This window comes from Bacillus sp. 11B20, from assembly GCF_056098985.1.
The window spans coordinates 230,686-283,711 of sequence record NZ_JBLZWZ010000006.1; the positions used below are offsets into that span (position 1 = coordinate 230,686).

Annotated in this window: 56 protein-coding genes, 1 rRNA gene, 1 pseudogene and 1 CRISPR repeat array (1 of these 59 cut by a window edge); of the genes and pseudogenes, 42 read left to right on the forward strand and 16 right to left on the reverse strand. The window is 41.5% G+C overall.

The annotated features are described in order from the left end of the window. The 3 genes from ACN6NB_RS03860 to ACN6NB_RS03870 all read left to right on the forward strand — a co-directional run. A protein-coding gene (locus tag ACN6NB_RS03860) for a helix-turn-helix domain-containing protein (protein ID WP_064497751.1) crosses the window boundary here: on the forward strand, positions 1–1,356 show its 3' portion. It extends 249 nt beyond the left edge of the window; only the last 1,356 of its 1,605 coding nucleotides appear in the window; its start codon lies off the left edge, out of view; the stop codon is at positions 1,354–1,356. Between the two features lie 110 nt (positions 1,357–1,466). Next, positions 1,467–2,393: an ABC transporter substrate-binding protein gene (locus ACN6NB_RS03865; protein ID WP_106025893.1), complete on the forward strand. Its 927-nt coding sequence runs from the start codon at positions 1,467–1,469 to the stop codon at positions 2,391–2,393. Between the two features lie 12 nt (positions 2,394–2,405). Continuing rightward, the gene (locus ACN6NB_RS03870) at positions 2,406–4,121 is read left to right on the forward strand and encodes an ABC transporter ATP-binding protein (RefSeq protein WP_144464352.1); all 1,716 of its coding nucleotides are present in this window, start codon (positions 2,406–2,408) and stop codon (positions 4,119–4,121) included. Between the two features lie 62 nt (positions 4,122–4,183). Here ACN6NB_RS03870 and ACN6NB_RS03875 read toward each other — a convergent pair whose 3' ends face one another. After that, positions 4,184–4,510, reverse strand: coding sequence for a YnfA family protein (locus ACN6NB_RS03875; RefSeq protein WP_024425817.1), 327 nt, complete (start codon positions 4,508–4,510; stop codon positions 4,184–4,186). A 345-nt stretch (positions 4,511–4,855) separates the two neighbouring features. Between ACN6NB_RS03875 and ACN6NB_RS03880 the strand changes: the two genes are divergently transcribed. The 6 genes from ACN6NB_RS03880 to ACN6NB_RS03905 all read left to right on the forward strand — a co-directional run bounded on the left by ACN6NB_RS03880 (position 4,856) and on the right by ACN6NB_RS03905 (position 8,702). Further along, the gene (locus tag ACN6NB_RS03880) at positions 4,856–5,422 is read left to right on the forward strand and encodes an RNA polymerase sigma factor (RefSeq protein ID WP_039177235.1); all 567 of its coding nucleotides are present in this window, start codon (positions 4,856–4,858) and stop codon (positions 5,420–5,422) included. Next, positions 5,419–6,165 carry an anti-sigma factor gene (locus ACN6NB_RS03885; protein ID WP_099663057.1) on the forward strand — a complete coding sequence of 249 codons (747 nt, stop codon included), beginning with the start codon at positions 5,419–5,421 and terminating at the stop codon, positions 6,163–6,165. Before ACN6NB_RS03880 ends, ACN6NB_RS03885 begins: the two co-directional genes overlap by 4 nt. 99 nt (positions 6,166–6,264) lie before the next feature. After that, complete coding sequence (locus tag ACN6NB_RS03890; RefSeq protein WP_099663058.1) at positions 6,265–6,768, forward strand: hypothetical protein; 504 nt, start codon at positions 6,265–6,267, stop codon at positions 6,766–6,768. A 90-nt stretch (positions 6,769–6,858) separates the two neighbouring features. After that, positions 6,859–7,884, forward strand: coding sequence for a zinc-binding alcohol dehydrogenase family protein (locus tag ACN6NB_RS03895; RefSeq protein WP_327842406.1), 1,026 nt, complete (start codon positions 6,859–6,861; stop codon positions 7,882–7,884). Beyond that, the gene (locus ACN6NB_RS03900; protein ID WP_058837449.1) at positions 7,881–8,408 is read left to right on the forward strand and encodes a YfiT family bacillithiol transferase; all 528 of its coding nucleotides are present in this window, start codon (positions 7,881–7,883) and stop codon (positions 8,406–8,408) included. Before ACN6NB_RS03895 ends, ACN6NB_RS03900 begins: the two co-directional genes overlap by 4 nt. Before the next feature lie 12 nt (positions 8,409–8,420). Then, entirely contained in the window at positions 8,421–8,702 is a 282-nt protein-coding gene (locus ACN6NB_RS03905) for a hypothetical protein (RefSeq protein WP_058837448.1), read from the forward strand. 24 nt (positions 8,703–8,726) lie between these two features. Here ACN6NB_RS03905 and ACN6NB_RS03910 read toward each other — a convergent pair whose 3' ends face one another. Beyond that, positions 8,727–9,206 (reverse strand): MarR family transcriptional regulator, encoded by a 480-nt coding sequence (locus ACN6NB_RS03910; RefSeq protein ID WP_024425228.1) that lies wholly within the window; start codon positions 9,204–9,206, stop codon positions 8,727–8,729. A gap of 169 nt (positions 9,207–9,375) precedes the next feature. On the opposite strand from ACN6NB_RS03910, the gene mprF reads away from it, so the two are divergent. The 3 genes from mprF to ACN6NB_RS03925 all read left to right on the forward strand — a co-directional run bounded on the left by mprF (position 9,376) and on the right by ACN6NB_RS03925 (position 13,388). Next, the gene (mprF, locus tag ACN6NB_RS03915; protein WP_144490827.1) at positions 9,376–11,946 is read left to right on the forward strand and encodes a bifunctional lysylphosphatidylglycerol flippase/synthetase MprF; all 2,571 of its coding nucleotides are present in this window, start codon (positions 9,376–9,378) and stop codon (positions 11,944–11,946) included. Between the two features lie 92 nt (positions 11,947–12,038). Continuing rightward, the gene (locus ACN6NB_RS03920) at positions 12,039–12,587 is read left to right on the forward strand and encodes a thioredoxin family protein (protein WP_144516531.1); all 549 of its coding nucleotides are present in this window, start codon (positions 12,039–12,041) and stop codon (positions 12,585–12,587) included. Positions 12,588–12,920: 333 nt separating this feature from the next. Further along, complete coding sequence (locus ACN6NB_RS03925) at positions 12,921–13,388, forward strand: thiol-disulfide oxidoreductase DCC family protein (RefSeq protein ID WP_039177256.1); 468 nt, start codon at positions 12,921–12,923, stop codon at positions 13,386–13,388. 36 nt (positions 13,389–13,424) lie between these two features. Here ACN6NB_RS03925 and ACN6NB_RS03930 read toward each other — a convergent pair whose 3' ends face one another. Next, complete coding sequence (locus ACN6NB_RS03930) at positions 13,425–14,681, reverse strand: transcriptional regulator (protein ID WP_039177258.1); 1,257 nt, start codon at positions 14,679–14,681, stop codon at positions 13,425–13,427. 275 nt (positions 14,682–14,956) lie between these two features. Between ACN6NB_RS03930 and ACN6NB_RS03935 the strand changes: the two genes are divergently transcribed. Next, positions 14,957–15,544 carry a nitroreductase family protein gene (locus ACN6NB_RS03935; RefSeq protein WP_058837447.1) on the forward strand — a complete coding sequence of 196 codons (588 nt, stop codon included), beginning with the start codon at positions 14,957–14,959 and terminating at the stop codon, positions 15,542–15,544. A gap of 38 nt (positions 15,545–15,582) precedes the next feature. Here ACN6NB_RS03935 and ACN6NB_RS03940 read toward each other — a convergent pair whose 3' ends face one another. The 3 genes from ACN6NB_RS03940 to ACN6NB_RS03950 form a co-directional block, all read right to left on the reverse strand. Then, the gene (locus ACN6NB_RS03940) at positions 15,583–15,738 is read right to left on the reverse strand and encodes a YfhD family protein (protein WP_041087330.1); all 156 of its coding nucleotides are present in this window, start codon (positions 15,736–15,738) and stop codon (positions 15,583–15,585) included. A 61-nt stretch (positions 15,739–15,799) separates the two neighbouring features. Further along, the gene (locus ACN6NB_RS03945) at positions 15,800–15,910 is read right to left on the reverse strand and encodes a YfhE family protein (protein WP_017358836.1); all 111 of its coding nucleotides are present in this window, start codon (positions 15,908–15,910) and stop codon (positions 15,800–15,802) included. Positions 15,911–15,962: 52 nt separating this feature from the next. Next, positions 15,963–16,859 (reverse strand): TIGR01777 family oxidoreductase, encoded by an 897-nt coding sequence (locus ACN6NB_RS03950; protein WP_058837446.1) that lies wholly within the window; start codon positions 16,857–16,859, stop codon positions 15,963–15,965. A 94-nt stretch (positions 16,860–16,953) separates the two neighbouring features. Between ACN6NB_RS03950 and recX the strand changes: the two genes are divergently transcribed. Beyond that, positions 16,954–17,745, forward strand: a complete 792-nt coding sequence (gene recX, locus ACN6NB_RS03955) for a recombination regulator RecX (protein WP_058837445.1) — start codon at positions 16,954–16,956, stop codon at positions 17,743–17,745. Positions 17,746–17,748: 3 nt separating this feature from the next. Further along, positions 17,749–18,063, forward strand: a complete 315-nt coding sequence (locus ACN6NB_RS03960) for a YfhH family protein (RefSeq protein WP_039177269.1) — start codon at positions 17,749–17,751, stop codon at positions 18,061–18,063. A 23-nt stretch (positions 18,064–18,086) separates the two neighbouring features. On the opposite strand, the gene ACN6NB_RS03965 is transcribed toward ACN6NB_RS03960, so the two are convergent. Beyond that, complete coding sequence (locus ACN6NB_RS03965; protein ID WP_008360604.1) at positions 18,087–18,260, reverse strand: YpzG family protein; 174 nt, start codon at positions 18,258–18,260, stop codon at positions 18,087–18,089. A 25-nt stretch (positions 18,261–18,285) separates the two neighbouring features. Beyond that, positions 18,286–18,435, reverse strand: a complete 150-nt coding sequence (locus ACN6NB_RS03970; RefSeq protein ID WP_003217849.1) for a small, acid-soluble spore protein K — start codon at positions 18,433–18,435, stop codon at positions 18,286–18,288. Positions 18,436–18,551: 116 nt separating this feature from the next. On the opposite strand from ACN6NB_RS03970, the gene ACN6NB_RS03975 reads away from it, so the two are divergent. The 3 genes from ACN6NB_RS03975 (at position 18,552) to ACN6NB_RS03985 (ending at position 22,791) form a co-directional block, all read left to right on the forward strand. Beyond that, complete coding sequence (locus tag ACN6NB_RS03975) at positions 18,552–18,824, forward strand: YfhJ family protein (protein WP_024425219.1); 273 nt, start codon at positions 18,552–18,554, stop codon at positions 18,822–18,824. Positions 18,825–19,122: 298 nt separating this feature from the next. Then, on the forward strand, positions 19,123–20,106 hold the full coding sequence (locus ACN6NB_RS03980; protein ID WP_024425218.1) for a glycosyltransferase family 2 protein: 984 nt from the start codon (positions 19,123–19,125) through the stop codon (positions 20,104–20,106). A gap of 87 nt (positions 20,107–20,193) precedes the next feature. Further along, positions 20,194–22,791 carry a YfhO family protein gene (locus ACN6NB_RS03985; protein ID WP_106025897.1) on the forward strand — a complete coding sequence of 866 codons (2,598 nt, stop codon included), beginning with the start codon at positions 20,194–20,196 and terminating at the stop codon, positions 22,789–22,791. A gap of 62 nt (positions 22,792–22,853) precedes the next feature. On the opposite strand, the gene ACN6NB_RS03990 is transcribed toward ACN6NB_RS03985, so the two are convergent. The 3 genes from ACN6NB_RS03990 to ACN6NB_RS04000 all read right to left on the reverse strand — a co-directional run bounded on the left by ACN6NB_RS03990 (position 22,854) and on the right by ACN6NB_RS04000 (position 24,766). Beyond that, the gene (locus ACN6NB_RS03990) at positions 22,854–23,273 is read right to left on the reverse strand and encodes a regulatory YrvL family protein (protein WP_106025898.1); all 420 of its coding nucleotides are present in this window, start codon (positions 23,271–23,273) and stop codon (positions 22,854–22,856) included. Between the two features lie 69 nt (positions 23,274–23,342). Next, positions 23,343–24,506: an oxalate decarboxylase family bicupin gene (locus tag ACN6NB_RS03995; RefSeq protein WP_061110592.1), complete on the reverse strand. Its 1,164-nt coding sequence runs from the start codon at positions 24,504–24,506 to the stop codon at positions 23,343–23,345. Between the two features lie 95 nt (positions 24,507–24,601). Beyond that, positions 24,602–24,766: a YvrJ family protein gene (locus ACN6NB_RS04000; RefSeq protein ID WP_073204399.1), complete on the reverse strand. Its 165-nt coding sequence runs from the start codon at positions 24,764–24,766 to the stop codon at positions 24,602–24,604. A 166-nt stretch (positions 24,767–24,932) separates the two neighbouring features. Between ACN6NB_RS04000 and ACN6NB_RS04005 the strand changes: the two genes are divergently transcribed. The 9 genes from ACN6NB_RS04005 to cmr6 all read left to right on the forward strand — a co-directional run bounded on the left by ACN6NB_RS04005 (position 24,933) and on the right by cmr6 (position 34,425). Then, positions 24,933–25,535 carry a sigma-70 family RNA polymerase sigma factor gene (locus ACN6NB_RS04005; RefSeq protein WP_024425214.1) on the forward strand — a complete coding sequence of 201 codons (603 nt, stop codon included), beginning with the start codon at positions 24,933–24,935 and terminating at the stop codon, positions 25,533–25,535. Next, complete coding sequence (rsoA, locus tag ACN6NB_RS04010) at positions 25,483–25,704, forward strand: sigma-O factor regulator RsoA (protein ID WP_039177285.1); 222 nt, start codon at positions 25,483–25,485, stop codon at positions 25,702–25,704. The genes ACN6NB_RS04005 and rsoA overlap by 53 nt, the downstream gene beginning before the upstream one ends. 866 nt (positions 25,705–26,570) lie before the next feature. Beyond that, a CRISPR array of direct repeats spans positions 26,571–26,935; the repeat unit is 34 nt; unit sequence GTCGCACTCTACATGAGTGCGTGGATTGAAATTT. A gap of 303 nt (positions 26,936–27,238) precedes the next feature. Then, a complete protein-coding gene (locus ACN6NB_RS04015) occupies positions 27,239–28,081 on the forward strand; it encodes a DUF6602 domain-containing protein (protein WP_106025899.1) in 843 nt (280 codons plus the stop codon). A 57-nt stretch (positions 28,082–28,138) separates the two neighbouring features. Then, positions 28,139–29,404 (forward strand): type III-B CRISPR module RAMP protein Cmr1, encoded by a 1,266-nt coding sequence (gene cmr1, locus ACN6NB_RS04020; protein WP_474253243.1) that lies wholly within the window; start codon positions 28,139–28,141, stop codon positions 29,402–29,404. Then, the gene (gene cas10 / locus ACN6NB_RS04025) at positions 29,374–31,179 is read left to right on the forward strand and encodes a type III-B CRISPR-associated protein Cas10/Cmr2 (RefSeq protein WP_106025901.1); all 1,806 of its coding nucleotides are present in this window, start codon (positions 29,374–29,376) and stop codon (positions 31,177–31,179) included. The genes cmr1 and cas10 overlap by 31 nt, the downstream gene beginning before the upstream one ends. Continuing rightward, entirely contained in the window at positions 31,172–32,404 is a 1,233-nt protein-coding gene (gene cmr3, locus ACN6NB_RS04030; RefSeq protein WP_106025902.1) for a type III-B CRISPR module-associated protein Cmr3, read from the forward strand. The genes cas10 and cmr3 overlap by 8 nt, the downstream gene beginning before the upstream one ends. Positions 32,405–32,417: 13 nt before the next feature. Continuing rightward, positions 32,418–33,287: a type III-B CRISPR module RAMP protein Cmr4 gene (gene cmr4 / locus ACN6NB_RS04035; RefSeq protein WP_106025903.1), complete on the forward strand. Its 870-nt coding sequence runs from the start codon at positions 32,418–32,420 to the stop codon at positions 33,285–33,287. Then, on the forward strand, positions 33,284–33,652 hold the full coding sequence (gene cmr5, locus ACN6NB_RS04040; RefSeq protein WP_106025904.1) for a type III-B CRISPR module-associated protein Cmr5: 369 nt from the start codon (positions 33,284–33,286) through the stop codon (positions 33,650–33,652). The genes cmr4 and cmr5 overlap by 4 nt, the downstream gene beginning before the upstream one ends. After that, positions 33,649–34,425, forward strand: coding sequence for a type III-B CRISPR module RAMP protein Cmr6 (gene cmr6 / locus ACN6NB_RS04045; RefSeq protein WP_254968750.1), 777 nt, complete (start codon positions 33,649–33,651; stop codon positions 34,423–34,425). Before cmr5 ends, cmr6 begins: the two co-directional genes overlap by 4 nt. Positions 34,426–35,003: 578 nt before the next feature. On the opposite strand, the gene ACN6NB_RS04050 is transcribed toward cmr6, so the two are convergent. Next, positions 35,004–35,984, reverse strand: a complete 981-nt coding sequence (locus ACN6NB_RS04050) for a metal-dependent hydrolase (RefSeq protein ID WP_034623275.1) — start codon at positions 35,982–35,984, stop codon at positions 35,004–35,006. Positions 35,985–36,175: 191 nt separating this feature from the next. Here ACN6NB_RS04050 and mutY point away from each other — a divergent pair, with 191 nt between their 5' ends. Continuing rightward, positions 36,176–37,276, forward strand: a complete 1,101-nt coding sequence (gene mutY, locus ACN6NB_RS04055) for an A/G-specific adenine glycosylase (protein ID WP_106025906.1) — start codon at positions 36,176–36,178, stop codon at positions 37,274–37,276. Here the strand turns inward: mutY and ACN6NB_RS04060 are convergent. After that, the gene (locus ACN6NB_RS04060) at positions 37,263–37,487 is read right to left on the reverse strand and encodes a hypothetical protein (RefSeq protein ID WP_003217808.1); all 225 of its coding nucleotides are present in this window, start codon (positions 37,485–37,487) and stop codon (positions 37,263–37,265) included. The genes mutY and ACN6NB_RS04060 overlap by 14 nt on opposite strands. Positions 37,488–37,568: 81 nt before the next feature. On the opposite strand from ACN6NB_RS04060, the gene fabL reads away from it, so the two are divergent. The 10 genes and pseudogenes from fabL to ACN6NB_RS04110 all read left to right on the forward strand — a co-directional run bounded on the left by fabL (position 37,569) and on the right by ACN6NB_RS04110 (position 47,116). Continuing rightward, positions 37,569–38,321, forward strand: a complete 753-nt coding sequence (fabL, locus tag ACN6NB_RS04065) for an enoyl-[acyl-carrier-protein] reductase FabL (RefSeq protein ID WP_024425211.1) — start codon at positions 37,569–37,571, stop codon at positions 38,319–38,321. Between the two features lie 75 nt (positions 38,322–38,396). Then, a pseudogene (locus ACN6NB_RS04070) lies at positions 38,397–38,546 on the forward strand (gamma-type small acid-soluble spore protein); the annotation flags it as partial. A 174-nt stretch (positions 38,547–38,720) separates the two neighbouring features. Next, on the forward strand, positions 38,721–38,981 hold the full coding sequence (locus ACN6NB_RS04075) for a YgaB family protein (protein ID WP_039177303.1): 261 nt from the start codon (positions 38,721–38,723) through the stop codon (positions 38,979–38,981). A gap of 147 nt (positions 38,982–39,128) precedes the next feature. Further along, the gene (ntdP, locus tag ACN6NB_RS04080; protein ID WP_024425209.1) at positions 39,129–39,659 is read left to right on the forward strand and encodes a nucleoside tri-diphosphate phosphatase; all 531 of its coding nucleotides are present in this window, start codon (positions 39,129–39,131) and stop codon (positions 39,657–39,659) included. 95 nt (positions 39,660–39,754) lie between these two features. Next, entirely contained in the window at positions 39,755–41,497 is a 1,743-nt protein-coding gene (locus tag ACN6NB_RS04085) for an ABC transporter ATP-binding protein (RefSeq protein ID WP_099663068.1), read from the forward strand. A 112-nt stretch (positions 41,498–41,609) separates the two neighbouring features. Then, positions 41,610–42,632, forward strand: coding sequence for an ABC transporter ATP-binding protein (locus ACN6NB_RS04090; RefSeq protein ID WP_327842400.1), 1,023 nt, complete (start codon positions 41,610–41,612; stop codon positions 42,630–42,632). Continuing rightward, a complete protein-coding gene (locus ACN6NB_RS04095) occupies positions 42,601–43,578 on the forward strand; it encodes an ABC transporter ATP-binding protein (protein WP_144464370.1) in 978 nt (325 codons plus the stop codon). Before ACN6NB_RS04090 ends, ACN6NB_RS04095 begins: the two co-directional genes overlap by 32 nt. Continuing rightward, complete coding sequence (locus ACN6NB_RS04100) at positions 43,553–45,139, forward strand: ABC transporter substrate-binding protein (protein ID WP_144464372.1); 1,587 nt, start codon at positions 43,553–43,555, stop codon at positions 45,137–45,139. Before ACN6NB_RS04095 ends, ACN6NB_RS04100 begins: the two co-directional genes overlap by 26 nt. 61 nt (positions 45,140–45,200) lie before the next feature. After that, positions 45,201–46,202, forward strand: coding sequence for an ABC transporter permease (locus ACN6NB_RS04105; protein ID WP_041087395.1), 1,002 nt, complete (start codon positions 45,201–45,203; stop codon positions 46,200–46,202). Positions 46,203–46,219: 17 nt separating this feature from the next. Beyond that, the gene (locus ACN6NB_RS04110; protein WP_048240058.1) at positions 46,220–47,116 is read left to right on the forward strand and encodes an ABC transporter permease; all 897 of its coding nucleotides are present in this window, start codon (positions 46,220–46,222) and stop codon (positions 47,114–47,116) included. Positions 47,117–47,344: 228 nt separating this feature from the next. Here the strand turns inward: ACN6NB_RS04110 and ACN6NB_RS04115 are convergent, their stop codons facing one another. Together ACN6NB_RS04115 and ACN6NB_RS04120 are read right to left on the reverse strand one after the other, a co-directional pair. Beyond that, positions 47,345–48,418, reverse strand: a complete 1,074-nt coding sequence (locus ACN6NB_RS04115) for an FUSC family protein (RefSeq protein WP_039177329.1) — start codon at positions 48,416–48,418, stop codon at positions 47,345–47,347. 247 nt (positions 48,419–48,665) lie between these two features. Then, the gene (locus tag ACN6NB_RS04120; protein WP_064497769.1) at positions 48,666–49,961 is read right to left on the reverse strand and encodes a glutamate-1-semialdehyde 2,1-aminomutase; all 1,296 of its coding nucleotides are present in this window, start codon (positions 49,959–49,961) and stop codon (positions 48,666–48,668) included. A 129-nt stretch (positions 49,962–50,090) separates the two neighbouring features. On the opposite strand from ACN6NB_RS04120, the gene bcp reads away from it, so the two are divergent. Both bcp and perR read left to right on the forward strand, forming a co-directional pair. Next, on the forward strand, positions 50,091–50,558 hold the full coding sequence (bcp, locus tag ACN6NB_RS04125) for a thioredoxin-dependent thiol peroxidase (protein ID WP_024425791.1): 468 nt from the start codon (positions 50,091–50,093) through the stop codon (positions 50,556–50,558). 157 nt (positions 50,559–50,715) lie between these two features. Further along, entirely contained in the window at positions 50,716–51,153 is a 438-nt protein-coding gene (perR, locus tag ACN6NB_RS04130) for a peroxide-responsive transcriptional repressor PerR (RefSeq protein WP_003217782.1), read from the forward strand. Between the two features lie 36 nt (positions 51,154–51,189). Here the strand turns inward: perR and ACN6NB_RS04135 are convergent, their stop codons facing one another. Next, entirely contained in the window at positions 51,190–51,537 is a 348-nt protein-coding gene (locus ACN6NB_RS04135) for a YgzB family protein (RefSeq protein ID WP_024425201.1), read from the reverse strand. 189 nt (positions 51,538–51,726) lie between these two features. Here ACN6NB_RS04135 and ACN6NB_RS04140 point away from each other — a divergent pair, with 189 nt between their 5' ends. After that, a complete protein-coding gene (locus tag ACN6NB_RS04140; protein ID WP_024425790.1) occupies positions 51,727–52,605 on the forward strand; it encodes a nucleotidyltransferase-like protein in 879 nt (292 codons plus the stop codon). A gap of 318 nt (positions 52,606–52,923) precedes the next feature. Further along, positions 52,924–53,026: ribosomal RNA gene (locus tag ACN6NB_RS04145) — 16S ribosomal RNA — on the forward strand; the annotation flags it as partial.

Here is a 53,026-nt window from a genome sequence, read left to right on the forward strand (position 1 = left end):
GATCAGTTTATCCTGACAAATGATGCGCAAAATGAATTGGTTTTTAAGATGAGTTATGATGATCTGCCGGATAATGGAGCAATGGTCAAAGGCTCTGCCGTGCTGTTTTCTTACATCAAACAAATGAAGGTGAGTCAGTGCATCCGAGAACAGGAGAAAAGGCTGGAGGACATCATGCACATTTTTCACCGTCAATCCAAGCCATACGCTGAGAAGGTGCATTATTCAATTGAAATGATTTTGCAGTATATGGCGCAGCATTATGAAAAAAAGCTTACGAGAAAAGACTTAGCCCATAAGATGGGTTTTCATGAGAGTTATTTTTCGACCTTTTTCAAACAAAGTATGGGACTGAGTGTGAGTGACTATATTGCACAAATTCGAATAGATGAAGCAAAAAAACGGCTTCTGCAAACAGATGATCAAATTCAAATGATTGCGCGGCAAGTGGGCTATACAGACAGTTTATATTTCAGCAGGAAATTCAGGCAGAAGACAGGAAGGTCCCCTAGTCAGTTCCGAAACAATCGAAGACCAGAGCGAATTGCTGCTTTTCAATTTGTCGGGTTATTGGGCGCGCTAGGCATTCGCCCTGTCTGCATTGACCAAGATACCTTTCACCATTCAGATATACTCAAAGATCAGCTGGCCGGTACGCTGGTCATAGATGAACACACGCCTGATGACGTATTCAAATCACTTCAACTAGATTTAATCATTATTCCTAACTATTTTTATTCGAAGCCTGCGTTGATCAAGCGGTTTGAGCGAATTGCCCCTGTCCTTGTTCTGCCATATGCCGGTGGTCATGTTGTACAAGAGGTCTTATCTACAGGGCGCCTGTTAGGAAGAGAGAAAGAGGCAGTTGATTGGGTGAAACGCTTTGAACATCTGAGTCAAAAGGCAAGAAATGATCTATCTTCCTTTAGGGAAAAAGGAGAGACAGTGGCGATTTATGAAATGAGAGGACATGACAAAGTGTACATGTGGTCCTATGATGCTAGAGGTGCCTTCTACCTTTACGAAACGCTTGACTTAAAGCCTCCGAAGACGATTCTAGAAGAAGTTCTTCTCCCCAATCAACATACAGTCATTCCTTTAGAAAGGTTAAGAGAATACGAGGCGGATCACATGTTTTTTATTGTAGGTGTTGAACATGGGTGGTATGAACAAATGGATCAGCGGATGGAGGAAAGCGATGTTCTTCGTCAATTGTCCGCTGTGAAAAATGGAACCTTCTACCCATTAAAGCTAGAGGATTTTCGATTTGATGAAGGGGAGCGGGCTCTTCATTTGATTGACCGTTTTGTCTCCCGATTGACTGCGGCAGCCAATCCAACAATTATCCATATGTAAGTTGCGAGAATCCTCCATAGACCACTTCGTATGAGGTTGGTAGAATACATGAGACTAGTAATTGATAACTATTCTCATTTGTATCTAGGAAATGAAGGAGGAATACTCATATGAAAAAGACATATTGGATATGTGCTGTCATCTTCATGCTGGTATTGTCAGCCTGTGGAAAAAAAGAAGAAGCCAAAACGGCAGAAACAGAGCAGCAAACGAAAACCATTGAGACTGTTAAAGGAAAAATCGACATTCCAGCAAACCCAAAACGCGTTCTCATAGATGGATATTTAGGCAGTGCAATTGCATTGGATGTTCACCCTGTAGGTGCAACGACTCAAGATTTAAAGAATGTACACTTGAAGGACAAGATCAAAGGTATAGAGGACATTAGTGACGAGCGTTCAGCTGAAAAAGCACTCAGCTTAAAGCCTGATCTAATTATCACCGCAGTACAGGATGAAAAAGTCTATGATGTGTATAAAAAAATAGCACCAACACTCGTATATCCTTACAATTCATTCAAAGACGCACATGAAGAAATCACAACCTTGGCCAAGGTGTTAAACAAAGAAGAGGAAGGAAAGGCGTTTCTCGCCTCCTTTGACCAACGAATCGAAGCAGCTCGAAAAAAAGTAAAATCTGTATTAAAAGAGAATGAAACAGTTTCCATCATGGGCGCATTTAAAAATGATGTGTTTGTGTATGGGAACGGAATTTACCGAGGTGGACAAGCACTATATCAACAATTGAAAGTGAATCCGCCAAAAGAGGTCAAAGATACAATTTTAAATAGTAAAACAGGCTATGAGGTACTCTCCTATGAAACCCTTCCGAAATATGCAGGGGATTATATATTCATTGATGAATCCAATGGCGGGACATTTGATAAAAATAATTCCATCTGGAAGAGTTTAAAAGCTGTCAAAAAGGAACAGACCTATCAACTGGATGCAGAATTCTTTTGGCCTTATGATCCCATTGCAGTCATGAATCAAGCTGAAAAGTTTGCTGATTTATTGACAGATTTATCTAATCATTAGGAGGTCTGTCAATTGTTCAAACGTTTTTTTTCATACTACAAACCCTATATGGGGCTGTTTATATTAGATTTTTCCTGTGCGGTACTGGCGGCCTTACTCGAACTATCCTTTCCGCTAGCCATCAGTAAAGTGATGGACGATTTACTGCCAAATGGTGATTGGGAAGCCATTTGGTTCTGGGGCAGTTTGCTGCTCATTTTATATGTCATCAGTTCCACCATGCATTACGTTGTGACTTATTTTGGCCATAAGCTGGGGATCAATATTGAGACCGATATGAGGAATCAACTATTCTCTCATGTACAGAGAATGTCCTTCCGTTTCTTTGACCAAAAGAAAACAGGAAAGCTCGTTTCCCGCATGACCAATGATTTAATGGATATTGGAGAGATGGCACATCACGGCCCAGAGGATTTATTTATCGCCATCATGACATTAACGGGTGCGTTTGGCCTCATGCTATCGATTAACTGGCAGCTTGCGGTTCTCACATTTATTGTCGTTCCATTCCTGATCGGATTATCTGTCTACTTTACGAAAAAAATGTCTGCTGCTTTTGATAAAATGTTTTCAAGCATTGGACAATTCCATTCACGTGTGGAAAACAATATTAGCGGCATTCGTGTGGTGAAAGCATTCGGGAATGAGTCACATGAAATGGATCGGTTTATCGAGCATAACGAGCAGTTTAGAAAAACAAAACTGACCACATATCAAATGATGGCACTGCATACAGCAGTGAGTCATTCACTCATTAAAAGTGTCACCGTATTTGGGCTCGTGTGCGGTGCATGGTTTGTGCTGCAAAAAAATATGACATATGGTGAATTTGTTTCATTCGTCCTATTAACAGGTATTTTCTTAGGACCCATTCAACAAATCAATGCAGTCATTGAAATGTATCCAAAAGGTGCAGCTGGCTTTAAACGATTCGCATCACTGATCGATCAAACACCAGATGAAAAGGATGATGAGGATGCAATCGAAGTCCATCAGTTAAAAGGGAATATCACTTTTGAGCATGTATCATTTCAATATGAACCAAACAAACCTGTGCTGCATGACATCAATCTTGAGGTCAAACAAGGAGAGAAAATTGCCATCGTCGGGCCATCTGGTGCCGGGAAATCGACCCTTTGCAATCTGCTTCCCCGTTTTTATGATTGGCAGGAGGGGAGCATTACAATTGATGGCATAGACACACGAAAAATGACACTTGCATCGCTGCGCGCACAAATTGGTGTCGTACAGCAGGACATTTATTTATTTCATGGGACGATACGCGAAAACATCCAATACGGAAAACTGAATGCATCTGAAGAAGAAATTTGGCAGGCAGTAGAGAAGGCTCAGCTGACGGACTTAGTCAATAGTTTGCCAAAAGGACTTGATACGATGATCGGTGAGCGTGGGATGATGTTATCTGGAGGACAAAAACAGCGTATCTCCATAGCACGTATTTTCTTGAAAAATCCGCCCATTTTCATTTTAGATGAGGCGACCTCTTCGCTTGATACTGAGACAGAGTCTTTTATCCAAGCATCATTAGAAGAGCTGGCTGAAGGACGAACGACCTTTATCATTGCCCATCGTTTAGCGACAATTCAGCATGCCGACCGCATTATTGTTCTCACAAAAGAAGGCGTAAAAGAGCAAGGAAAACATGAAGAGTTACTCAAAATAGATGGACTGTACCGTCGTTTATACGAAACACAATTTAGAATGTAAGATTCGAAAAGAAGACAAAGGGCTAAAATAAACATCATTTTAGCCCTTTTTGATGTTAGAAATTAACTGCGTGGCGCAAATAACATCACACTGACTCCAGCCAAACAGATCAAAGCACCCATCCAGTCATATAGATCAGGTGTTTTTCGATCGACCCACCAGCCCCAGAATACAGCAAGAATGACAAAAACACCGCCATAGGCAGCATAAACCCGTCCGAAAGTCGGGAACTGCTGAAAGGTCGGAATGACGCCATATGCGACTAGGATAAGGCTGCCGGCGATCCCGAAGCTGACAGGCTTTGCTTCACGGAGCCAAAGCCACACCAAATAGCCGCCACCAATTTCTGCTAAACCTGCTAATAAAAAAAGAACTATCGTCACCATCATATATGGACACTCCAATTTCTCCAATTTCTCCAATTTACACCCTATTATGACATGCGGAAAGAATGCGTTCTACCTCAATTGAATGGAGAGATCAACTGATTAGAGAGTGGTCACACATGGATTCTTGACTTTTGTATCATGAGTGATCCAAATGGTCTGTTATGTCGTAAAGTAAGTACATTCTCATGAGGAGCACACTTCCTTTTTCAGCGCTCTTTTTTTCTCCTTGAAAAAAGAGTAAAGTACAAGGTAGGCTTATTTCAGTAAATCGAGTGATAAGCAATACGTGAAGGATTTCATGATGGATGCGCATGCTCTTTCTCATGAAAAAGGAAGGAGATGACCATGGACACACTGAAAGATTTTGAGCTGTATCACAAGATCAAATATGATCGTCACAAGCCCTCGCTTGAAGTGCTGTACGATCGCTATGAACGTGTATTATATTCGTTTATTTATAAAATGACTGGAAACCGTGAGCTCGCGGAGGAAGTGCTTCAAGAGGTCTTTATCAAGCTCTGGCGCGGCATAGGAGAATATCATACGGATAAAGGGAAATTCTCTTCGTGGTTATTCATGATGTCACGCAACACGGCCATTGATCTTTTAAGAAAGCACCGGAATGAAACGGCTTTGGAAGATGAGCATATTGAATATTTAGCCGATCATCAAGAAGATGTATCAAAAGAAGTGGAATGGAAAGAGGAAAAACAGATCATACGTGAAGCAGTATCTACATTGTCAAAAGAACAGCAAACCATCATAGAAGATGTCTATTTTAAAGGGATGACACAAAAGAGCATCGCTGAAAAGCTGGGCATCCCTATTGGTACGGTAAAGGGAAGGGTTCGATTGTCTTTGAAGCATTTGCGATCGAAACTGTCTCGCGGAGGAAAGGAGGAAGAGGCATGACTCAGTGTAAACATCAAGTGATTGATTATTTCAACGGGCATTTACAAGGAGAAGAAAAAACGCAATTTGAAGAGCACATCAAGCACTGCCCAGCTTGCAAAGAAGAGCTTGAAGAATTGACAGCGCTCATGTCTGACATTCCACTTCTAGCCGAAGACCAAACACCTCCGGCAGGGATGAAAGACCGTATTTTATTCCAGGTGTTTGAAGAAGAGACAGTCGAAGAAAACAATAGCGATAGAAAAGAGCTCAAGGCTGCACCTGAGCCAAACGAAATTAAACCGCTGCAAAAGCAACGAAACCAGTGGCTCTTACCGCTCGTTGCCGCACTGCTTCTCATTTCAGCAGCTGGAAATGTGTATTTCTTATCGAATGGAAAACAGCAGGCGGAAGAGCCTGTCAGGGTTGTTGCCACAAAATCACTGGCTTCTGCCGCATCACCAAAAACGACAGGTGCTTTTTCAGTGATAGAGCATAACGGCAAAAAAGAACTTGTTGTGAGTGCAGACGGCTTAAAGGGTCAACTTGATTCATCTGCTGTTTATCAAGTGTGGCTCATTAAAGGAGATCAGCCGGTGCCAGCCGGTGCTTTTAAAACAGATAACAAAGGGGAAGGAACCGTCACCTATGCGTTATCTGAAAAAGAAGCAAACGAATCATGGGATACCGTGGCTGTGACCCTGGAACCAAAAAAGGATAACAAGCTTCCGCAAGGTCCAGTCGTACTAAGCGCTGCTTTTTAAGTTTGATTCATCAAGGATGCCTTTTTAGGGGTATCCTTTTTTTATAGGTTTGGGAAACTTTTCGGCAAATGAAACGTAGTACATATGGAGGTGAAACAGATGAAAACATCTATAGAAAAAGTCCTATTTCTTTTATCAGTCAGACACGCATTGATTGCCTGTTATTTTTTAGTCTTTCCGTTCGTTGCACAAGTCCTTTATACCCCATCACCTTTATTGCTCGCCCTCATCGCTCTTTTTATGATTCATAATCTAACAGAAAGTATTATTTGGTTCTACAAATCGAGAAGGATCAGAAAGCACAAGTCTGGTGATCTATCAAAACGCGGGCATGTCTTTAGCCAGCTCGTGCAAAGAGTTGAACAGCTCCTCATCGTCGGTTTTGTGATTCTTTTGATCAATGAATGGACACAGGGAAGAGTAGATCTAACTACTCTCTCATTCACTCTTTTTCTATTAATCATCGTTTTTCTTCAGCATATTCAGTTTTACTACGTTCAGCTATTTTTTAAATCCAACAGCTGGTTCACTTATGTTCCTTCTTTGCAAAAGGCACGTCCTTCATACATGGCGAGAGAGCGAAAGGCCCTGAAGAGGTCATAAATGTGCCATCACTCGTTTGACCCAGCCATAAACATCAGAAAATTATGATAAAATGTGGAAAGAAAGAATGGAGAAAGGGAGTGCGAGCGAGTGAAAGCAGTTGGACTATTGGAGTATTTACCGATTGAGCATGAGCAAAGCCTGATGGATCAAGAGGTTGAAAAGCCTAAAGCGTCTGGCAGGGATGTACTGGTGAAGATAGAGGCTGTGTCCGTGAATCCAGTTGATACAAAGGTGAGATCACCGAAGGATCAGAAGGAAGAAAAACTGAAAATTCTTGGCTATGATGCAAGCGGTACGGTTGTTGAAGTGGGCGAAGCGTGTACATTATTTCAGCCAGGCGATCACGTGTACTATGCGGGAGATATTACGCGTCAAGGCTCGAATAGTGAATACCAGCTTGTGGATGAGCGAATTGTGGCGAAAAAGCCAGCTAATCTATCCTTTGCAGAAGCAGCCGCGATGCCCCTTACAACAATTACGGGTTATGAGGCTTTATTTGACCGGATGCATATGAAGCGGAATGCAGAAGGCTCAACCCTGCTGATCATTGGTGGTGCAGGCGGGGTAGGTTCTATTGCCATTCAACTAGCCAAATTAGCGAAGGCAACTGTGATCGCAACCGCATCAAGACCAGAAACAAAAGAGTGGTGTCTGTCATTAGGTGCCGATCATATCATTGATCATCATCAGCCGCTTCTCGCGCAGCTCGAGGAAAAAGGAATCGGCGAAGTGGATTTTATTTTATGCTTAAATGATACAGATGGACATTTCAAAGGCATGGCTGAAGCTATCAAACCGCAAGGCACGATCTGTACCATTGTCGAGAACAAGCACAACCTAGACATTCAGTTACTCAAAAATAAAAGTGCGGCATTTGTATGGGAATTCATGTTCACACGTTCTATGTATGAAACAGCGGACATGATCAAACAGCATGAGCTTTTGACAGAGGCGAGTGAGTTATTTGAGCAAGGAAAAATAACGCATACCTTAACAAAGGTTCTCAGTCCGATCAATGCTGCTAACTTGAAGCAGGCACATCAAACACTTGAGCAAGGAAAGATGATTGGAAAATTTGTTCTTGAAGGATTTGAGAGAGGAGAGAACGTATGACGTCATTACAATATCCGATTGGCTTATATGAACCAGTAGAAACAAAAACGAAAGCACAGCTGGAAGCATGGATTAATGAGCTGGCTGCAATCCCCGAAGAGTATGAAGCAGTGACTGCACCGTTGACAGATGCTCAGCTTGATACACCTTATCGGCCGGGAGGATGGACTGTTCGTCAGCTCATTCACCACGTAGCAGACAGCCATCTGAATGCATACTTACGATTCAAACTTGCTCTCACAGAAGATACACCGGACATACGTCCATATGATCAGGAGGGATTTGCCTCACTTCCTGACAGCAAGGCGCCCATCAGTTTATCCCTGCCTTTGATCAGCAGTCTGCATCGCAGGTGGGTCACTTTACTGCGGGGAATGTCAGAGAAAGACTTCAACGCTTCTTATTATCACCCTGCCGATCAACAAACGGTGTCCTTATATGATGCAACGGGAATGTACGTCTGGCATTCAAAGCATCACCTTGCCCATATTACGGAATTAATCAAAAGAAATCAGTGGAAGTAAAGGAGTAAACGCATGTCTGGAAGGAGAATTGTCGGCGCCATGTTTATCTGTATGGCGGCATTGTTTTATATAGCGAAATATGTTCTTTTTGAGATACGCTATAGTAACAGCTTAGGCTCAGAAAGAACGATTGAGGAACTTGAACAGCTGATTCCTGGCGGTACGTGGATCAGTATCCTTTTTCTCATTTTCGGCTTAGCCTATCTTTTATGGGATGACAGGGAAGTCATTCGTAAAAATCTTTTCACCCCAGATCGACAAATAGAAGAAACAAAAAAGACGGACCTCAAGTGACCGTCTTTTTTCTTTTTTACTTTTTTAGCCGCGTTCAGGACGCAGTGCTTTTTCTAAGATAGCAAGGCCTTCATTGACTTTTTCTTTTTCCTCGTCATTGAGCCGCTGCAGGGAATTTTTGATTTTTTCGTGTCCTTTTTGATAAATACTTCTGAAAATATTTTTCGCTTCCTCTGTCAGCTCTACGACAATGATTCTCCGGTCACGCTCAGAGTGCTTTCGCACGACAAAGTTAGACTGTTCTAACCGGTCAAGCAGACCTGTCATATTGGACAAAGAAGCGCCCATTTTTTCAGCGATTTCGGATACTTTGAGAGAGCCATGGTTATTGAGCAGCATGAGCACCTTCATTTGAGGCATACTCATATCAAGCTTCATCCATTCAGAAACATCTCCAAGACCTGCAGCTGTGAGCACTTTCATATAAAGAACCCATGTCTTTTTTTCCTCTGGAGATAGAATCTCTTCTTTTAATACGGTGGTGTCATGAATATTATATTCCACGCTTGTTCACTTCCTTTAAGCGGCTCTTTTTCTTTATATTACTGATTTTTACTTCTAATTGAAAGGTTCGTCAAGCTTTTGAATGTTAAACTGCATGAATCAAGTGGTATTTGTTGTATAATAATGTTCAGTTGAAATAATTGAAGCAACCTAGAAAGTTGGGAAAAACATGTGGAACAAAAAAACGGGTATGACGATCTTAAAAATGCTTTTTCCGATCGTGATTATCCTTGTATTGATCTTTGTCGCGAAGCAGGAGCTAAGCGGACTTTCCATTAAAAAGACGTTTTATATTATTGACAGCTTGAACCGAATGGATTTGTTTATTCTTGTCTTTCTTGGACTTGTTGCGGTTTTATCGATGTCCTTATATGATTTTATTTTACGGAAAAGCCTAAATATGCCGATCAGCGGTTGGAAAACGATTCGCATTTCCTGGATTGCAAACTCCTTTAACAGTGTTCTTGGATTCGGCGGTCTATCAGGAGCAGGGCTTAGAACGCTTCTCTATAAGGAGTACATAACAGATACGAAAAAACTGCTGAAAGGCATTGCCCTTTTGACTTCCTCTGTCCTTTTGGGCTTATCTATTTTCAGTGATCTGATCTTGGTCAGGGTGCTTCCTGTTGAAAGTATTATCAGCCAGGAGCCGTGGCTATGGGCATTTGTCATTATCTTTGCCTGTATTGTACCAATATATATCGTCATGGCATCTATTCGAAAAAGCTCGATTGAGAGCGGTGAAAATGGACTAAAGCATCCAATTTACGCTTATATCGGTGCATCATTTTTAGAATGGCTTGCAGCTGGACTTGTTATGTACATGGCTGTCGTCTCTATGGGAATGAATGTCGATGTCCGAATTGTATTAGGTGTATTTGCGATTGCATCAATTGGCGGTTTAATCAGTATGGTTCCGGGCGGATTTGGTTCGTTTGACCTCATCTTTTTACTGAGCATGCAGTACATTGGTTTTGATAAAGAGATGGTGCTGACGGCGCTCGTCTTGTATCGCTTCGTGTACTCAATCTTCCCGTTTATCCTAGGGCTTTGTCTAGCTGCTTACGATTTAACGGGCACGACGCTTAGACGTCTTGAAGGCAATCCGAAAATGGCACCTGCCATTGAAACAACGAACGTCTTAATTGTTTTGCACCGTGCTTTATTAATCCGGTTATTGTACGGATCTTTATCGATTTTAACCTTTGGAAGCGGCTTGCTTATCATGGCATCTGTTGTGCTTCCAGTCGATCGATTAGGTGTGATTACCAGCATTCCGCGCTTTCTTTTATCAGGATTTAATGGTCTTTCTTTAATGTTCGGAATCATTCTCATGATTTTGTCCATTGAAGTGTATAAAAGAACGAAAAGATCGTACGTGCTGACAATGATCTCTTTAGCAGGCGGTTTTGTGTTTACTTTGTTAAAGGGGTTTAACCTCAGTCTGATCTTTATTTTGCCAGTCATCATGGCTGTGTTTTTCTCTCTTCGAAATCAATTTGTGAAGCAGCAGGCACCTTATTCTTTGAATCAGTTTGTGGCGGCTGCCGCTGGATATTTATTCGTGCTCTTTAACTATAATGTCATTGGCAACTATATTTGGACAAAAATAGGGCATTTCTTGAGTAAGGATTATCTCGTTCACAATGAACGGCATATCACGATGACAAGCATGATTGCTCTCATCGGTGTCCCGCTTTTCTTCTTCATTAGTAAATTGATTTTTAATAAGAAAGCATTTCCGATTGGAGAAAAAGCAGATGAGGAGAAATTAAAAACGTTTTTAGAAGAAAAAGGCGGAAATGCCCTCAGTCATCTTGGCTTTTTAGGCGACAAAAAACTATTTTTCTCAAGTGATGGAGAAGCGATGCTTCAGTTTGGACGAATTGGCCGCTGCGTCATTGTGCTCGGAGATCCATCTGGACGTGAGGCGTCTTATCCGCTTGTACTTGAAGAGTTTTTACAGGAGACAGAAAAAGCCGGCTACCGCGTCGCTTTTTATCAAGTAGAACGAGAAGGGATGGCTCTTTATCATGACTTAGGCTTTCACTTCTTTAAGCTTGGGGAAGAAGCCATGGTCGATTTAGAAACGTTTACTCTGTCAGGTAAGAAAAAATCAAATTTACGAGCTGTGGCGAATAAATTTGAACGAGAAGGCTACACCTTTGAAATGCTGGAACCTCCCTTTTCAAATGAGTTGATCTCAACTTTAAAACAAATCTCTGACAGCTGGCTCGGAAAGAAAAAAGAAAAAGGGTTTTCGCTCGGTTATTTTCAAGAAGACTATCTTCAAAAAGCACCGATTGCGATTTTAAAGGATGAACAAGGGCAAATCATTTCCTTTGTATCATTAATGCCGATGTATCAAGAAGGGGAGATTTCCATCGATTTAATGCGTCATATGCATGATGCACCGAACGGGATGATGGATGCGCTGTTTATCCACCTGTTTCAATGGGCGAAAGAAAAAGGCTATAAATCGTTTAACATGGGAATGGCACCTTTATCGAATGTGGGGACGTTCCATCAGTCCTTTCTTACGGAGCGTTTGGCGAGTGTTATTTTCAACAATGTCAGATATATGTACAGCTTCAGCGGTTTACGGTCGTTTAAACAGAAGTATAAGCCTGAATGGCGCGGGAAATATTTAGCGTATAAAAAAAATACGTCACTGCCTGTCACAATGGTGCTTGTCACCAAGCTGATTGGGACGGACCCAAATCGAAATCGGCGTCCATAAACCAAAAGACCTTTACCTTTCACTAGGTGAAGGTTTTTTTAGACAAAAGAATAGCAAAAGTGGTAAAGTTGAAGGGTAAGGGGGATGTTCATATGACATTAAATGAATGGTTTACAAAGGGATTAGCTGAACGTACATATGTACACAACATGGAGAAAAACCGGGGAAATCTACTCACGGTGTACAACCAGTACGCAATTCATCAAAAAGAAAAAGAGCTGCTTCAAAAGCTGCAAAAGAAAAAGCTCAGAGCACTTGTCATCACAGCGGATTGGTGCGGGGATGCAATGGTCAATGTCCCGATTTTCATGCGTATTGCAAATGAAGCACTCATTGATGCGCGCTATTTCATTCGGGATGAGAATCTAGACCTGATGGATCAGTATTTAACGAACGGGACCGCAAGATCGATTCCGATTATCGTCATCATTGATCAGGACGGAAATGAAGTGGGGAAATGGGGACCTCGCTCAGCAGAAGCACAGCGCTTTGTGGACGAGAAAAAACCGGACAAAGATGCACCTGATTATGAAGAAGCTTTTCAAGTATTTGCGAAAGAAGCCGCACATCACTATACGACAGACCGTTACTTATGGAAAGATATTGAGAAAGAAATAGTAGAAGTTTTGGCAAAAATATAAACCAAAAGACTACTTCGCCGCAATGGGAAGTAGTCTTTTTTTATCTTGTTTTTGCGTTTTACCTACAAAACCACCGCATAAAGGTGTAGAAAACCGCAGAATTCTATCAAAAACCGCAGAAAACCGCAAAGCACCACGATTTTCCCAACCACTTTTAGTTGAAAAACCTCATATATGCCATGAAATCAATGATTTTGCCCTTATCCAAAGGCTCATATAACGCACAATGGTTGGCTTTTTCCCAATACAAGAGGCCCAGCAACTATAGTAATCTAGTTGTAATCTCCTTTGAACGAACTAAAAAAATGACAGAAAAGGACAGGCGATCAATTTATGAAAAAAATCATTTATCTCGATCAAGAAAAAAAGAAGCTCGCTGAATCGAAAAAAAGAGAACAGCGTTCCATCAAATCACTGAGACTGCTTGTGTTTTATGATGGACAAAGTCCTTCATGTGCAAAAATGATTGATTTGTTAAAATCACTCGATTGGAAAAATCGGATTCACTTTGAATCCTTTAGACACTCGCAGCTGCTCAGGCTGAATAAAATCAGTGAAGAGAAGGCGGAAAAACGAATCGTGTCTATTTCCCTAGCCAAAAATCAAAAGAATTCAGGGATCTATACTTGGCTGCGTATGGCTTGCCATATCCCTGCATTATGGGGAACGGTCCCATTCATCATGCTCAGTATATGGCTTGGCTTTGGACAGCATGCGTACGATTTTTTTGCAAAAAGACGGTATATTCATTCTGTCAAACGGATGAACCATCATGACACAGATCAGCAAAAGACCATTTAATAAATAGAAAAAGCATGACCTTCGATCGGCAGAAGGTCATGCTTTTTTGTAATAGGGAAGATATACTGTTAAATGATCTAGCAGCTTCTTTGTGTAGAACTTATAGGCCTGATCATCAAGCTCAGCACCTGCATAGGTAAGCAAGGTTCTAAGCGCAAACAAATATTCACTGTGCAGCTCATTGTGTTCAAAGTAAGGAAGGGCTGCTTCGATCAAATAGGTTTTCAAATCAAGAGGATTTTCCTCAATCATCAATTTATAGATTTTGATCATATATAAACAGTTTGGCTGAATACGAGGCTGTTTTAACAGCTCATGTATGTAGGGAAGTGCCTTTTTGCGGTCATATTCAGCATATAGTGTCGCAATTTCATATAGCGTTTCACAGTAACGGTCTTCTATCTGTTCTTGATTAAAGTAATTGAGTGAATCTAGTAAATAAGGCACAGCTGAAGAGAAATCACCTTCACGTTTTAAGAGCACCCCGTAATAAAAATATGCGGACATTTTAATATAGGCATCAGGGTAAAGGGAAGTGTGCAAAATCACTTCCTTTATATATTTCTTCGCAGTTTGATAGGCTTTTAGTTCAAGTGAGATCACGCCGTGAATAAGTGTACAGTGAATAATCCGCTTGAAATTGTTCTTTTGTCTATATAAATCCATCGCTTGATGTGTCGCTTCAAGCGCGTCACCGAGCTGTCCCATGTTTCCGAGTGCTTTTGCATAGTGATAATACAAATCACTTTGTTCAACTGAGGCGTAGGAAAAGCAGCTTTCAAGCTTTTTCAGCCCATCCTCAAGCTGACCAATTTTAATTTGATGAATACCGTCTAGATATTCAAAAATTTCTTTTTCCGTTTCAATAAACGTTTTTTCGAATTTTTTGAGCACGCGGTGTGTTTTTAAGGCAAGCGGCTGTTTTTCCGTTAATAAATAAAATTGAAATAAAGACAAATGATACTGTATGCCTAAATCCAGTGAAAAGAACTGCTCCTCGTGCTGAATGATCATTTCTGCATTTTGTTCAGCCTGATCGAGAGCATAGAAGTACATATTCATTTGAAACTCATCCAAAAGTGATAGCAGATGACGCGCCTTTTGTGACAGCTTTTCTTGGCTGATACCAAGCCGTTCAAGCAGCAGATTGATCGTATCTTGATTGGCCTCCTTTGAGCCATTTTCAATTTTACTTAAATGAGAGACAGAACAAATTCCTTCTGCCAATTCAGATTGGGTCATATTTTGTTTATAACGATAGAGTTTAATGATTTGTCCAATATTAATTTTCATTCCATCCAGAAGCCTCCCTTCCAATCATGGTTGAAAGCCTTTTGACAAAAAAACTGAATCAGACAAAATGGGAATACTTGAAAATCATTTCATCATCTTGGCTTTTTTCTCAAAATTTGTTTAAAACGTAATATGATTGTAACATTACTTGAAAAAGTCAAACAACTATTTAGCAGACGGGGAGGAGAGATACTTGATTTGCAACTGCACGCGATGATGTTTATAATGTGAATGAGAATCAATTTCAATTAAGGTTGATTGAGAGGATGACATATATGCCAGAAACGAAACAACAAACAGACGCGTTAACGGTTCGAGACGCTGTCAGATATAGACGATCGATTCGCAAATTCAAAGACACACCGGTGACGATTGAACAGCTTCAGCCGCTATTAGAGGATGCAGTCTATGCGCCGAACCATAAAATCACGGAGCCGTGGCGCTTTTTATATGCGGTGACGGATGAAGCCAAAGCCACATTTGTAGAGCGCTTCATTGCTTTCTTTCAGCGCAACAACCCAGATGCAAAAGAAGAAAAGATCAATCAATACAGAGATTACTTTTCTAAGGTCCCAGCGCTTTTACTTGTCGTACTAAAAGAAGACGAGAACCCTGTGGTGAGAAATGATGATTTTGCCGCCGTGAGCGCGCTTATTCAAAATCTCCAGCTGCTTGCATGGGATCAAGGAATCGGTATGGTATGGAAGAGCGGACGTATTTTATACGATAAAGGCTTTCAACAAGACATGGGATTAAAGGAAAACGAACGGTTTGCTGCGATCCTTCATATAGGTTATCCAGAAGAGGTGCCTGAGGAAAAATCACGCCAGAAAGCATCAAGTCTTCTTACTGAAATCAAATAAAAGAAAAGCAGACCGCTGAATAAGGTCTGCTTTTTTACTTATTGTTTTTTGGCGCGCTGATCGGCTGCTTTCATACGTGCCATTGCTTTTAAGTCATTCGGATCTGCAAGTTCTTTGGAAAATTCAACATATTCGCCATCCGTCTCTTGTGCTGCGAGCTCGTGGTTGGATTTTTTGTGTTGGTCTTTTTTCAAAGCCTTTCCCTCCTTTACAAGATCACTTTAGTTATGTGCTTGTTGGAGGGGAATATCCGTCTTATTTGTTTCTTTTTTCTGCTGCTCTTTCCGCTTTTTTGAATTCCTGCTGATACAGGACTTCCTGAGTTTTTTTCAGCTTTGAAGTTGGCTGGTGTTCTTTTTTCTTCATCAAAATCGCCCCCTCATATCATTTCTAATAGGATGGGTGTTTTTGACAACATTTATTCCTTAGAATGCAAAATCGCTTCTTTTAGTTCAGGGTGCAAAAAGTCATAAGAAGAGAGCAGTGCTTTTTTTGGCAGAGCACGCTGGCCTTCTAAAACAAGCAATGACATTTCACCGAGTGCCGTTTTGATCACAAACGATGGCACCTTCAGCCAATGGGGACGGTGAAGGGCAGAAGCAATGGTTTGTCCAAGCTGTTTCATTTGAACAGGATTCGGTGATGTCACATTGAGCGGGCCTGAGAGGTCGTCATTATGAATCGCATAGGCAATGAGATGTGCTACATCCTCAACATGCACCCATGAAACCCATTGCGAGCCAGCGCCAATTGTCCCGCCGGCAAACAGCTTGTAAGGAAGTGTCATCAGCGGCAGTGTGCCTTTTTCTCCTAACACGACGCCAAAGCGTGTGTAGACCGTACGAATGCCGAGGGCTTCAATCTTTTGCCCCTCAGCCTCCCAAAGTTTTGATGTATGACTTAAGAAATCAGTATCTGCAGGAGGTGACTCCTCCGTAAAATCTCCTGTTTGAGATGTGCCATAAATCCCGACAGCACTTGCTTGAATCAGCACAGATGGTTTTGATTCCTGCGCTTCTATAATGCGTCTTACCTCTTGTGTTGATTTGAGACGGCTGGAGAGGATGCCTTCTTTTGCCTTGTCTGTCCAGCGTGTGAAAATGGATTTTCCAGCAAGGTTAATCCATACATCGATGGCAGGCAATTCATGCTCAGGCGCAGCACCTTCGGTCAGCCACTGCACATAATGTAAATGATTTTGTTCGGATTCCTTTGGATTTCTTGTTAAAATATATAGATGATGTCCCTCAGCAGCGAGCACTTTTTTAACATGCTGGCCGATAAAACCGGTTCCTCCGGTAATGGCGATATTCAATTGACATCTCTCCTCTCATATACATACCTATATCTTTCACGATTTTGAATCAGAAGAAACATCCTGACTGTTTTGGAAAAGGAGTGATCACAGGATGCCCTATATTACAAAAATTTCTGCTCAGAAAAACAATACAGAGCGGGTCAACATCTTTCTTGATGAAAAGTACGCCTTTAGTGTTGATTTAGATGTGCTCGTCCAGCACGATTTGAAAAAAGGCAAAGAGCTGGACGAAGCAGATATCATTGAGATTCAATTCGGTGATTCGGTGAAAAAAGGATTTCAGCAGGCCGTTGATTATTTATCCTACCGTATGAGATCAGTGAAAGAAGTCACCGATTATTTAACGAAAAAAGAAATCCCGGCACCTGCTATTAGTGAAATTATACACAAATTAAAGCATTATAAGTATGTAAATGATCTTGAATTTGCAGAAGCCTATGTCAGCACCCATCGCAAAACGAACAGCAAAGGACCGTCCGTCCTAAAAAAAGAATTGAAGCTCAAAGGTATAGACGATGACACGATTGAACGGGCGCTATCGCAATACCCTGATGACTTACAGCTAGAGGAAGCTGTTAAGCAGGTTCTCAAGCTTGTTAAAAAAGAAAAAAATCGTTCTGCAAAAGAGATCGAGCAGCGCATTAAGCTGCAGCTGCAGCGAAAGGGTTTTTCGTTTGAGATCATTGATAAAGCCCTTCAAGAAGCCTATGATGGACAAGAAGAGGAAAAGGAAGAAGAGGCCCTCCTTTATATGCTGGAGAAGGCAAAACGCAAGGTAGGATATGACGGATCATTTGAAAAGAAGATGAAAGTGAAGCAATTTTTATTCAGAAAAGGCTTTGATCTCGATACAATTGATCACGTTTTAGACAAAGGGGAATGACAGATGGAAAAACGCTATAGTGAGATGACAGAATACGAATTGAAGCAGGAGATTGCCGCCCTTTCTGAAAAAGCACGAAAGGCTGAGCAGCTTGGCATTGTGAATGAATACGCAGTTTTAGAACGGAAAATCGATATGGCAAAAGCCTATTTATTAGATCCAGCCTCGTTTCAAACGAAAACGACTTATCAAATCAAAGACACAGAAGAAGAGTTTTATGTGGAATATTTAAATGGCGTGTTTGCGTGGGGATACAGAGTATCGGCTCCAAATAAGGAAGATGCCCTGCCGATTTCAATGCTGACGCAAAAGGACTGATCCAAAGAGATCAGTCCTTTTCTTTACTTCGAACGTTGTTTACGGACGTTGTTCTGAAGTACGATGTCGTGCTGCGTTTGCTGCGTTTCTCCGTTGACCTGAGAGGCAGAATGCTTTGCATTTGCCCATGGTTGAGGGTAAGCGGTTGTCCTTAATTGAACAAAGTCTGCCATATACGATTTCCCATTTGAACTCATATCTCAAGCACTCCCTTTGGAAAAATTAGCGTTTCCCTGATGCCCTCATACGTTCCTGTGGACGTGTATTCGTTTCACCATTCGGCCGTTTAGACGCATAAGCATCTGTAGCGCCTGGTTCGCCTTCAAACTTGTGATTTACCTGATTTGGAAAGCCTTTTGCTTTATTACGCATATCGATTCCCTCCAAACAATACAAATCATTTGCGTCTTTTGAAGACGTAAGGGTAGTATATGAAAAAAGAAGTTTTTTTAAAAAGGCACTTTCTGCTAGATGAAGGAGGAACAAGCATGGAACAATACTTTGAGCGATTAACAGAACAACTTATGGAAAAAAACAATATGCTGACATATGACGAAGCACGTACATGGGTAGAGCTGCTTTGGAGTGATTTTGAAACGACTTATGCAAAGGCTGGCCGCAAGTATAAAGGACAGGAAACAACAGAACGAATTGTCCAAGAGTGGATCGAGAGCTACGGCGCACAGCTGCATCTATTTCAAAATAAACAATCAAAGGCAAACGAGCATCTGCAACAAAACAATCGAGGGCTGCTTCATTAAAAGGTTGCCCTTTCACTTCATTCATCTTTTTCAATAAATAGGAAAATATACAAATGAACAAATAACTTTATGAAACAATACCCAGTCTGTGATCGAAATTACAGGCTTTTTACAATGATTAAACTTAAAATTACATTAAATTCATCCTGCTGAAAATCACTGGAAATAAAACTCTGATATAATGAAACGATTAAAGAGACATGTAATTTATGGATAATAAAAAAGGGTTTCGTTTTCTGACAAAAAAGGAATAATGAACATATCAGACTATGTGAAAAAAGTGAAGAGAAGGTGCGATATGGAACGGGAATTGCTCTCTGTGATAATTCCTTCTTACAATGAAGGTGAAAACATCAGACGAATCTTTGAGGCACTCGAGGAAGAGTTTCGCGATTTTCATTATGACTTTGAAATCATCTTTGTGAATGATGGAAGCAAAGACAATACGCTTCAATACATGAGAGAGCTCTCTCGCAAAAGTGCAAAGGTCAAATATATATCCTTTTCGCGTAACTTTGGAAAGGAAGCCGCTATTTTGGCAGGTCTTGAACATGCAAAAGGAGCAGCTGCGATTATTATGGACGCCGATCTGCAGCACCCGACGTATTTAATTCAGGACTTTGTCAGAGGGTATGAAGAAGGCTACCATCAAGTCATTGCCAAACGGAATCGTAAAGGTGACAGCAAGCTGCGCTCTTACCTGTCATCCATGTACTATAAGGTGATGAACAAGGTAGTAGAAGTGGACTTGCGTGATGGCGTTGGGGATTTCCGTTTAATTTCACGCCAAGCCATCGATGCACTGCTTCAGCTGAAAGAGGGAAATCGTTTTTCGAAAGGGCTTTTTTGCTGGATTGGGTTTGAAGAAAAGGTCATCTACTATGAAAATGTAGAAAGACAGCATGGTGATACAAAATGGTCACTGAAGAAATTATTTAACTATGGCATAGATGGCGTCATTTCTTTTAACAACCGCCCGCTGCGAATTTGTTTTTATACTGGCATACTGATCTTATTTCTCTCATTGATTTACATCGTGGCCACCTTTATTCAAATCGTCAGAACGGGCATTATGGTGCCGGGTTATTTTACTTTAATATCGGCTGTGCTGTTCCTCGGAGGTGTCCAGCTTTTGAGTCTAGGTGTGATTGGAGAATATATTGGTCGTATCTATTATGAAACGAAAAAGAGGCCGCATTATTTAATCCAGGAATCAAATGTGATGGAACAAGAGACAAGCTCAAAGGAACAAGACCGAGTGTTAACACAGTTATTTAAATAACGTGGAGTCAAATAACCGGCAAGCACGAATCGCTTGCTGGGTTGTTTTGTTTCAAAGAACAGTGGATCTTTTGTGGAAAGGATTTAGATGATGAAACGTAGATGGATAATCATAGGGACGTGCCTCATTCTCGCTTTATTAGGCCACTCTTTTTTCTTATATGAATATACGCAAGGGCGGTACATGACAGGAGATGGAGACGGGATCTCACAAATGCTCCCTTTTAAAAAGCTGCTTTACGATGAATACGTCAAAGGGAACTTCTTTTATTCCTATCAATTCGGTCTAGGCGGCGGTACATATACGCAATTAGGTTATTATTTCACAACGTCGACTGTCTTTATGGTCACAGTTGCTGTCGTCTGGCTGATGAATGCGCTTCATCTCATCCAGTCAACGGACATTCATTTCTGGGCAAATGCCGTCATTTGGCTGAGTGTGATGAAGCTGACGCTTATTCTGTTCATCGCTTACCGTGTGCTTCTTTCAATGGTTCAGCATAGGCTGAGCGCATTAACAGGAGCCGCAATTTACGGATTGTCTATTGTGTATTTTCGGCATCAAACATTTTGGGAGTTTTTCACTGACAGTATGATGTGGCTCCCGCTGCTTGTGCTTGGGGTTGAACGGATTTTCAAAACAGGTAAGCCCGCTTGGTTTATTGCGAGTTGCAGCCTGATGCTCATCAACAATTTTTACTTTGCTTATATTCATTTTATCTTTTTAGCGATCTATCTTGTCTTCAGGTATATCATCAAGCTACGAAGTGAGGAGCAGGGGTGGAAGGTGTTCTGGACGCTGGCGATTTCTACGCTGTTATCCTTTGGTATCAGTGCTGCCTTTTTTGTTCCGTCTGTCTATGGTTTTCTTAATAATATAAGACCACCGTATGAACAGGCCATTCCTTGGTTCGAGCTGCATGATCATCTGCTGTTTACAAGCAGGGTGTATTTATTACCTGTGATCTTTCTCATTTGTATGTTCCTCGTTCCGCTTTACCGGAACAGGTGGTTTTTCATGTTTACATCGATCAGCGTTCTGCTCATTGTTTTTCATTACAGTCCAAAGATGGCGAGCGTGTTTAATGGTTTTTCAGCACCGCAGTACAGGTTTGAATACATTCTTGCCTTTACAGTTGGAGCGGTCGTAGCCATTACCATCAAGCATTTCTCGCAAATCGAGTGGAAGTGGAAAAAGCGTGCGGTCTTAGGCGCTTGGATCGTGTTTCTTCTCGCAGTCGCCCTTTCAGAACGAGCAAAGGGAAATATGGATGTTGTTGTATTTACAGGCATAGGGCTGCTTGTGATCAGCTTGTTTTTCCTTGTGATTCATGCGGAAAAACGCCAGCACCTTCGTCTCTTTTCAGCTGTGCTCATCGTTGTCAGCTTACTGACAGCAGGCGTGTATCAGCAGGGCTACTTATCTGAAAGAAGCAATATTAAGAGCGTATCAGATACGTATCTGAATAGTGAGGCATATGCTGGACATGAGCAAATGAAGCTCATTCAGCAAATTCAAAGCCGCTCTTCAAAAGATTCGCTTGCCCGGATTGATTGGATGAATGGCGTGCGCAACAATACCCCGTTATTTGAAGGCTTTCAAGGCATGAGTGCGTATTCAAGTATATTGAATCAGCATTTGCTCAATTTCTACTGGAATGACCTGCAAATCGATATGGGACGTGAAAGTGTCAGCCGTTATGCAACAATGGGGGACAGGGTGAATTTATACAGCCTGACCTACGGAAAGTATTATATGAGAGACAATACGATGCCTTACTCACCGCCAGCTTATTTTAAGCCAATATCGGAAAGCGAGCATTATAAAGTGTATGAAAATACACGGCCGCTGCCATTTGCAAGAACAACAAGCACGATTTATTCAGAAGAATCCTTAAAGAATGCCTCAGCACTTGATAGGGAGCATGCAATGCTTCAAGGTGTGATTTTAGACAAAAAAGGAAACGCTGAAATTGAGCGCACGCCAAATCGAGTCAAGGATACAAACATTCATACCGAACAAGCTATATACGAACATGGTGTGCTTGATGTATACGGAGAAACAGGCGGCCTGAATATCACGCTGCCAGATGATATGGCTCGCGCTGGAGATGTGTATGTGAGCTTTTATGTGAAGCGGACAGACCGGAACGAAGGATTTCAGTTATCCGTTGACAACTACGTCACCTCACGAAAAAGCAATACATCCATCTACAAAACAGGCGTCAATGAAGTGACGATTCGAGTCCCTGCGGAAAAAATTCTTTCCATTCGAGTACCAAAAGGGACGTATGAACTCGATCAACTGAAGCTGTACCAAGAGCCTTACCGCATCCTAGAAAAAGCATATGAAAAAGAAAAACGGGATGATAATGGCAGCCAGCAAGTAAAGCTCGAAAACAACCGCTTTACGATTTCATATGATAACAAGCGCGGCGATGATTATATGATCTTGCCAGTACCGTATGAAAAAGGCTGGGAGCTCACGGTAAACGGAAAGCAGACCGATATTGAACAAGCCAATTACGCCTTTATCGGTTTTCCAATAGAAAAAGGCAAAAACGAGATTGTGCTAACCTACTATCCGCCATATATCAGAATTCTCGCGTTGATTTCACTCGTCAGTTTGATCGGTGCGATCCTATATGCACGGAGAAAACACAAGAAACACCACTTTTCATCATAAGTGGTGTTTTTTATCTTCCAAGGGCTGATCGAGCACGATATCCATCATATGAAGCAAAATCACTAAGCTTCTTTCTCAAAAGAAAACGTCGCATAATCAAACAAAAAATGAAACAGCCAAAGGCTTAGAGCAAAGAGGATTTCCTCAGAAGTAGACAGTAAAATGCCGCCTACCAATTCATCTGATAAATAGACAGCCCCCCAAATAAACAAGAGATGAATTGAAATGGCATAGAAAACGACGGAGCGTTTTTTGGAACGGCACTTTTTAACAACCCTCATGAGCACATGCTCCACATGTTCAAAGGATATCCCAAGTACCACATAGATGCCCATAAATAAAAGCATCGATAAAATTGATTGATAAAAAGCCCCCGTTAAATGAAAGAACAGCACACAAAACAACAAAAATATGTAACAGACAGCCGACGCCGCCATGAGCCATTTCAGCCCTTGCCATAAAGCGTGAACAGATTGCTGCATAGGTGAACAAACACTCCTTTACATGAAGATACCTGCAAAAAGGACAGCCTTTTTGCAGGAAGTTATATGTTAATCCTCTTTTTTAGGTGCAGCGATCACAGGATGTTTTTCAGTATCAAGCAGTTTTAAGAAATCTTCACCTTGATCTAAATGATCAAGAACAAGCTGTTTCGGTGTGACCGCAAGCCACTGATTAAGTGAGATATCTGCATAATGATCGCTCTTAAAGATTTCTAAGAAATAAAGCGGTTCGTCGCCTGTATTTTCTACATAATGCCCCATCGCAAATGGGACATATCCAACGTCTCCCGCCTGATAGTTGAAGGTTCTCGCATGTCCATCAGAAGCGAATACCGTCATTCGTGCTTTTCCAGAAATGAAATATTGCCATTCATCCGTATTTGGATGCCAATGCAGCTCGCGAATGGCACCTGGATCAACTTTCACAAGAGCGGATGCAATCGTTTTAGACGCTTTGAAATTGGTAGAGTCCGCAATCCACACTTGTCCGCCACTTGACGTAATCGGCTCCTGTTTTAACAGCTCATATTTAAAGGAATTCGGGACTTCTCCTTGCTCTGTTTTCACCTTGTCACATTCAAGGGAACCAGGAATTCCTTTTTGGAAAATATATTTTTCTTTCTCTGGCAGCTTGTCAAACTGCTCTTTTGTCATACCGAAGTTCTTAAGCACGACTTCCTCTGGCGTATGGGCAAGCCAATCGGTTACTTGGAACGTACTATTTTCTGAGAATGACCCATCATCAAACACAAGCAAGAATTCAGCTCCCGGTTCAAGTGCTTGGATAGAGTGCGGCAGGCCAGAAGGGAAGTACCACAAATCACCCTCAGTCACATCCTCTGTAAAATTGCGCCCCTCTGCATCAACCGATGTAATCCGGGCTTCCCCATAAATCATGTATGCCCATTCCGCTTCCTTATGCCAGTGCAGCTCACGAATCGCACCAGGCTTTAGCCGCATATTAACAGATGCAAGACTTTTAGAGATCGGCAGTTCGCGGACTGTTACCTCGCGAGCGTAGCCGCCTTTTTCTAAACGATTGTGTGTATCAGAGAAAGAATATTTCAGATTGGAGACCGTTCCATGATCGGTTTCTGGCGGCGTGAGCATATCTGGATTTTGTCTGTCCCGCTCGAGATTACGTGGAATTTTGACCGTTGCTCCTTTTTCTCCTCGAATCGGCTGTGGTATTCCATTTGGCTTTTCACTCATGATAAAATCCCCTTTCAACATCGTATTGTGTGAGGTGACTAAAAGGCCTTTCATTTCGCCCTCGTTTTCATAAGGTGAAACGAATCAAGCAGATGTCAATCTGATTCATCATTTTTTTGAGCAGCGACTAATCGTTGGATGAGCTTGCTTAATTCATCAAACTTTCGTTCAAAGCGTGTCAGCAAGTAAACCGTCAAAATGGCAGGGAAGCCAGCCTGACCGAGCTGCTTCAACCATTCCTCTGAAAAAAAGGTCTCCATTTGTCTCACCTCCCAGCGGATACTCGTCTTCTATATAAGTGGTATGAAAGAAGAAAAAGGAAAGCAGAGGGGGAGAAAATGAATCATTAGACCCGTTTCACGAAGTTTACTTTTTTTAACTTTTGTCCACTTAATGCTAGTAGAGGGAACAAAGGGGAGGATGCACATGGATTATCGGCTGTTATTGAAAGCAAAATGGAAGGAAATCATTGATCACCCGCTCATTCAGCAGTTTTTAAGCAACCCGAAAAACGAGCAGCTGCTCCGGCAAGTCATGGAAGAGCCAAACGAGGAAAATGCCAAAAAACTAGATTCCGAGTTCAAACAGTTCTATCAGAAAATCCGCATCATCAAGTATATCTCCACAATGATACGCATCTTTTCAGTCGACTTTGACAAACGAGTAAAAAAGAAGCAGCAGCGTTTTCCGCTCATACTCGATCATCCTGATACGCAAGAAGTGAAAGACCCTGTTCAAACAGATACGTATGAAGCCGTGCTCTTCAACCAGCAAGACTTAGGGGAGCACTTGCAAGATCAAACATTGTACAAGGCCTACCAGCAGCTCACAGACAAACAAAAAATGGTCTTAACCCAAATCTATGTCGAAGGCCAAACGATGAAAGAAATAGCCGATCAGTTAGGAGAAACAAGACAAAACATCTCAAACATTCACAAAAAAGCGCTCAACAAACTAAAAGAAGAAACAGGGGGAGATGTCCGTGCACGAAGACAAAATGACCAATGGAGAAATGGAAGAACTCATTGAAACCTTCACACCCATGATCAAAAAGAAACTACAAAACACGGCATATCAAGAAAGAGAAGACCTCGAACAAGAACTCTATATCAAACTCATCGAAAAAGTAGACCGGCTGATTTACCAAGAAGGACCTGGCTTTTGGGAGTTTATTGTGGAATATATGACGAAGTTGTAAGAGAGGCTCTTGGTGCGAATGTGAGGTGAACATAAAATCCCCGGGACATTCGCACCTTTTTATTCGACAAAAATGAGAAAAAATGTATATTTTATAAAGGTGAAAACAAAATTCTTTATTGAAAGTTGTGGATTTTGCCTATCATTTCCTAAAAAATGTTACAATTAGGGCAGAAATCGCAGTCGCACTCTATATGAGTGCGTGGATTGAAATGAGCTTACGTATCCGCCGATCGCCTTATTGAGCTGTCGCACTCTACATGAGTGCGTGGATTGAAATGACACCGAACAAGCATTCTGTTAAAATGTTTTTGGTCGCACTCTACATGAGTGTGTGGATTGAAATATGTATCCAGAAATCATCGACTTTCTAATTTGTGTCGCACTCTACATGAGTGCGTGGATTGAAATATCATGGCGCTTATCAGTCGCTCATAGCATAGCCAGTCGCACTCTGCATGAGTGCTTAGCTATTCTTGATTTTAATAAGAGAAAAAAAGCATTTATGTTTGATCGAAAATTATTAGTTGAGTAACTACACTGATTAAAGTTTACTTTTCTTCAAAGATTGGGAGAAGAGTAGTCATTTTAGTTAATAAAGAAAAATGAAGACAATAAAATTAATTAGAATAGCTCTCCTCGGATATGTTAGAAGAACATTAAATCAAGATTAATGAATTAAAAACTCGGTGCGAATGTGAGGTGAACATAAAATCCCTGGGGCACCTGGGGCATTCGCACCTTTTCATTCGATAAAAATGAGAAAAAATGTATATTTTTTAGAGGTGAAAACAAAATTCCATATAGAAAATTGAGGGTTTTGGCTATGATTCCCTAAAAACTGTTATAATTAGGGCGGAAATCGCAGTCGCACTCTATATGAGTGCGTGGATTGAAATAATTTCTAAGAATGTATCAGCGCTTATAACGAAGTCGCACTCTACATGAGTGCGTGGATTGAAATTTCTCTGGCACTGTAATCGGTGTGACCTTTTTTCGTGTCGCACTCTACATGAGTGCGTGGATTGAAATTTTTTCGGCAATATGCTCTTTAATTTGATCACTTGTCGCACTCTATATGAGTGCGTGGATTGAAATATGCGTGTCAAAATGTGGACTGTCCTTGGTTATGGTCGCACTCTATATGAGTGCGTGGATTGAAATATGCTGTTTCCAAAGTCAATATTCATACGAGAAAGTCGCACTCTACAAGAGTGCGTGGATTGAAATACCCATGCAAAGCTTTTAATCAATCCCAGGGAAGTCGCACTCTACAAGAGTGCGCGATTTTAAATGATTGTCTCTTAAACGGGTATGGCCACCTCAAATCCATCTTCTTACAATCTCCTCTTTCAAATAGCTATCAAATATACTGTTCATTTGTATAGTGAAAACATGACTCATTGCAGTCATGTTTTTTTCTTCTTCTTTTTCCTAAATAAACCTTAAAAAATCTCAAAATAAGTCGAAATGAAAAGTAGTCATTTAGATTCAAATTTTATCCATTCGTAATGAATGGTGAAGGAGGAATTGGTTTGGGTGAAACGGAGCGAACCGGTAAAGTTGAGCAGCTGATCTTAGAGAATTATCAAAGATTAAACAGCATGATATCAGAAGAAGTGGACTTTGCTTCTAACCATGGAGGGCTGACAGGAGATTCTAGAGAAGTGATGTGGATGGAGTTTTTTCGGAAAATCATTCCTAAAAAATATTCATTAGCACAAGGTGTCATCATTATCGACTCAGATGGAAATCATTCTAACGAAGTCGATATTGCCGTTTTTGATGAGCAGTATACGCCGTATGTGTTCCAACACAATTCGTTGAAGTTTATACCGATTGAGGCGGTTGCGGTTGCTATAGAATGTAAAAGTTCTAATTTGAAAGGAAAAGGTTTAGAAGAATGGTCTGAAAAAATAAAACGGCTAACACCAAAAACAACAGGAATTGCTAGAATGGCTACAGGTTACTTTACAAGTGAAAGTAACACACAAAAGAGGACGCGTCCTTTACTCATTTTAGCAAGTAACTTTAAAAGAGAAGAGGACCAAACAATTTCAAATAAAGCAGCTGAATTAGCGGCGTCTTTTGATTTTATGCTCATGAAAAAAAGCAATGAATTTCAATTAAAAGTACCTAATGAACATGAACATCTAAGATGGTGGTCAAACGAATTAAATTGTTTCAAACAAGAAAAACGATCTAAGGAAGAAGAAAAATTTCTAGATGAAAACAAACTCAGCGATTTACGTATTGATGGATACGATCTGTTGACACTAAATTTCCAATTAAATCAATTGCTGATGCTCATCAACAATCCCATGTTTTTCCCTCACTATGCATATGCCAAGCTGTTTCAGAAACAGATAACAAAGTGAAGAAAGGAGAGCGACATGACAAGGGAATCTAGTAAACCCAAAACCAATTGGCATGATGTGAAACATGCGATTGACACGAAAATCCATGAAGACCAAAGACTTTTTAAAGAGCCGCTTACTATTCATTTGGTTACGCCAATGTTTGGGGGAGGGCCCCAATCAAACTCAATTGATCAAGACAGACCGATTCGAGAAAGTGCGATTCGTGGACATCTTCGTTTCTGGTGGCGTGCAACTCGAGGAGCTGTTTGCAAGAATGCAAATGAATTATCTAAACGAGAAGCAGAGATATTTGGTCATACAGAACAAGCGAGCCAGATTCAAGTGGTAACCCATTATGAAAAAGACGAAGTGAAAAGAAATTCAAAAGTATTTTTTAAAAAGAAAAATCATCCTTTTCCACGGTATGTTCTTTCAAATATGAAAGATGAAACACCATACCTCATAAAGGCGCAATTTTCTTTAAATATCCGGTTATCTAAAAAAACAACCCAATATGAGTTAATCAAAAAAGAAGTTGAAGCTGCCTTGTGGGCTTGGATCAACTTCGGTGGACTTGGGTCAAGAACGAGACGTGGGTGTGGTAGTTTATATTGCAAGCAATTTTCACCTTACAACAAGAGGACAAAAAGCCAATTGGAAAAATGGTTTGAGCAAAAGCTTTTAGAATATGACATTCAATTGCCAGCATCAAAACGAGAATGGCCGACGCTTAGTCGAGAATTCAAAGTACAGGCATTTCCATCATCTATGATCTCAAGTTGGCAGTCTGTCATTCAGACATATGAAACATTTCGAAGAAGATCTAACCCGGACAAAAAAAGGGGAAGAAGTTGCTGGCCGGAAGCAGATACTATTCGTCTGTTAACAGGTAAGGCTAAATCAGGTCATCACATCCCTTATCCAAAAGAGAAACCATTTAAATATCAAGCATTTCCTAGAGCTCAATTTGGTTTGCCTATTCAGTTCCGATTTGCTCCTAAAGATAGTGGGAAAGATCCAGATCCTGTAACGCTCCTACCTAAAGGAAAGGATCGTTTGGCTTCACCACTGATCTTAAAACCGTTAGCAATTAATCAAAATGAATCAGTGGGCATGGTGATAGTGTTGCAGCAACCAAAGATCGAAGCTTTATCGCTTTTAGGGTACGGAAAGCCTTTGCCCAATGTGACAGATGAACAAAGTATCTACCCAACAGCCACCTACTCAAACAACCCATTACAAGACGAGAGTGGCCGGACGCACTCATCGGCGATTCAAGCCTTTTTACATAGCAAGGAGGTGCAAACATTTTGTCAGAAGAATCACAAAAACAAACATTAATGCTATTTTCTGTAGGGCCTGTTCAAGAATTCATTGCGCAAGCAAGGCGGACGCGTGATTTATGGTTTGGCTCTTTTCTTCTATCTGAATTAAGTAAAGCAGGTGCGAAGAAATTTCAGGAACTGGGTGGAACGCTTATTTTCCCTGTGTTCAACGAATCCTCTGCAGAATCAAACAACGCACCAAATAAAATACTGGGGGAAATCTCACACGAACAGCCTTCATCCGTTGCAAGACAAGTAAAAAAAGCAATATATAATAAATGGAAGGAATACGCAGACTTTGTAAGAGGGAAAGTTGATCCTTATATTCAAAAAGGCACATGGAATCGACAAGTGGATGATTTATTGGAATTTTATGCTGTGTGGACTGAGATGCAAACTCCAGAGGAAGCGGCAAATGCGTCCGCAAGTCCATATCATATGGCTCTTCAAGAAGTCGAAGGTTTAATGGCGGCACGGAAGACGTTAAGAGATTTTAAACAAAATGAACCAGGGGCGTTATTCGGTGAACCAAAATCATCACTTGACGGTGGACGAGAGTCTGTTTTCCAAAAAACACCACAGCAAGTGGCGCAACTAGCGAAATGGGGAATTGGTGAACATGAATCATTAGATGCGATTTCAGTGATCAAACGATTGTCCTTACATAAGCATCCGAGCAAGACATTTCCATCTGTCTGCGATAAAGCTTTTGCTCCCTATCAAAACATGTTGAAACAAAATGAACAGATGAAGCAAGCAGCCATACAATATGTGAAAGATGTAGAAACATATCTTGAGAATATGAATCTGACAGTAGCTCCTCTTGATTTGAGTGAGGCATCGCTTTTTTATGAAAGAAGAATAGAAGATTATCTTGAACAATGTGGACTTGTCGGAATAGCACGAACAGAAGCGAAAAATGACATCACACAGCTGCTCGAAAAATATTTCAAAGGTGAATACAGCAAGCATAACGGCCAGCCGATCAAACCACCAACACCTTCACCTTACTATGCCTTTCTCATGGCGGATGGAGATAAGATGGGCAGCCAACTGCGAAATATACAGCATGTAGAAAGCCATATTGCATTTTCTAAAACGCTCTCAACTTTTGCTTCAAAGGCTCGTGGGATTATTTCCAAATGTGAAGGTACATTGATCTATGGCGGTGGAGATGATGTCATGGCTTATGTACCGGTGCACCAATGCTTAGAAGCAGCTGGGAAATTGCAAAGAGAATTTGTTTCAACGATGAAGGCTCATCAACATAGTGAAATACCTCCTTCGATTTCAATTGGAATCGCCATCGTCCATATGCTTGAGCCTCTCGAAGAAGTAAGAAGCATGGCACGTCAGGCTGAACAATATGCGAAACAAGAGCGGAATTCATTAGCGATTCATTTCCAAAAGCGAGGCGGAGGAGACACAATGAATATCTCAGTCTCATTTCAAATAGATCCAGTGGCCTCTATCCAAGAGATGACGACGTGGTTAAAACAGTCTTATTTCACGAATGGCTTTGCATATGGCTTACGAGAGTTGTATCAAACATACGAACAGTCTTCTTTTAGAAAACAGCCGGAAATTTTAGATGAACTCATTCCACTAGAGATAAGACGTCTTGCATTCAAAAAGAAAACGGAAGCAAAAACAGAGCAAGAAACGAAAGAGTGGATCGATCAATTGATTGCGAAGTATATACCGAAGAAGAATACATTAGAAGAATTACATACAATCGCTGAATGTATGATCATTGCTCTTCAACTAGAGGAGGTAAGTGGACATGCCTGAAAGATGGTTTCACATTCAACCGCTTGATCCGCTGCTTATTCGTGATGCACGCCCATTTCAAAGTGTACCGGGTATACGGGCGCGTTCACTAAACGATGTTCCGCCAAGTGTGGTCGCAGGAACACTTCGTACAGCTTTAGCGAAGAAACGACAGTCAATCAAACACACGACGCCACTTTCTTATTATGCAAAATCTCTTGTGCGAGGTCCTTTATATCGTTGGCATGATCATTTATATGTGCCAATGCCTCATGACCTTGAGTTATTTGATGATGAGTATGGCATGTATCAAGTGAGACCAAAGCCAATGATGTCGGAAGGACAGGGCTTTTTTGGTACAGGAAAAACAGGCCGTTTTAGTGAGACATTATGGCCACCAATTGGAGCCGGTGCTCGTAAAAAATTGAAATCGCCGCCTGCTTTTGTATCACTAAAGTGGATGGTGAACTGGCTGACAGACGCAGTGGATGAGAGTCAGGTGAAGGAAGCCTTGACTGAATACCAACACATGCAGAAGGAAAATCATTCGTTCAAAAATGATGCACCACCTGCATTTATTCCAGCATTACAGCGTCAGGAACGGACACAAATTGAGGTGGAAACTGGCAGTAAAAAGGCAAAAGATCAGCATCTATTTTCAACAGAATCGCTCTTATTCCCAGATGACTTTAAACTGGAGGCAGGAATAGAGTTATCTACTGAAGAGTCAGAAGCATTAAAGCCTTTCTCAAGTCTTCACCCAATCGGTGGTGAAAGGCGGCTGGCTCATATAGAAGACCGGCCACATGTATACCAACAAGATTGGACATGCCCAGATATGATTAAAGAATCGCTTAAGAACAAGCCGTATGTTCGCATGATATTGGCGACACCTGCTTATTTCAGTAAAGGATGGCAGCCCGGATGGCTGGATGAACAGCTCATGTCAAAACCACTATTTGATACAAATGTACGACTGAAATTGGTTTGGGCATCTGTTCCACATTGGCAGCCTATCTCTGGATGGAGCTTAGCAAATAAAGACAAAGGGCGTGAAAAAGCAATACGCCGCTTAGTCCCCGCGGGTAGCGTTTACTTCTTTACAGTAGAAGAAGGAGATCCAGCAGAACTGGCCGAAAAAATGTGGCTTCAATCAGTGTCCGATCGTAACCGACGCAAAGAAGCGTTTGATCGTGAAGATGGCTGCGGGTTAGCACTTTGGGGAACATGGAAACCGAATAAATAAGAGGAGTGAGATGATGGAAGCAAGCCGTTGGTTTTGGATACATTGTTTATCCCCCCTTCATATTGGAGCGGGTGAAGGAGTTGGCGTGATTGATATGCCCATTCAACGAGAAAAAGTAACAGAATGGCCGATTATACCTGGAAGCAGTATCAAAGGCGTGCAGCGTGAACATTATCGCGCGAAAGGACAAGATACATTCGTACAAAAAGTATTTGGTACACAAGGAGATCAAGATGGAAGCGCAGGAGCAGTCGTCATGACAGATGGCCGGTTATTTTCATTCCCGGTGGCGAGTAGATACGGTACATTTGGATATGTGGCAAGTCCACTCATATTGAAAAGATTAGCCCGCGATGCAAAAGCATTAGGCGTATCGCTGGATATCCCTGATCTCATCGAAGAATCAAGCACGCTAGTCACCATGAATTCTAAATTAGTAGAGAATGACGAATTATATCTAGGTGAATTTCAAGGGGCTGCGAAAAAATCTCAACAACTAACCGATTTTGCTGAACAGATGGCCAAACTTTTATTCGAAGATAAACAATCACAAACTCTTTGGATAGAACGATTTGTGATTGTAAGTGATGACGTTTTTCAATACATTGTCACCATGAATTCTGAAGTGACACCTCGTATTAGAATTGATCATGAAACCCAAATAGTTAGTAAAGGAGCTCTCTGGTATGAAGAGTATGTACCAGCAGAAGCCATATTTTATGGGCTCATGTGGTGTGATCGTGTCGATGGAAGCAATGATTTATCTGTTAGACATCAACTTTTAAATCAACTAGAAAAGCAGATGTATCTTCAATTAGGTGGAAACACAAACGTAGGTAAAGGAAGAGTATCCTGGCGTATGACAGGAGGGGAGAGATCATGAAACTCATTCAACATCATTATGCTGAAAAAGCGTATCAACATGTGATGAATGCTAAAACGAATGAGGAGAATTTCTCAAATCAATATGGACAACTCTGTCACAGATTCGCCTCAATGATCTTAACAAATGGATTAAGGCTCACCATTACATTTTTTGAAGCAAAATCAAAAAAAGGAAATGCTTATCAACAATTCGTTCAGGATATAAAAGAAACACTAGATATACAAGGAGATTGGTCAGCTTCTAATCAAAATTACTTAATCAAATCAAGACAAGCTTTAAGTGCATCTGTTTGGTTCAAAAGATATGCGGAATCTATTTTAAAGGTGGAACAAGGGGCGGAAAATGTGGAGGACATCCAATGAATCTGTCATTAACCTTAAACAAAAGCAAATGGGAGATTGGTGGTTCTACATTGTCGGACATCATAAATGACAGTGCGGAGAAGCAGTCATTTTATGAAAATGTGATTCGTCTACATCGAAAACAGTGGGGGGAAAATCGCTTTTTGTATGAAAGATTTGTGGAGCAATATTATACCGATATGAACCCCACATGCCTAGTCAAGTCCATATCGCCGTTAGTCATTGGACATGGAGGAGAGGGTGTACTTGAAACGGGATTGTTATTACACCCGATATACGGCATTCCTTATTTACCAGGAACAGCTTTAAAAGGCGTAGCCTCTCATTATGCCCATTCTGTATTAGGTGAAAACTTTGAAGAACTAAAACAAGGTGGTAGTGATTACAACACATTGTTTGGAACAAACGAACGTGCCGGAATCATCGAATTTCATGATGCGCTCATGATGCCAGAGACGGTAGGAGAAGCATTCAAAGTGGATGTGATGACACCACATCATTCAGACTACAACAGTGTCAAGCTAGATAAGATGAACAAAGGGGGAAGTGTTCCAGCCCCTCGAGACGATGACTCACCAACACCGATTCATTTCTTAACGGTGGTCAACGGCCGCTTTCAACTTCTATTGAAAACAAAAAAGAATCGACCAGAAGAAGCGGAATGGCTCGAGCTCGCCAAAACCATCTTACTAGGAGCTTTAGAACACGAAGGAATCGGTGCTAAAACAAATGCAGGCTATGGAAGACTTAAAATGGATGACGTCATTTCATAAGACTAAGTGCGAATGTGAGGTGAACATAAAATCCCTGGAACATTCGCACCGTTTCATTCGACAAAAATGAGAAAAAATGTATATTTTTTAGGGGTGAAAACAAAGTTCTATATAGAAACTTAAGGGTTTTGACGAGCATTTCCTGAAAAATGTTATAATTAGGGCGAAAATCGCAGTCGCACTCTACATGAGTGCGTGGATTGAAATATATGGATAGACCCATTCCCCTGTGTAATCGTCTAGTCGCACTCTATATGAGTGCGTGGATTGAAATCCAATCCACATCATATTAGCCCAAATTTGAGTTGTCGCACTCTATATGAGTGCGTGGATTGAAATACTTGTGGGAGTGAACCTTTTTATTTTGCATTCAGTCGCACTCTATATGAGTGCGTGGATTGAAATATATCTCCGGCAGCATCAAAAAATGAAAATCCTTGTCGCACTCTACATGAGTGAATAGATCTCACAGTTTCTTAAATTCAAGTACCTATCCAGTTCAAAATCTACACAAATGATTAATCAAAATAATGTACTTTTCCCCTAAATCCAAGCCTACACAACAAAAAAAGACTCGCTCACACAGAGCCGAGTCTTAATTTTTTTTGCAGTTTTTCTTCACTGAAAATCCAGCCGGTATAGGAATTTTTGATTTGGTGGTCCATGTCGATATGGCAGATCGCGACAAAAGGATAATGACCTTTGCTGCGGTAGCGTAAATCAATGAACCGCACCTCATAATGATCCTTGTATTTATCCACTTCCCACCGGTAGACAGGGGAGAAGGAGAGAAAGGCTGAAATATTTTCATCTTGTTTGGCAATTTTCATAATTTCAGTATCAGGGACCGGCACCCGGTTAAACGTGTCTAAAATGACAACCTCTCCATTCATGCTGCGCCCAACATGGAAAGAGGATTTACATTTCACGGCAATGCGCCATTGTCTGAACTTCATTGTAGGCGAAATAATAATCTCTTCAATTTCATCAAATCGTGCACGTAGCTGACGTTTAATCTGAAGCTGCATGATGACCCTGACGATATAGTAACAGAAAATCACGGCATACAGCGTAATAAACGTATAGCCGGGATGTCCGCCAATCGCCCAAACGACTATGGCGACAAGGTGTGTAAAAAAGATAAACGGATCAAACGTATTAATGATCCCTAGCGCTACCCACTTCTTCGAAAATGGACGAATGGCCTGCGTACCGTATGCGTTGAAAATATCAACAAACACATGAAGCACAACAGCTAATAGTGTCCATAACCAAAGGTGAAGTAAATTCGCCCCCGGCACAAATGGAAAAATCACAGCCGGAATCAGCAATGACCAAAACAGTACAGCCGGAATGGAATGTGTAAATCCTCGGTGATTTCTTATATAAACCGCATTATTTTTTAGTTTTAGCACAGTATCAATGTCTGGTGCTTGGGAGCCGGCGATGGTCGCGATCATCACGGCGTGTGCCATGTGTGGATCTGCGCTGACGGCTGGATCTAAAAGTGCAAGTCCCCCAAGAGAAATGCCCATTACTACATGAGTACCAGTGTCCAATTGATTACCTCCTAGTTGTCATGCTTAGGAACAATCATACAAAGTATACGTCTCCAATCAAGACTATGTGCAAAATCACTTTTGCTTTATCCCGATTTAATGTAACATGTTAACGTATCTACAAACAGTATACAACAAATAAGGTTCTATTCAGAACGTTAGCCCTCGGTCCAATGAGAAGGAGTATAGATATGAAAGACATTCAAGAAAAGCTGGACCGCAAAGATATTGCGGGCTTTCAGCATGATTTAATTGATTGGTATGAAAAAGAACAACGAACATTGCCATGGCGTGAAAATCAAGATCCATACCGCGTCTGGGTATCAGAAGTGATGCTTCAGCAAACGAGAGTGGATACGGTCATTCCGTATTTCAACCGGTTTATGGAGCAATTCCCTACGGTGAAGGATCTCGCTTTAGCTGATGAAGAAAAGGTCATGAAAGCATGGGAAGGTCTTGGCTACTACTCAAGAGTGCGTAATTTACAGGCAGCTGTGAAAGAAGTATATGAATCCTACGGGGGTGTTGTCCCTAATACGAAAGAGCAATTTTCAAAGCTCAAAGGTGTAGGCCCGTATACGAGCGGCGCAGTGCTGAGTATCGCCTATAACAAGCCGTATCCTGCGGTAGACGGCAACGTGATGAGGGTCATTTCTCGTATTTTGTCCGTATGGGATGATATTGCAAAACCAAAAACGAGAAATATTTTCGAATTTGCGGTCGATCAGCTCATTTCCCGGGAAAAGCCGTCAGAATTCAATCAAGGGCTGATGGAGCTTGGTGCGCTCATTTGCACTCCAACTTCCCCTGCCTGCCTCATTTGCCCTGTGAACATGCATTGTTCGGCACTCGAGGAAGGCGTTCAGCATGAGCTCCCAGTGAAAAGCAAAAAGAAAAAGCCGACTGCAAAATCAATGGCAGCAGCGGTGTTATTTGATGACGCAGGCAACCTATATATTCATAAGCGGCCAAGTACAGGCCTCCTTGCGAATTTATGGGAATTCCCTAACATGGAAACCATGAAGGGAAGAAAAACGGAAAAAGAGCAGCTGATTGATTTCTTAAAAGAGGAGGCGGGTGTACAAGCGGAGCTTGGTGATTTAGAAGGCACCATTCAGCATGTATTTACTCACCTCATCTGGAATATTTCTGTTTTCTTTGGACGAGTTACCTCTGTATCTGATGACATGATGCTGAAAAAAGTCACAACAGAAGAATTTGAGGCGTATGCTTTGCCAGTCTCACACCAAAAAATTTGGAAACTGGCACTTGAGCAGCCTAGTCGTATTTAACCGTTGTACCGTGGGTATAATCAGCTTCATTTCGGTGCAGACCCCCGCGGTCTTCGATTTCAGAAATGATTTCTCGATACTTAGATTGCCCTTCTTCGTTCAAATAAGGTAAAATTTGTTGGAAAGCATGATGAAAGTAAGCAAGCTCAGTATCTTTCCATTGATCCTTGGACATCATGCCAAGCTGGCTTAAATCGCGTCCGACATACATGAATGTAACCTCCTAATAGGAACTTTCCTATTAGTGTGAAGCGAATGAACGAAAACTATTCAAATCAGGAGATGAACCATAATGAGTCAACGTAAATGTGCATTAATTACAGGAAGCAGCAGAGGAGTAGGGAAAGAAGTGGCCCTTCGCCTCGCTGAAAAAGGATATGACATTGTCATTAACTATGCGAGAAGCAAAAAAGCCGCACTTGAAACAGCGGAAGAAATTGAAGCGATGGGCGTTAAAACATTGGTTGTTAAAGCCAATGTTGGCCAGCCTGAGAAAATCAAAGACATGTTTCAGCAAATCGATGAAACCTTTGGCCGTTTAGATGTATTTGTGAACAACGCGGCATCAGGGGTTCAGCGTCCAATTATGGACCTTGAAGAAAATCATTGGGATTGGACGATGAATATCAATGCGAAAGCTTTGTTATTCTGCGGACAAGAAGCGGCGAAACTAATGGAGAAAAACGGGGGCGGACATATCGTCAGTATTAGCTCTCTTGGCTCTATCCGCTACCTTGAAAATTACACAGTAGTCGGTGTATCAAAAGCAGCACTAGAAGCTTTAACACGTTACCTTTCAGTGGAGCTTTCACAAAAAAATATCGTCGTCAACGCTGTATCAGGCGGCGCGATCGATACAGATGCACTTAAGCACTTCCCGAACCGTGAAGAGCTTTTAGAAGATGCGAAGAAAAACACACCTGCCGGCCGAATGGTGGAAATTAAAGACATGGTCGACAGCGTGGAATTCCTTGTATCAGGCAAAGCAGACATGATTAGAGGCCAGACGATTATTGTCGATGGCGGACGTTCTTTGCTTGTTTAAAAAATTCATGAATAGGATGTACACCTTCTGCACAAATTAATGTGCGTGGAGGTGATAATGATGGATCAACAACAAAACAAAACAAACGCACAACAAGTGAAGAAACAAAACCAAGCTGCTGCACAAGGTGGTCAATACGGCACTGAATTTGCTAGCGAGACTGACGCACAGCATGTAAAAAAATACAACCAAAAAGCTGAGCAAAACAAACAACAAAACAGCTAATCACTGAAACAAAGGAAAGCACTTCATATACGAATGAAGTGCTTTTCTTTTTGCCTCGCACCACCATCCGACAAAACCTGTAAAACCTCTACATAAACAGTCAAAGGATTTCCTCCTTCTTTCAAGAAATGGTATACATACAAAAAGTGGATTAGATGAAAAGGGAGGAGTTAGATGTCTGATTTCGATCAGCTTGTAAAAGAACAAATGCAGCTCATGGATCAGCTGCTCGACGTGCAGGGAGAACTCGATCTATGCTTAGAAACAGAAAAACAATTGCTGCAGGATGAAAAAAAAGAAGAGTGGCATAGGCTTTGTGATCAGATCAAACAGAAACGTGAGGAACTGCAAAAAGTGCAAACCTTATTTACAAAACAGACAGAAGAGGTCATCAATTCATATAAACAGATGGAAAAGAGTTCTAGCGTGATGTAAATCAGTGTGCCGTTCAATTGGGTTGAATGGCTTTTTCATTTCATTTTTTAATGATGTAACGGTATAATATAATAGAGACATGTTTAGTTGGGAAATTAGGTCTTTGGACTGTTAGGTTTGTTTGTTATAGAAAGTAGGGGAGAAAATATGGGCTATCCCAAGGAAGGAGAAACCATCCAAATTCAAAGCTATAAACATAATGGCTTGATCCACAGGATTTGGAATGAAACCACCATTCTGAAAGCAACGGAATTGTGTATCATTGGTGCAAACGACCGTACAATGGTGACTGAATCCGACGGCCGTACTTGGATGACGAGAGAACCGGCTATTTGCTATTTCCATGCAAAACAATGGTTTAATGTAATTGGGATGCTTAGAGATGATGGGGTATATTACTACTGCAACATCAGCTCTCCTTTTGCGACAGATGATGAGGCAATTAAGTATATTGATTACGATTTAGACGTCAAAGTCTTTCCAGACATGACGTACAATATTTTGGATGAGGACGAATATGCAGATCATAAGAGGCAGATGAATTATCCAAAAGAAATCGATAGTATCTTAAGAGAGCATCTAAATACATTACTGCATTGGATTCACCAGCGGAAAGGTCCGTTTGCTCCTGAATTTGTGGATATGTGGTATGAACGTTTTTTACATTATACAAAATAAGCAAGAGCATCAAAAAACCTGTTTGGCTTTTTAGGCTAACAGGTTTTTGACTGCGTACGGATAAGAGGCACTGATAGATTGGGAAGGAGATTTACATGGGGGTCATTAAACGCTACATGGCTTTTGTAACACCGTATAAAAAACAGATTGCATTGACAATGGTCATCGGGATGATTAAATTCTCGATTCCGTTAACATTGCCTCTGCTTTTAAAGTATGTCATTGATGATGTCATTCAAGGCTCGGGGTCGCCTGAAGAAAAGACATCAACTCTACTGATCATAATGGGAATCATGCTCGTATTATTTTTAGTGATGAGGCCGCCTGTTGAATACTATAGACAATACTACGCGCAGTGGACAGGCAGTAAAGTATTGTTTGATATTCGGGAGAAGCTGTTCTCGCATATTCAAAAGCTAAGTCTTCGTTATTATGCCAACACGAGAACAGGAGAAATTATTTCAAGAGTGATCAACGATGTGGAGCAGACAAAGGAATTTGTTATCACAGGTCTCATGAACATTTGGCTGGATATGATGACTGTACTGATCGTGATCGCCATTATGTGTACACTGGATCTGAAGCTCACGATCGTGTCTGTCATTATTTTTCCACTATACGCGTTTGCAGTAAAGTATTTTTACGGACGGCTGCGCAAGCTGACAAAAGAGCGGTCACAGGCGCTGGCTGAAGTGCAAGGACACCTGCATGAGCGGGTACAAGGAATGCCGGTCATTCGCAGCTTTGCGATTGAAGAATATGAACAAGAGAATTTTCATGATGAAAACAAAAATTTCTTAAACAAAGCAATCAACCATACGAATTGGAACGCCAAAACATTTGCTGTCGTCAATACCATCACCGACATTGCGCCGCTGTTAATCATTGCATTTGCGGGCTACACAGTAATTAACGGATCGCTGTCGATCGGGACCATGATCGCCTTTGTCGGCTATATTGACCGGATGTACAATCCGATTCGCCGTCTCATTAACTCATCTACGACGTTAACCCAGTCCGTTGCGTCAATGGATCGGATCTTTGAGTTTATTGATGAGCCATATGAGGTCACAGACCGGCCGAATGCAAAAGAAGCCAATCATTTAAAAGGAGAGGTCGAGTTTAAAAATGTGTCGTTTCGTTATGAACACACGCAGGAAGAGATTCTGCACAATATCTCCTTAAAAGTAGAAAAAGGACAAACGGTTGCCCTTGTAGGAATGAGTGGCGGAGGAAAATCGACACTCGTCAGCTTAATTCCAAGGTTTTATGATGTCACAAACGGGTCACTTGAAATTGACGGCATTGATATCAAAGAGTACAAAGCAAGAAGTCTTCGAAATCAAGTCGGAATGGTGCTGCAGGATACATTCCTATTCAGTGACACGATTAAAGAAAATATTGCGGTTGGTGACCCTGAAGCACCTTTTGAAAAAATCGTGTCGGCTGCAAAAGCGGCAAATGCGCATGATTTTATTATGTCTCTTCCTGAAGGATATGACACGAAAGTAGGAGAACGGGGCGTAAAGCTGTCAGGCGGACAAAAACAGCGGATTTCGATTGCAAGGGTATTTCTAAAAAATCCACCGCTGTTGATTTTAGATGAAGCAACGTCTGCACTTGATTTAGAAAGTGAGCATTACATTCAAGAAGCGATGCAAAAGCTGGCGAAGGATCGCACAACTTTTATTGTCGCACACCGCTTATCAACCATTACACACGCTGACCAAATTGTGGTCATGGAACAAGGCGAAATAGTGGAAAAAGGAACACACGAAGAATTAATGAACCAAGACAGTCACTATCGTCATTTATTTACCATTCAAACATTAAATTAGTAGAAGCCTATCCGATTCTAGCGGATAGGCTTTTTTATGCTTGTCAAAAACATGACATATTTCCCAGCTTGTCTCAATACAATTTTAAAAAGTATGACGGGGTGGTGAATATGTGAAAGAACAAGACGTGCTGCTAGATGTCAAACAGCTGTCCATTGCGTTTCAGCAGAAAAAGCAAAAAGTGCCCATCGTCCATCACATATCGTTCTCGATACAAAAAGGGGAAACGTTAGGAATTGTGGGCGAATCTGGCTGCGGGAAAAGCATCACAAGCATGTCATTGATGGGTCTGAATCAGCAAACCGATACAACGGGCGAGGTTCATTTCGAAGGGCAAAATCTGCTGTCACTTTCAGAGAAACAGTGGCGAGAGATAAGAGGAAATGACATTTCGATGATTTTCCAAGAGCCCATGACTTCTCTGAATCCATTAATGACCATCGGCAAACAAATGACGGAAGCCCTTTTCACACATCAATCAATCGGTCAAAAAGAAGCAAAAGCGAAGGCGATTGATCTGCTTCAAACAGTTGGGTTGAAGCAAGCAGAATCGCTGCTGAAAAAATATCCACATGAATTATCAGGCGGTATGCGCCAGCGTGTGATGATTGCAATGGCAATGCTTTGTCACCCAAAGCTCATGATCGCTGATGAACCGACAACTGCACTTGATGTCACCATCCAAGCGCAAATCCTTCGTCTGCTCAAAAAGCTGAACGAAGAGATGGACACTGCTATTTTATTTATTACCCATGATCTAGGTGTCGTGCGGCAAATATGCCAGCGAGTCATGATTATGTATGCCGGTCGAATTGTAGAAGAAGGAACCGTTGACCGTATTTTTCAAAAACCTCTGCATCCCTACACGAAAGGTCTTTTCGCCTCAGTTCCATCGTTTAAAGAGAAAAAAGAAAAACTCATCTCTATTGCAGGTCATGTGCCTAAGCCAGGGGCCATCCGGTCCGGCTGTCAATTTGCACCACGCTGTCCATATCAAATGACGCAATGTCTTGAAAAAGATCCAGCCTTACAATCCATTGAACACGATCACCGCGTGGCATGTTTTCTAATGGAAGGAGGAGAAGACACTGAGTCACCCACTCTTGCAAGTGAATCAGCTGACAAAACGGTATGACACAGCTGCTTTTTTTTCTAAACATAAACAATCGACTTTGGCTTTAAATCAAGTCTCCTTTCACGTGAAGGAAGGAGAAACGCTTGGCATTGTTGGTGAATCAGGCTGCGGGAAATCAACACTTGGCAAAAGCTTGATGAGATTGACTGAACCGACGTCAGGCTCTATTCAATTAAAAGGGCGGGAGATCACCCTTCTGAAAGAACGAGACATGCGTTCCTTAAGAAAAGATATTCAAATGATCTTTCAAGATCCTTATGCTTCTTTAAATCCGAGAATGAAAATCAAAGATATTTTAGAGGAACCGCTGATTGTTCATCATCATGGGACGAAAGCAGAAAGACGGAAACGGGTTAAAGAGATGCTGCACATTGTTGGATTTGATCCTTCCTACGGGGAACGTTATGCGCACCAATTCAGCGGCGGACAAAGGCAGCGTATTGGCATTGCTAGAGCGCTCATTACGCACCCAAGTCTTGTCATTGCCGATGAACCAGTTTCGGCTTTAGATGTATCCGTTCAAGCGCAAATTTTGAATTTGATGCTTGAATTACAAAAGACGCTTGCTCTGACGTATCTATTTATTTCTCACGACCTTGGGGTTGTCAGATATATGAGCGACCGGATCGCCGTCATGTATGCTGGGCGCATTGTCGAGATGGGGCCTGCCGAAGAGGTGTTTCACAGCCCGCTTCATCCCTATACGTCGCTGCTTCTGAAATCCATTCCACATATGGATCACGTACTAGAGTCGCAAGATGTGGCAGCAGAAGAGACCACAATGGCGGAACGCGGCGGCTGTCCTTTCTACAAAAGGTGTCCAAAAAGATGGGAGACATGCCTGAAAGCCGTTCCTGCTTTGTATGAGAAGGAACCGGGGCACGCGGCCGCGTGTTATTTATATCAAAAGGAGGAACACAATGAAGAAGACATGGTTATTCAGTAGTTTCATTTTTGTGCTGGCACTGGCGCTCTTTTTAGGGGGATGCTCATCATCACCGACATCGGAAGAAAAGGCAACAAAAGATACCCTCGTATTTGGCAGAGGGGGAGATTCCACTTCACTAGATCCAATCACAACGACAGAAGGCGAAACCTTCAAGGTCACAGAGAATATATTTGAAAAGCTTTTGAATTACGGTGAGAAAGACACGACCATCCATCCCGGCCTCGCAACAGAATGGGATGTTGCAAAGGACGGAAAATCATACACGTTCTACTTAAGAGAAGGTGTGAAATTTCATGATGGCACAGATTTTAACGCAGAAGCAGTGAAATTCAACTTTGACCGCTGGATGAATGGAGACGCAGAAAAGTTCCCTTACTATGGCATGTTTGGCGGCTATAAAAAAGATAAAGGGCATGTCATTAAAGACATCATCGTCAAAGGCGAGCATGAAATTGAATTTCAGCTAAAGCGTCCGCAGGCAACATTCCTCAAAAACATTGCCATGTCACCATTTGGCATTGCCAGTCCAGCGGCCGTTGAAAAAAGCGGTGATTCATTTAGAGAAAATCCGGTGGGGACAGGACCATTCAAGTTTAAAGAGTGGAAGCAAAACGACCGTATCGTGTTAGAAAAGAATGACGATTATTGGGAGAAGGATAAACCAAAGCTGAATCAAATCATCTTCCGCTCCATTCCAGAAAACTCTGCTCGTTTAAATGCCTTGAAAACAGGAGAGATCGACTTAATGGATGGCGTGAATCCGTCAGATTTAGATGGCATTAAAACCGACAAAGCACTCCAGCTCATTGAAAGACCATCGATGAACGTAGGGTATATCGGACTGACCGTCACAAGAAAGCCGCTTGATAACAAGCTGGTTCGTCAGGCACTCAATTATGCGGTCGATAAAGAATCGATTATTGAGTCATTTTATGGCGGACTTGCTGAGCCCGCAAAAAACCCATTGCCGCCAGCTTTAGAAGGCTACAATGATGACATTGAGCCATATCCGTATGATCCAGAAAAAGCGAAAGAACTATTAAAAGAAGCGGGCTTCCCTGATGGCTTTCGCATCAAACTTTGGGCGATGCCTGTACCACGTCCATACATGCCAGATGGGATGAAGGTAGCAGAAGTCATTCAGTCAAATTTTGAAAAAGTCGGTGTCAAAGCAGAAATTGTGACATATGACTGGGCGACCTATTTAGATAAAGCAAGTAAAGGGGAAGCAGATGTGTTCTTATTAGGCTGGACAGGAGACAATGGCGATCCTGATAATTTCATTTACACACTGCTGGACAAAGACAGCATTGGCGGTAACAACTATACATTCTTCGAAAACGATAAAATGCATGACATCCTCATTGAAGCGCAAACAGACACAGATCAAAAGAAACGAAATGAGCTGTATAAAAAAGCACAGGAAATCATTCATGACGAAGCACCTTGGATTCCATTGGTGCATTCAATTCCAATGCTTGCCGCATCTAATGATTTAAAAGGCTACCAGCCGCATCCAACCGGTTCAGAAGCTTTAACTGACGTGTATTTCGAATAAGCAAATAAGGGAGATCTTATATCTCCCTTATTCAAACAAAGATGAAGGCGGTGAAAGCTGTTTGTTTGCTTATTGTATGAAGCGGGCAGGAATGCTCATCCCAGTACTGATCGGAATGACATTGGTCGTGTTTTCAATTATTCGTTTTATACCTGGAAATCCAGCGCAGGTCATCTTAGGACAGCGGGCAACGAAAGAGGCAGTAGAACAATTAACGATCCAGCTCGGTTTAGATCAGCCATGGTATGTTCAATATGGTCATTATATGCTTGGCCTTTTAAAAGGGGATTTAGGGACCTCCATTCGAACAGGAGCGGCTATTGCCCAGGAAATGAAGCCTTACTTATTTGCGACGTTAGAATTGACCTTTTTTGCCATGGTGCTGGCGATTGTCGTGGGAGTGAATGCCGGAATCATTAGTGCTTGGTTTAAGCATTCTTTCTTTGATTATGCCGCGATGTTTATTGCACTTATCGGAGTGTCCATGCCGATTTTCTGGTTAGGCTTAATGGGGCAGTGGCTGTTCTCGATCGAATTAGGTATTTTGCCGACAACGGGCCGAGAAGACGTAAGGAATCCAGTGGAGTCGATTACGTATATTCATACACTGGACACGCTTTTGCAAGGCCGGTTTGATCAATTCGCTGACAGTATCAAGCATTTGATCTTACCAAGTACAGCACTCGCGACAATCCCTGCAGCGATTATTGCGAGAATTACAAGGGCAAGTATGCTGGAAGTGCTTCATTCAGATTTTATTCGAACAGCAAAAGCAAAAGGGGTACGTTCATTGTTCATCATTTATCAGCATGGTCTGAAAAATGCGCTCATTCCGATCTTGACGATTATTGGTCTTCAGACAGGCCTCTTACTTGGTGGAGCGATTTTAACAGAAACCATTTTTGCTTGGCCGGGAATTGGCCGGTATATATATGACGCCATCAGTTATCGTGATTACCCAGTCATTCAAACAGGCATTCTCGTCGTTGCGCTCATATTTGTCCTGATCAATTTCATTGTGGACATCTTGTATGCGGTTATTGATCCAAGGATTAAATATTAGGGAAGGAGAGTGACAATATGGAAGCACAAAAAGAGCTTGACCCACCTCAGCCAAAAGATGAACGCCCTCAATCATTGATTCTTGAATCAATGAAACAGTTCTTTCAGCATAAGCTGGCGGTCATTGGCAGTGTGATTGTCTTTTTATTTCTCATCCTAGCGATCTTTGCACCGCTCATTGCTCCTTATGGAATCAATGAACAATCACTTGGTGAGCGATTTAGTGCCCCCTCAGCTGCACACTGGTTTGGTACAGATGATTTCGGTAGAGATATCTTTTCAAGAGTTGTGCATGGAGCACGGATTTCCTTATGGGTCGGTTTCTTCTCGGTTCTCGGGTCTGTCATTTTAGGCACACTGCTTGGATTGATAGCTGGCTATGGCGGAAGAGTGCTAGATGCTGTGATCTCGAGATTGTTTGATATTTTACTTGCTTTTCCTAGCATTCTCTTAGCGATTGCTATTGTCTCCATCCTAGGCCCCTCCTTACAAAATGCCCTTATTGCCATTGCGATTATTAATGTCCCAACTTTTGGACGGCTCGTTCGTTCAAAAGTACTGAGTATTAAACAAGAAGAATACGTGCTGGCAGCAAAGGCGGTTGGGATGTCACACCGCCGCATCGTGCTGCGCCACATTCTGCCAAATAGTATGGTGCCGGTCATCGTACAGGCGACGCTAGCGATCGGAACGGCAATTATTGAGGCAGCGGCTTTAGGCTTTTTAGGATTGGGTGCACAGGCGCCAAGTCCAGAATGGGGAAAAATGCTCGCCGACGCGAGACCTTATCTCGTTCAAGCCCCTTGGACATTATTCTTCCCAGGGATAGCAATCATGCTGACGGTTCTAGGCTTTAACCTGATGGGGGATGGATTAAGAGACACACTGGATCCTAAAATGAAGAAAATAAAATAAGACCGATTCTCAGAATCGGTCTCAGCGCACTGACAAACCCTCGCATTCGGTGTCAGTCCTGCGTGCCGGTGCTCACGAATACTCAATTCGCTCCGCTCCAGTACTCGTTCTTCCTAGACTGCAAAGGTTTTCAGAGCACGCTGAAAAGAAGACAAAGAGATAAAATCAAGATCATTTTAGCTCTTTGTCAACAATTTAAGACCGATTCTAGGAATCGGTCTTTTCTGTTTATGCTTCTTTTTCTTCTGTCTCAATTTCACTATCTTTTGGGTGATACGTCTGGAAGCTTGTAATCAATGTATCTAAATGCTCTAATTCATCACGGTACTCAATGATGCTGGACATGACATTCAGCATATTGTAATCGAGTAAGTCGTTTTCTTGGTTTTGCTGATGCTGAATAAATGATTTCGTTAACGTCTCAAGGCGAAGAGAGCATTCATTTTGAAATTCATCGTCCTGCGGCTTCATTTTTCCGACGAATTTCATCAAGGTGCGCTCATGCCAATACAGTAAATAATCAATTTCATCCGTTAGGCTTTCCCTGAAATGCTCTGGCATCAAATGAATCTCATTTTCTAATTTATGAAGCTTTTTCAGCAAATATAGCGCGCGATTTGATGCCATAATGGCCTGCCTGAACAAAACAAGTTTTCTTGATTTGACATAGGTGGTTTTCTTTAAATAGCTTCGTTCTTCTTTGTATAACAAGTAAATGTGATCTAATTTGATCATGCGTTCTTTTATTTGATCGATGTCATCCTTTAAAGTGGAATGATCAGTAGACTGTCTGGAGGTCAGACGGATCCATTTTAAAATCTCCTCCGTATTTTCCATAATGTGATGAACAAGCTTTGTTTCATACTTTGGCGGCAGGAAGATTAAATTCACTAAAAATGAAGAAAGAACTCCTAACACCACAGTAGCTGTTCTAATTAAGGCAAAGGAAAGGAAATGATCCCCTGCACTTTCTAAAATCGCGATGACGGTTACAAGTGCAATTGGAATTGTGTGTTCAATCTTCAGCTTTAAATTAATGGCGATAACCATGACGGCGGTTAAACCGATAATGACTGGTCCTGTGCCAAAAAGCAGACCGAACGTAATGGCAAGTGCTGCTCCAATAATATTGGCTTGCACTTGATCAACAATAGTTAAAAAAGATCGATAAATAGATGGCTGGATAGCAAATACAGCTGCAATTCCCGCGAAGACGGGCGTTGGCAACCCAAGCCATGTTGCCAGGTAAAGCGCGAGTACAATGGCAATACCAGTTTTTAAAATACGGGCTCCAAGTTTCATTGGTTTTGTCCCTGCATTCCTTTCTTTTCGATAATAGAAGATCACTCGTCATTTATCATTCATATTTTGATGAAACAACTAAGTAATATACAGCGGTCTTCCGAAATATTCAAGTGATTTTTGAAAGTTCATGAAAACATCAAAAGAAGGTATTGAGAAGAAATGTAACAGATTCGCACGCTTTTGACAAACAAGAGCTGGTCAATAAAAAAACAGGCGCATGTTTTTACGCCTGTTTTGGACTTCATTATGATTGTTTCAGCTGTGCAAACGCATGATCTACTGCTTGCAGCGTCTCGGAAATATCTTTTTCAGTATGTGCAATTGTTAAGAACCAAGCTTCATATTTAGAAGGAGCGAGGTTAATGCCTTGCGCGAGCATTAATTTGAAGAAGCGGGCAAACATTTCGCCATCCGTATTTTCAGCCTGCTCGTAGTTCACAATCGTTTCTGTTGTGAAATAAATTGTGAGAGCACCTTTTAAGCGATTCACTGTAATATCTACTTGATGCTTTTTGGCATGGGTTAAAATGCCTTCTTCTAACATAGCGCCAAGCTGATCAAGACGTTCGTAAACGCCATCTTCTTTTAACACTTCCAAGCAGGCAATACCTGAAAGAATGGATGCAGGATTTCCTGCCATTGTGCCAGCTTGATAGGCTGGTCCAAGCGGAGCAACTTGCTCCATAATTTCTTTTTTACCGCCGTAAGCACCGATAGGAAGTCCGCCGCCAATAATTTTTCCTAATGCAGTAAGGTCAGGTTTTACTTGAAGCAAGTCCTGTGCACCGCCATACATAAAGCGGAAAGCGGTAATGACTTCATCATAAATCACCAGTGCGCCTTTTTCATGTGTGAGGTCATTGACCTGCTGCAGGAAACCGTCCTTAGGTTCCACGATGCCGAAGTTCCCGACAATTGGCTCGACAAGGACAGCAGCTACTTCATCGCCCCAGCGATCCAATGCTTCTTTATAGCTGTCAATATCATTAAATGGAACGGTAATGACTTCATTGGCGATACTCTTTGGTACACCCGCGGAATCAGGTGTTCCTAAAGTGGAAGGACCAGAGCCTGCTGCCACTAGTACAAGATCAGAGTGGCCGTGATAGCATCCGGCAAACTTAATAATTTTTGTTCTGCCTGTATATGCGCGAGCTACTCGAATCGTTGTCATCACCGCTTCTGTACCTGAGTTGACAAAACGAACTTTGTCCAAAGCAGGCATGGCTTCCTTCAGCATTTTAGCAAAAGTGACTTCATGCTTCGTTGGTGTTCCGTAAAGGACACCTGTTTCAGCCGCTTTCGTGATGGCTTTTGTAATATGCGGGTGGGCGTGTCCTGTAATAATTGGACCGTATGCTGCTAGATAGTCGATATAGCGGTTTCCGTCAACATCCCAAAAATAAGCGCCTTCTCCTCTTTCCATCGCAACGGGTGAACCGCCGCCTACTGCCTTATATGAACGAGACGGGCTGTTGACACCTCCAACAATGTGCTCCAGCGCCTCTTGATGTAATTTTTCTGATTCTGTGAATTTCATAAATAGCCTCCTATCTCAACGTATCACGTCGTCTATCATTATTTTAACATGCCGATGCAAGCGTCCTTAGTTGAATATCCTCTCAAAATTGGATAGGCTAATTAAAAAATAGGTTGGAGGGATTGTGTCATGACAATCGAAGTAGGGCAGCAAGTACCTGACATTGAATTAACCGGTGACAATGGGGAGAAAGTAAAGCTTTCTGATTTTAAAGGAAAACATATTGTTCTTTATTTCTATCCAAAAGATATGACACCAGGCTGTACAACAGAAGCATGTGATTTCCGCGACCGCCATCAAAGCTTTGCAGAACTAGATGCTGTCATTATCGGCGTAAGCCCAGACAGTCAGGACAAGCACCAAAAGTTTAAAGAAAAACATGATTTGCCGTTCCTGCTTCTTGTAGACGATGAACAGAAATTGTCTGAAGCCTTTGGCGTATGGAAGCTGAAAAAGAACTTTGGCAAAGAATATATGGGAATCGAGCGTTCAACGTTTCTTATTAATAAAGAAGGCACGCTTGTGAAAGAATGGCGAAAAGTAAAGGTAAAAGACCACGTGGAGGAAGCGCTTGAGGAATTGAAAGCTCACGCTTAATATCCTAACAGGATGAGATCGGCAGTCATGCCGGTCTTTTTTGTAAAGAAGAATAGGTAAAAAAGAGGATTGTAATTGACAAAGTTTCGGCTCTGGGGGTACACTATTTATAAAGATTACAATATAAGAATATTTTTGAAGAGAGGTGCATGATGAAATGGCTGCTCACGAACTAAAAGACGCTTTAGATGCTCTAAAAGAAACCGGTGTTCGAATTACTCCGCAGCGCCATGCCATCTTGGAGTTTCTCGTAAATTCTATGACTCACCCAACCGCAGACGATATATATAAAGCACTTGAAGGAAAATTTCCAAATATGAGTGTCGCAACGGTTTACAACAATTTACGAGTCTTCCGGGAATCTGGATTAGTAAAGGAATTAACGTATGGTGATTCCTCAAGCCGATTTGATTTTGCGACATCTGACCACTACCATGCGATTTGTGAAAACTGCGGAAAAATCGTGGACTTTCACTATCCTGGCCTTGATGAAGTTGAACAGCTTGCATCCCATGTGACGGGCTTTACAGTTAGTCATCATCGCTTGGAGATCTATGGAACTTGTCAAGAATGTGCGAAAAAAGAAAATCATTAATGAAAAAAGCTGACCGGTTAAATGGTCAGCTTATTTTTATGACTTTTTTCGATTGTAGGATTCATCAAACTCTTTACCTTCTAATGCTGGATCAAGTGTAAGCGGCTCCCTGCAATGCATGCACATGTCCACACGCCCAAGCACTTTTGTTTCCTTCTCACAGCCTGGACAAACGACACGTACTGCCTTCGTAGAAAGCATACCAATCCAAAAGTAAACGGCTGTACTTAATCCAATCGATAAGACGCCGAGCAGCATAAAGAAAGTCGACAGCCAGATCGATTCCTTGAAGAACACACCGATATACATGATCAGAAAGCCAACAAAAACCAAACTAAGTGCAAATGTTCTGATTTTATTAATCTTACTGGAGTATTTCGCCATCCCTAGTCCCCCTTGTCTCCAATATAGCACATTTTACCTTTCCGTTTGAATTAGTTATAGAGTTTTGTGAATAAATTGCTTATAATGATTCAATGATCTTTTTTCATGTATTGAAGGATTTTTGATTCTATGAGGAGAAATACATAGCATTAGAGAAGAACTTTACACCCGAGTATTGGAGGAATCACTATGGAAAATCTTCTCCGTCCTATTTATCAAGAGAGAGCAAGCCATCCAGATACATTAGCTGTGATTATAGTAGAAAGAAGACATAAAGTATCTTCTGAGACGGATAACTTTGATGCAGCACTTTTAGTCATCGTAAAAGAAGCGGAAGAACCGTTATTTATCAAGCACTATGAATCCGATCACCAAACAGCTTCTTTAAACGTTGTCACAGATGATCAACTGAAGGAATGGATTACCCTTGGTACTAACCGACGAATCATCGATTGGATTTTGAATGGAAAAGTCCTGTTTGATCGAAATGAATATATTTTCAACTTAATTGATGAACTAAGTACATTCCCGTTTTCAAACCGCAAGCTCAAAATCGGTTTAGAATATGGCAAGCTCATTCGCAGATATATAGAAGGAAAAGCATTTTTTGAGTCAAATCAATTCCTTGATGCATATAATTCCATTGTGCATGCCCTGCATCACTTAGCACGTATTGAAGTAATTGATAAAGGCTTCCACCCAGAAGTGACCGTTTGGAACCAAGTGCGTCATATGGAGCCCGAAGTATACAAACTTTATTCAGAACTGATTGAAAGTCATGAAAGTCTGCATAAGCGTTTAGAACTTTTATTTTTAGCAAATGATTTTTTGATCCATTCAAAAGCAGAAATTGGTGCCGCTCATTTGCGTCATGTCATGGAACAGAAGGATATATGGCTTTTTGGTGAGCTTCTTGCCCACCCTGATCTAAAGTATTTTACACCTGACCTTAGCGTGATGATTGATTTCTTTGTGGAAAAAGGAATTGTTCAAGTGGAGCCGATTGAGACAAAGGGACAAAAAATCTATCATCGAGGATATTTTGTGAAAAAAGATATTGACGCATGAATATTATGATGGTATATTATTAAACGTCGCTAACGAGCAACTGAGTTGCTTTGAAAGAAAAGCTGACAAAAAGAAATTCTAAAAAACACTTGACGCACACGGTGCTCAAATGTTATATTAAGAAAGTCGCCTCTGAGCGATAACGAACATGATCTTTGAAAACTAAACAAGACAAAACGTACCTGTTAATTCGAGTTTTTATAAAAAAATCCTATGATACTTCATAGGTAGTCAGTCAAACGCTGACGAGGCAGGAAATGATCACATGCTAAGTTCGCTACATCGTGTAGCAAAGCATGTGTGATATGCATCCTGCATACCTCGGAGAGTTTGATCCTGGCTCAGGACGAACGCTGGCGGCGTGCCTAATACATGCAAGTCGAGCGGACAGAAGGGAGCTTGCTCCCGGATGTTAGCGGCG

What these genes read in the sequence shown, in the direction of transcription:
- ACN6NB_RS03865 (WP_106025893.1), top strand. Translation starts at nt 1,467, where the DNA reads ATGAAAAAGACATATTGGATATGTGCTGTCATCTTCATGCTGGTATTG.
- ACN6NB_RS03875 (WP_024425817.1), bottom strand. Translation starts at nt 4,510, where the DNA reads ATGATGGTGACGATAGTTCTTTTTTTATTAGCAGGTTTAGCAGAAATT.
- ACN6NB_RS03880 (WP_039177235.1), top strand. Translation starts at nt 4,856, where the DNA reads ATGGACACACTGAAAGATTTTGAGCTGTATCACAAGATCAAATATGAT.
- ACN6NB_RS03885 (WP_099663057.1), top strand. Translation starts at nt 5,419, where the DNA reads ATGACTCAGTGTAAACATCAAGTGATTGATTATTTCAACGGGCATTTA.
- ACN6NB_RS03890 (WP_099663058.1), top strand. Translation starts at nt 6,265, where the DNA reads ATGAAAACATCTATAGAAAAAGTCCTATTTCTTTTATCAGTCAGACAC.
- ACN6NB_RS03900 (WP_058837449.1), top strand. Translation starts at nt 7,881, where the DNA reads ATGACGTCATTACAATATCCGATTGGCTTATATGAACCAGTAGAAACA.
- ACN6NB_RS03905 (WP_058837448.1), top strand. Translation starts at nt 8,421, where the DNA reads ATGTCTGGAAGGAGAATTGTCGGCGCCATGTTTATCTGTATGGCGGCA.
- mprF (WP_144490827.1), top strand. Translation starts at nt 9,376, where the DNA reads ATGTGGAACAAAAAAACGGGTATGACGATCTTAAAAATGCTTTTTCCG.
- ACN6NB_RS03920 (WP_144516531.1), top strand. Translation starts at nt 12,039, where the DNA reads ATGACATTAAATGAATGGTTTACAAAGGGATTAGCTGAACGTACATAT.
- ACN6NB_RS03925 (WP_039177256.1), top strand. Translation starts at nt 12,921, where the DNA reads ATGAAAAAAATCATTTATCTCGATCAAGAAAAAAAGAAGCTCGCTGAA.
- ACN6NB_RS03930 (WP_039177258.1), bottom strand. Translation starts at nt 14,681, where the DNA reads ATGAAAATTAATATTGGACAAATCATTAAACTCTATCGTTATAAACAA.
- ACN6NB_RS03935 (WP_058837447.1), top strand. Translation starts at nt 14,957, where the DNA reads ATGCCAGAAACGAAACAACAAACAGACGCGTTAACGGTTCGAGACGCT.
- ACN6NB_RS03945 (WP_017358836.1), bottom strand. Translation starts at nt 15,910, where the DNA reads ATGAAGAAAAAAGAACACCAGCCAACTTCAAAGCTGAAAAAAACTCAG.
- recX (WP_058837445.1), top strand. Translation starts at nt 16,954, where the DNA reads ATGCCCTATATTACAAAAATTTCTGCTCAGAAAAACAATACAGAGCGG.
- ACN6NB_RS03960 (WP_039177269.1), top strand. Translation starts at nt 17,749, where the DNA reads ATGGAAAAACGCTATAGTGAGATGACAGAATACGAATTGAAGCAGGAG.
- ACN6NB_RS03965 (WP_008360604.1), bottom strand. Translation starts at nt 18,260, where the DNA reads ATGAGTTCAAATGGGAAATCGTATATGGCAGACTTTGTTCAATTAAGG.
- ACN6NB_RS03970 (WP_003217849.1), bottom strand. Translation starts at nt 18,435, where the DNA reads ATGCGTAATAAAGCAAAAGGCTTTCCAAATCAGGTAAATCACAAGTTT.
- ACN6NB_RS03975 (WP_024425219.1), top strand. Translation starts at nt 18,552, where the DNA reads ATGGAACAATACTTTGAGCGATTAACAGAACAACTTATGGAAAAAAAC.
- ACN6NB_RS03980 (WP_024425218.1), top strand. Translation starts at nt 19,123, where the DNA reads ATGGAACGGGAATTGCTCTCTGTGATAATTCCTTCTTACAATGAAGGT.
- ACN6NB_RS03985 (WP_106025897.1), top strand. Translation starts at nt 20,194, where the DNA reads ATGATGAAACGTAGATGGATAATCATAGGGACGTGCCTCATTCTCGCT.
- ACN6NB_RS03990 (WP_106025898.1), bottom strand. Translation starts at nt 23,273, where the DNA reads ATGCAGCAATCTGTTCACGCTTTATGGCAAGGGCTGAAATGGCTCATG.
- ACN6NB_RS03995 (WP_061110592.1), bottom strand. Translation starts at nt 24,506, where the DNA reads ATGAGTGAAAAGCCAAATGGAATACCACAGCCGATTCGAGGAGAAAAA.
- ACN6NB_RS04000 (WP_073204399.1), bottom strand. Translation starts at nt 24,766, where the DNA reads ATGGAGACCTTTTTTTCAGAGGAATGGTTGAAGCAGCTCGGTCAGGCT.
- ACN6NB_RS04005 (WP_024425214.1), top strand. Translation starts at nt 24,933, where the DNA reads ATGGATTATCGGCTGTTATTGAAAGCAAAATGGAAGGAAATCATTGAT.
- rsoA (WP_039177285.1), top strand. Translation starts at nt 25,483, where the DNA reads ATGTCCGTGCACGAAGACAAAATGACCAATGGAGAAATGGAAGAACTC.
- cmr3 (WP_106025902.1), top strand. Translation starts at nt 31,172, where the DNA reads ATGCCTGAAAGATGGTTTCACATTCAACCGCTTGATCCGCTGCTTATT.
- cmr4 (WP_106025903.1), top strand. Translation starts at nt 32,418, where the DNA reads ATGGAAGCAAGCCGTTGGTTTTGGATACATTGTTTATCCCCCCTTCAT.
- cmr5 (WP_106025904.1), top strand. Translation starts at nt 33,284, where the DNA reads ATGAAACTCATTCAACATCATTATGCTGAAAAAGCGTATCAACATGTG.
- cmr6 (WP_254968750.1), top strand. Translation starts at nt 33,649, where the DNA reads ATGAATCTGTCATTAACCTTAAACAAAAGCAAATGGGAGATTGGTGGT.
- mutY (WP_106025906.1), top strand. Translation starts at nt 36,176, where the DNA reads ATGAAAGACATTCAAGAAAAGCTGGACCGCAAAGATATTGCGGGCTTT.
- ACN6NB_RS04060 (WP_003217808.1), bottom strand. Translation starts at nt 37,487, where the DNA reads ATGTATGTCGGACGCGATTTAAGCCAGCTTGGCATGATGTCCAAGGAT.
- fabL (WP_024425211.1), top strand. Translation starts at nt 37,569, where the DNA reads ATGAGTCAACGTAAATGTGCATTAATTACAGGAAGCAGCAGAGGAGTA.
- ACN6NB_RS04075 (WP_039177303.1), top strand. Translation starts at nt 38,721, where the DNA reads ATGTCTGATTTCGATCAGCTTGTAAAAGAACAAATGCAGCTCATGGAT.
- ntdP (WP_024425209.1), top strand. Translation starts at nt 39,129, where the DNA reads ATGGGCTATCCCAAGGAAGGAGAAACCATCCAAATTCAAAGCTATAAA.
- ACN6NB_RS04085 (WP_099663068.1), top strand. Translation starts at nt 39,755, where the DNA reads ATGGGGGTCATTAAACGCTACATGGCTTTTGTAACACCGTATAAAAAA.
- ACN6NB_RS04100 (WP_144464372.1), top strand. Translation starts at nt 43,553, where the DNA reads ATGAAGAAGACATGGTTATTCAGTAGTTTCATTTTTGTGCTGGCACTG.
- ACN6NB_RS04110 (WP_048240058.1), top strand. Translation starts at nt 46,220, where the DNA reads ATGGAAGCACAAAAAGAGCTTGACCCACCTCAGCCAAAAGATGAACGC.
- ACN6NB_RS04115 (WP_039177329.1), bottom strand. Translation starts at nt 48,418, where the DNA reads ATGAAACTTGGAGCCCGTATTTTAAAAACTGGTATTGCCATTGTACTC.
- ACN6NB_RS04120 (WP_064497769.1), bottom strand. Translation starts at nt 49,961, where the DNA reads ATGAAATTCACAGAATCAGAAAAATTACATCAAGAGGCGCTGGAGCAC.
- bcp (WP_024425791.1), top strand. Translation starts at nt 50,091, where the DNA reads ATGACAATCGAAGTAGGGCAGCAAGTACCTGACATTGAATTAACCGGT.
- perR (WP_003217782.1), top strand. Translation starts at nt 50,716, where the DNA reads ATGGCTGCTCACGAACTAAAAGACGCTTTAGATGCTCTAAAAGAAACC.
- ACN6NB_RS04135 (WP_024425201.1), bottom strand. Translation starts at nt 51,537, where the DNA reads ATGGCGAAATACTCCAGTAAGATTAATAAAATCAGAACATTTGCACTT.
- ACN6NB_RS04140 (WP_024425790.1), top strand. Translation starts at nt 51,727, where the DNA reads ATGGAAAATCTTCTCCGTCCTATTTATCAAGAGAGAGCAAGCCATCCA.